56 protein-coding genes (1 of these 56 cut by a window edge) are annotated in these 56509 nt (G+C 66.7%); 37 read left to right on the top strand and 19 right to left on the bottom strand.

The genetic code is table 11. The features are described 5' to 3' along the window. Window positions 1-90: 90 nt before the first annotated feature. Window positions 91-1188, bottom strand: coding sequence for an MBL fold metallo-hydrolase (locus tag K9B35_RS10040; protein WP_224921685.1), 1098 nt, complete (start codon window positions 1186-1188; stop codon window positions 91-93). Between the two features lie 81 nt (window positions 1189-1269). Beyond that, a complete protein-coding gene (locus tag K9B35_RS10035) occupies window positions 1270-1926 on the bottom strand; it encodes a DUF1013 domain-containing protein (RefSeq protein ID WP_224921684.1) in 657 nt (218 codons plus the stop codon). A 193-nt stretch (window positions 1927-2119) separates the two neighbouring features. Between K9B35_RS10035 and K9B35_RS10030 the strand changes: the two genes are divergently transcribed. The 14 genes from K9B35_RS10030 (at window position 2120) to K9B35_RS09965 (ending at window position 21091) form a co-directional block, all read left to right on the top strand. Continuing rightward, window positions 2120-2401, top strand: coding sequence for a hypothetical protein (locus tag K9B35_RS10030; RefSeq protein ID WP_224921683.1), 282 nt, complete (start codon window positions 2120-2122; stop codon window positions 2399-2401). Window positions 2402-2453: 52 nt separating this feature from the next. Beyond that, a complete protein-coding gene (locus tag K9B35_RS10025) occupies window positions 2454-2621 on the top strand; it encodes a hypothetical protein (protein WP_224921682.1) in 168 nt (55 codons plus the stop codon). Between the two features lie 76 nt (window positions 2622-2697). Then, window positions 2698-3522 carry a phytanoyl-CoA dioxygenase family protein gene (locus K9B35_RS10020; protein WP_224921681.1) on the top strand — a complete coding sequence of 275 codons (825 nt, stop codon included), beginning with the start codon at window positions 2698-2700 and terminating at the stop codon, window positions 3520-3522. Between the two features lie 9 nt (window positions 3523-3531). Next, complete coding sequence (locus K9B35_RS10015; RefSeq protein WP_224921680.1) at window positions 3532-4428, top strand: LysR family transcriptional regulator; 897 nt, start codon at window positions 3532-3534, stop codon at window positions 4426-4428. Between the two features lie 149 nt (window positions 4429-4577). Next, complete coding sequence (locus tag K9B35_RS10010) at window positions 4578-5795, top strand: FAD-dependent oxidoreductase (RefSeq protein WP_224921679.1); 1218 nt, start codon at window positions 4578-4580, stop codon at window positions 5793-5795. A 53-nt stretch (window positions 5796-5848) separates the two neighbouring features. Continuing rightward, a complete protein-coding gene (locus tag K9B35_RS10005; RefSeq protein ID WP_224921678.1) occupies window positions 5849-8905 on the top strand; it encodes a TonB-dependent receptor domain-containing protein in 3057 nt (1018 codons plus the stop codon). Beyond that, window positions 8905-10491 (top strand): N-acyl-D-amino-acid deacylase family protein, encoded by a 1587-nt coding sequence (locus K9B35_RS10000; protein WP_224921677.1) that lies wholly within the window; start codon window positions 8905-8907, stop codon window positions 10489-10491. The genes K9B35_RS10005 and K9B35_RS10000 overlap by 1 nt, the downstream gene beginning before the upstream one ends. Beyond that, entirely contained in the window at window positions 10488-11789 is a 1302-nt protein-coding gene (locus K9B35_RS09995; protein ID WP_224921676.1) for a dicarboxylate/amino acid:cation symporter, read from the top strand. Before K9B35_RS10000 ends, K9B35_RS09995 begins: the two co-directional genes overlap by 4 nt. A 190-nt stretch (window positions 11790-11979) precedes the next feature. Next, the gene (ggt, locus tag K9B35_RS09990; RefSeq protein WP_224921675.1) at window positions 11980-13698 is read left to right on the top strand and encodes a gamma-glutamyltransferase; all 1719 of its coding nucleotides are present in this window, start codon (window positions 11980-11982) and stop codon (window positions 13696-13698) included. Then, window positions 13695-15410: a gamma-glutamyltransferase family protein gene (locus K9B35_RS09985; RefSeq protein WP_224921674.1), complete on the top strand. Its 1716-nt coding sequence runs from the start codon at window positions 13695-13697 to the stop codon at window positions 15408-15410. The genes ggt and K9B35_RS09985 overlap by 4 nt, the downstream gene beginning before the upstream one ends. A gap of 1 nt (window position 15411) precedes the next feature. After that, window positions 15412-16260, top strand: a complete 849-nt coding sequence (locus K9B35_RS09980) for a dienelactone hydrolase family protein (RefSeq protein ID WP_224921673.1) — start codon at window positions 15412-15414, stop codon at window positions 16258-16260. 202 nt (window positions 16261-16462) lie between these two features. After that, window positions 16463-17959: an ATP-binding protein gene (locus tag K9B35_RS09975; protein ID WP_224921672.1), complete on the top strand. Its 1497-nt coding sequence runs from the start codon at window positions 16463-16465 to the stop codon at window positions 17957-17959. Between the two features lie 112 nt (window positions 17960-18071). Further along, a complete protein-coding gene (locus K9B35_RS09970; RefSeq protein ID WP_224921671.1) occupies window positions 18072-20054 on the top strand; it encodes a hypothetical protein in 1983 nt (660 codons plus the stop codon). Next, a complete protein-coding gene (locus tag K9B35_RS09965) occupies window positions 20054-21091 on the top strand; it encodes a hypothetical protein (protein WP_224921670.1) in 1038 nt (345 codons plus the stop codon). Before K9B35_RS09970 ends, K9B35_RS09965 begins: the two co-directional genes overlap by 1 nt. Before the next feature lie 3 nt (window positions 21092-21094). On the opposite strand, the gene K9B35_RS09960 is transcribed toward K9B35_RS09965, so the two are convergent. From K9B35_RS09960 to K9B35_RS09950, 3 genes are all read right to left on the bottom strand, one after another. Then, window positions 21095-21244 (bottom strand): hypothetical protein, encoded by a 150-nt coding sequence (locus K9B35_RS09960; protein ID WP_224921669.1) that lies wholly within the window; start codon window positions 21242-21244, stop codon window positions 21095-21097. Between the two features lie 190 nt (window positions 21245-21434). After that, window positions 21435-21800, bottom strand: a complete 366-nt coding sequence (locus K9B35_RS09955) for a hypothetical protein (RefSeq protein ID WP_224921668.1) — start codon at window positions 21798-21800, stop codon at window positions 21435-21437. Continuing rightward, a complete protein-coding gene (locus tag K9B35_RS09950) occupies window positions 21797-22552 on the bottom strand; it encodes a TlyA family RNA methyltransferase (RefSeq protein WP_224921667.1) in 756 nt (251 codons plus the stop codon). The genes K9B35_RS09955 and K9B35_RS09950 overlap by 4 nt, the downstream gene beginning before the upstream one ends. A gap of 198 nt (window positions 22553-22750) precedes the next feature. Here K9B35_RS09950 and K9B35_RS09945 point away from each other — a divergent pair, with 198 nt between their 5' ends. From K9B35_RS09945 to K9B35_RS09920, 6 genes are all read left to right on the top strand, one after another. Continuing rightward, window positions 22751-23293, top strand: a complete 543-nt coding sequence (locus tag K9B35_RS09945) for a glycoside hydrolase family 108 protein (RefSeq protein ID WP_224921666.1) — start codon at window positions 22751-22753, stop codon at window positions 23291-23293. A gap of 29 nt (window positions 23294-23322) precedes the next feature. Further along, a complete protein-coding gene (locus K9B35_RS09940) occupies window positions 23323-23736 on the top strand; it encodes a holin family protein (RefSeq protein WP_224921665.1) in 414 nt (137 codons plus the stop codon). 105 nt (window positions 23737-23841) lie between these two features. Next, window positions 23842-24393 carry an ATP-dependent protease subunit HslV gene (gene hslV / locus K9B35_RS09935; protein ID WP_224921664.1) on the top strand — a complete coding sequence of 184 codons (552 nt, stop codon included), beginning with the start codon at window positions 23842-23844 and terminating at the stop codon, window positions 24391-24393. Continuing rightward, complete coding sequence (locus tag K9B35_RS09930; protein ID WP_224921663.1) at window positions 24390-24797, top strand: hypothetical protein; 408 nt, start codon at window positions 24390-24392, stop codon at window positions 24795-24797. Before hslV ends, K9B35_RS09930 begins: the two co-directional genes overlap by 4 nt. An 8-nt stretch (window positions 24798-24805) precedes the next feature. After that, the gene (gene hslU, locus K9B35_RS09925) at window positions 24806-26098 is read left to right on the top strand and encodes an ATP-dependent protease ATPase subunit HslU (protein ID WP_224921662.1); all 1293 of its coding nucleotides are present in this window, start codon (window positions 24806-24808) and stop codon (window positions 26096-26098) included. Between the two features lie 116 nt (window positions 26099-26214). Further along, a complete protein-coding gene (locus K9B35_RS09920; RefSeq protein WP_224921661.1) occupies window positions 26215-27243 on the top strand; it encodes a hypothetical protein in 1029 nt (342 codons plus the stop codon). Here K9B35_RS09920 and K9B35_RS09915 read toward each other — a convergent pair. Both K9B35_RS09915 and K9B35_RS09910 read right to left on the bottom strand, forming a co-directional pair. Beyond that, window positions 27240-29300, bottom strand: coding sequence for a TonB-dependent receptor family protein (locus K9B35_RS09915; RefSeq protein ID WP_224921660.1), 2061 nt, complete (start codon window positions 29298-29300; stop codon window positions 27240-27242). The two genes, K9B35_RS09920 and K9B35_RS09915, sit on opposite strands and share 4 nt — an antisense overlap. A 71-nt stretch (window positions 29301-29371) precedes the next feature. Next, window positions 29372-29764 carry a hypothetical protein gene (locus K9B35_RS09910; protein ID WP_224921659.1) on the bottom strand — a complete coding sequence of 131 codons (393 nt, stop codon included), beginning with the start codon at window positions 29762-29764 and terminating at the stop codon, window positions 29372-29374. A 74-nt stretch (window positions 29765-29838) separates the two neighbouring features. On the opposite strand from K9B35_RS09910, the gene K9B35_RS09905 reads away from it, so the two are divergent. The 5 genes from K9B35_RS09905 (at window position 29839) to K9B35_RS09885 (ending at window position 33874) form a co-directional block, all read left to right on the top strand. Further along, window positions 29839-31353 (top strand): fumarate hydratase, encoded by a 1515-nt coding sequence (locus tag K9B35_RS09905; protein ID WP_224921658.1) that lies wholly within the window; start codon window positions 29839-29841, stop codon window positions 31351-31353. Window positions 31354-31526: 173 nt separating this feature from the next. Then, complete coding sequence (locus K9B35_RS09900; RefSeq protein ID WP_224921657.1) at window positions 31527-31820, top strand: GIY-YIG nuclease family protein; 294 nt, start codon at window positions 31527-31529, stop codon at window positions 31818-31820. A gap of 133 nt (window positions 31821-31953) precedes the next feature. After that, window positions 31954-32874 (top strand): DMT family transporter, encoded by a 921-nt coding sequence (locus K9B35_RS09895; protein WP_224921656.1) that lies wholly within the window; start codon window positions 31954-31956, stop codon window positions 32872-32874. A gap of 95 nt (window positions 32875-32969) precedes the next feature. Further along, window positions 32970-33362, top strand: a complete 393-nt coding sequence (locus tag K9B35_RS09890) for a hypothetical protein (RefSeq protein ID WP_224921655.1) — start codon at window positions 32970-32972, stop codon at window positions 33360-33362. Between the two features lie 8 nt (window positions 33363-33370). After that, window positions 33371-33874 carry a hypothetical protein gene (locus K9B35_RS09885; protein WP_224921654.1) on the top strand — a complete coding sequence of 168 codons (504 nt, stop codon included), beginning with the start codon at window positions 33371-33373 and terminating at the stop codon, window positions 33872-33874. Here the strand turns inward: K9B35_RS09885 and purT are convergent. The 6 genes from purT to K9B35_RS09855 form a co-directional block, all read right to left on the bottom strand. Beyond that, entirely contained in the window at window positions 33871-35037 is a 1167-nt protein-coding gene (purT, locus tag K9B35_RS09880; protein WP_224921653.1) for a formate-dependent phosphoribosylglycinamide formyltransferase, read from the bottom strand. The genes K9B35_RS09885 and purT overlap by 4 nt on opposite strands. A 254-nt stretch (window positions 35038-35291) precedes the next feature. Beyond that, window positions 35292-36053 (bottom strand): hypothetical protein, encoded by a 762-nt coding sequence (locus tag K9B35_RS09875; protein ID WP_224921652.1) that lies wholly within the window; start codon window positions 36051-36053, stop codon window positions 35292-35294. A gap of 79 nt (window positions 36054-36132) precedes the next feature. Next, on the bottom strand, window positions 36133-37029 hold the full coding sequence (locus K9B35_RS09870) for a hypothetical protein (RefSeq protein WP_224921651.1): 897 nt from the start codon (window positions 37027-37029) through the stop codon (window positions 36133-36135). Then, on the bottom strand, window positions 37029-37625 hold the full coding sequence (locus tag K9B35_RS09865) for a hypothetical protein (protein ID WP_224921650.1): 597 nt from the start codon (window positions 37623-37625) through the stop codon (window positions 37029-37031). Before K9B35_RS09865 ends, K9B35_RS09870 begins: the two co-directional genes overlap by 1 nt. 31 nt (window positions 37626-37656) lie before the next feature. Then, a complete protein-coding gene (locus K9B35_RS09860) occupies window positions 37657-38127 on the bottom strand; it encodes a GNAT family N-acetyltransferase (protein WP_224921649.1) in 471 nt (156 codons plus the stop codon). Between the two features lie 36 nt (window positions 38128-38163). Next, window positions 38164-38469 carry a DUF1778 domain-containing protein gene (locus K9B35_RS09855; RefSeq protein WP_224921648.1) on the bottom strand — a complete coding sequence of 102 codons (306 nt, stop codon included), beginning with the start codon at window positions 38467-38469 and terminating at the stop codon, window positions 38164-38166. A 407-nt stretch (window positions 38470-38876) separates the two neighbouring features. Between K9B35_RS09855 and acnA the strand changes: the two genes are divergently transcribed. Genes acnA through K9B35_RS09840 form a run of 3 tightly spaced genes read left to right on the top strand, consistent with a single transcriptional unit; the run spans window position 38877 to window position 42270 of the window. Then, window positions 38877-41549: an aconitate hydratase AcnA gene (acnA, locus tag K9B35_RS09850; RefSeq protein ID WP_224921647.1), complete on the top strand. Its 2673-nt coding sequence runs from the start codon at window positions 38877-38879 to the stop codon at window positions 41547-41549. A gap of 5 nt (window positions 41550-41554) precedes the next feature. Next, window positions 41555-41914, top strand: a complete 360-nt coding sequence (locus K9B35_RS09845) for a hypothetical protein (protein ID WP_224921646.1) — start codon at window positions 41555-41557, stop codon at window positions 41912-41914. Next, on the top strand, window positions 41911-42270 hold the full coding sequence (locus tag K9B35_RS09840; protein WP_224921645.1) for a hypothetical protein: 360 nt from the start codon (window positions 41911-41913) through the stop codon (window positions 42268-42270). Before K9B35_RS09845 ends, K9B35_RS09840 begins: the two co-directional genes overlap by 4 nt. A 6-nt stretch (window positions 42271-42276) precedes the next feature. On the opposite strand, the gene K9B35_RS09835 is transcribed toward K9B35_RS09840, so the two are convergent. Both K9B35_RS09835 and K9B35_RS09830 read right to left on the bottom strand, forming a co-directional pair. Then, window positions 42277-43209 carry a right-handed parallel beta-helix repeat-containing protein gene (locus tag K9B35_RS09835; protein ID WP_224921644.1) on the bottom strand — a complete coding sequence of 311 codons (933 nt, stop codon included), beginning with the start codon at window positions 43207-43209 and terminating at the stop codon, window positions 42277-42279. A gap of 84 nt (window positions 43210-43293) precedes the next feature. Continuing rightward, complete coding sequence (locus tag K9B35_RS09830) at window positions 43294-43845, bottom strand: type 1 glutamine amidotransferase domain-containing protein (protein ID WP_224921643.1); 552 nt, start codon at window positions 43843-43845, stop codon at window positions 43294-43296. Between the two features lie 102 nt (window positions 43846-43947). Here K9B35_RS09830 and K9B35_RS09825 point away from each other — a divergent pair, with 102 nt between their 5' ends. From K9B35_RS09825 to K9B35_RS09800, 6 genes are all read left to right on the top strand, one after another. Beyond that, the gene (locus K9B35_RS09825; protein WP_224921709.1) at window positions 43948-44955 is read left to right on the top strand and encodes a DNA topoisomerase IB; all 1008 of its coding nucleotides are present in this window, start codon (window positions 43948-43950) and stop codon (window positions 44953-44955) included. Window positions 44956-44972: 17 nt separating this feature from the next. Then, a complete protein-coding gene (locus K9B35_RS09820) occupies window positions 44973-46166 on the top strand; it encodes a mechanosensitive ion channel family protein (protein ID WP_224921642.1) in 1194 nt (397 codons plus the stop codon). A 157-nt stretch (window positions 46167-46323) separates the two neighbouring features. Then, window positions 46324-46797 carry a MaoC family dehydratase gene (locus tag K9B35_RS09815; RefSeq protein WP_224921641.1) on the top strand — a complete coding sequence of 158 codons (474 nt, stop codon included), beginning with the start codon at window positions 46324-46326 and terminating at the stop codon, window positions 46795-46797. 26 nt (window positions 46798-46823) lie between these two features. Continuing rightward, window positions 46824-47999, top strand: a complete 1176-nt coding sequence (locus K9B35_RS09810; protein WP_224921640.1) for an acetyl-CoA C-acyltransferase — start codon at window positions 46824-46826, stop codon at window positions 47997-47999. 126 nt (window positions 48000-48125) lie between these two features. Next, window positions 48126-48725 (top strand): hypothetical protein, encoded by a 600-nt coding sequence (locus K9B35_RS09805; RefSeq protein ID WP_224921639.1) that lies wholly within the window; start codon window positions 48126-48128, stop codon window positions 48723-48725. A 42-nt stretch (window positions 48726-48767) separates the two neighbouring features. Next, entirely contained in the window at window positions 48768-49142 is a 375-nt protein-coding gene (locus tag K9B35_RS09800; protein ID WP_224921638.1) for a YkvA family protein, read from the top strand. 153 nt (window positions 49143-49295) lie between these two features. Here K9B35_RS09800 and K9B35_RS09795 read toward each other — a convergent pair whose 3' ends face one another. Continuing rightward, window positions 49296-50525: a polyhydroxyalkanoate depolymerase gene (locus K9B35_RS09795; RefSeq protein WP_224921637.1), complete on the bottom strand. Its 1230-nt coding sequence runs from the start codon at window positions 50523-50525 to the stop codon at window positions 49296-49298. A gap of 148 nt (window positions 50526-50673) precedes the next feature. Between K9B35_RS09795 and K9B35_RS09790 the strand changes: the two genes are divergently transcribed. Next, window positions 50674-52470 carry an ABC transporter transmembrane domain-containing protein gene (locus K9B35_RS09790; protein WP_224921636.1) on the top strand — a complete coding sequence of 599 codons (1797 nt, stop codon included), beginning with the start codon at window positions 50674-50676 and terminating at the stop codon, window positions 52468-52470. 8 nt (window positions 52471-52478) lie between these two features. After that, window positions 52479-54176 (top strand): carbamoyltransferase, encoded by a 1698-nt coding sequence (locus tag K9B35_RS09785; RefSeq protein WP_224921635.1) that lies wholly within the window; start codon window positions 52479-52481, stop codon window positions 54174-54176. On the opposite strand, the gene K9B35_RS09780 is transcribed toward K9B35_RS09785, so the two are convergent. After that, a complete protein-coding gene (locus K9B35_RS09780) occupies window positions 54173-54472 on the bottom strand; it encodes a hypothetical protein (RefSeq protein ID WP_224921634.1) in 300 nt (99 codons plus the stop codon). The genes K9B35_RS09785 and K9B35_RS09780 overlap by 4 nt on opposite strands. A gap of 109 nt (window positions 54473-54581) precedes the next feature. Between K9B35_RS09780 and K9B35_RS09775 the strand changes: the two genes are divergently transcribed. Further along, the gene (locus tag K9B35_RS09775; protein ID WP_224921633.1) at window positions 54582-55751 is read left to right on the top strand and encodes a saccharopine dehydrogenase family protein; all 1170 of its coding nucleotides are present in this window, start codon (window positions 54582-54584) and stop codon (window positions 55749-55751) included. Here K9B35_RS09775 and K9B35_RS09770 read toward each other — a convergent pair. After that, a complete protein-coding gene (locus tag K9B35_RS09770) occupies window positions 55748-56062 on the bottom strand; it encodes a hypothetical protein (RefSeq protein ID WP_224921632.1) in 315 nt (104 codons plus the stop codon). The genes K9B35_RS09775 and K9B35_RS09770 overlap by 4 nt on opposite strands. 128 nt (window positions 56063-56190) lie before the next feature. After that, window positions 56191-56509, bottom strand: partial view of a ribonuclease R gene (gene rnr, locus K9B35_RS09765; RefSeq protein WP_224921631.1) — the 3' end only. The gene runs 1928 nt beyond the window's last position; the window shows 319 of its 2247 coding nt (coding positions 1929-2247); its start codon lies beyond the right edge, outside the window — the gene reads right to left on this strand; it ends in the stop codon at window positions 56191-56193.

Here is a 56509-nt window from a genome sequence, read left to right as displayed (position 1 = left end):
CCCGCTCCCCCACCCGGCCACCCAACGACAGTGTATTATATGGGTGGCCGGGTGGGGGAGCGGGCCGGTGCCGCTTCGGCGCAGCCGAACCTAAACGGACGCGCGATACCACCAGACGCCGTCGCGCACCTCACGCACCGCCCGCCCCTCAACCTCCAGCCGGCGCAGATGCGCCAGCGTCTCTCCGGTGGCGAGCCCCAGCATGTCGCCGGTAATCGTCCGCCGGAACATCCGCCCGAAACAATCGACCGCGCGGCGCGGCTCGACCAGATGTTCGGCAAGGATATCCAGCCGCAGGCGATGCTCGTCGCGCAACGCCGCCAGCCGCACGTGCAGCCCGGTGAACGGCGCGCCATGCGCCGGCAGCACCAGCAGGTCGCCGGGCAGTTCCAGCAACTTGTCGATCGACGCCAGCCACTCGCCCAGCGGATCGGCGTCCGGCTCGCTCACTCCCAGCGACACGTTGGAGCTGATCCGCGGCAGCACCTGATCCCCCGCGATCAGCACGCCGTCGCGCGCATTCCACAGGCACGCATGTTCCGGGCAATGCCCCGACCCGACTACCACCCGCCAGGTTGCATCGCCGATCGCGATGTCCTCGCCATCGATGATCCGGCGATAGCCCAGCGGCATCGGCGCGACCATGCGGCGAAACTGGCCAAAGCCCTTGGCGCTCGCCGCCGCCACCTGCTCGTCATCCCATCCCGCCGCGCGCCAGAAGGCGATCTGCTCGTCCGGCACCGCGTCGCGCACATCGGCGGTCAGCAACCGCCCCATCAGCCACTCGCCCCGCGTCATCCAGATGCGCGCATCGAACTTGCGCCCCAGCCATCCGGCAAGGCCGATATGGTCGGGATGGAAATGGGTGCAGATCACCCGCCCCGGTCGCCGCATCGCCAGCGGCTGCGCCTCGAACAGCGCGCGCCAGGCATCGACCGACGGCTCGACGTTTAGCCCGGTGTCGACGATCGTCGTCGCATCGCCATCGGCGACCAGCCAGCAATTGATATGGTCGAGCGGCCCCGCCATCGGGATGCGCACCCAATGCACGCCGGGCGCGACCGCAATCGCCTCCCCCACCGTCGGCGTGCGCTCGCCCAGTGGATAGTTCAGCCCGCGATGGCTGGTCGCGACGAAGCTCTCGTCCTGGGTCAGCGAGATGTCGGGCGAATGGGCAAGCTCAGCCATACCCGAAACATTGACGGCGCGGGACCCGCTTGTCGAGTCCGCGCGCCGTCACGATACCGTAAAAACGAAAAAGGAGCCGGATCAGCTCTTGAACAGCGTATCCCGGTCATATTCGACGCCCGGGGTCGTGTCCCGCGACGCTGCGTCACGCTCGGCGCGCAGCTGTTCGAGCAGCGCCTCACGATCGCCCTCCAGCCGCGTGTCGACCGGCGCCTCGATGCCCGCTGCCTTTGCCGCCTTGGCCACTGCCGAATCCAGCTCGCGCTGGCTGGTCAGGCCCAGCGTCACCGGATCCTTGGGCACGATGTTGCCGATGTTCCAGTGCGAACGGTCGCGGATCGCCGCGATCGTCGTGCGGGTGGTGCCGATCAGCTTGCCGATCGCGCCGTCGGTGATCTCGGGATGGTTGCGGATGATCCACGCAATGCCGTCGGGCTTGTCCGCGCGCTTCGACACCGGCGTGTAGCGCGGCCCCTTGGTGCGGCGGATCTGCTCGGGGCCCTTGCTCATCTTGAGGCGATAATCGGGGTCGCTCTGACCCTTCTCGATTTCCTCGAGCGTCAGGTCATGCGCGCGAACCGGATCGCGACCGGTCAGCTTGGTCGTGGCGGTGTCGTCCGCAATCGCCTGCACCTCCAGGATGTGCAGCCCACAAAAGTCGGCGATCTGCTCGAAGCTGAGCGCGGTGTTGTCGACCAGCCAGGAAGCGGTCGCATGCGGCATGAGCGGCTGAGCCACGTCAAAGTCTCCAGAAACAATAAGGGCCGCCCTCCACGGGCGGCCGACTACGGGTCTGATTTACGCGCAAGGGGCGGCGGAGGCAAGCATTTTGGCCCTCATTTCGCCACCGATTGCCCTGCCCCGAAACGGAACCTAGACACGCTTCGGACGTCCTGCCCCGGACGACCCGAAGTTTCAGAGAGGAATATCCATGAAAAAGGCCCTTCTTCCGCTCGCCGCGTTCGCCGCACTCGGCCTGTCCGCATGCAGCGACAAGGCGCAGAATGAAACCGCCGAAGCCGCCGAGGCGATCGGTGCCGACGCCAATGCGACGATGAGCGAAGCCGCCGATGACGTCGAGGCCGCAACCGATGGCGCGCTCAGCACCGCCGAAAACGCCGCCGACCGCGCCGGTGCCGCAATCGGCGCGGGTGCAGACCGCGTCGGCAACGCCGCAGACGCCGCCGAAGACGAACTCGACAAGAACAACTAAGGCCGAGCCGGGGCCGTCGCTGTGACGGCCCCGCGCATTTCCGGGGGGAACCATGCGCGCCATCATCCTGCTGCCACTTGCCCTGCTCGCCGCGTGCAACCGCACCGACGACACCACGGGCGTCTCGCCGGACGAGGCGGCGCAGCTCAACGCCGCCGCCGAGATGCTTGACGCGAACGCCACCGAACCCGACGCGCAACCGGCCGATCCGGCACGCTGACCCGTACCGTCACGGGGTTGACGCAACCCCGCTCCAGTGAAAGCCTCGCACGCACAACGCGTACGCGGAGGCTTCCATGGATCATGTCGCCCAGTATCACGAGCACGGCTATGCCATTGTTCGCGGCGTCTTTTCACCCGATGAAATCGCCCGGATCGGCGGGGCGGTCGATGCCGTCCATGCCGAGGGCATCGCCCATGGCCGCAGCTTCCGGCACGGCAATCTGTTCTACAACGTCCGCCCGGCCGACGACGGCACGCCGCTCGTACCGATGGTGCAATGGCCGTCCTACCACAGCGCGGTGCTCAACGCCGTCCGCCTCGATCCGCGCTGGGTCGACCTGCTGTCCCCGCTGATCGGCGGCGACCTCAAGCAGATCATCAACCAGCTTCACTGGAAGGCGCCGGGGTCGAAGGGCGACTTCGCCTGGCACCAGGATTCGCGCTTCCGCAAACCCGACGACGCCTATCGCAACCTCGGCAGTTCCTACATCCAGACCGGCCTCGCGATCGACCCGCACACGCGGGCCAGCGGAGCGATGCGGATGATCCCCAACAGCCACCGCGCCGGCCCGCTCGCGCTCGACACCTCGACCGAAGTGCTGGGGAACGAGATGAGCGACGACGCCCTGCTCGCCGCCGGGATCGACCCCGCCGCCGTCATCGATCTCGAAATGGAGCCCGGCGATATCGCGATGTGGAGCCCCTATCTGGTCCACGGATCGGGTCGCAACACCGCCGATCACCAGCGCCGCCTCTACATCAACGGCTATGTCAGCGCGGCCGATTGCGACCGCGGCGAATGGGCCTTCCGCGACGGCCAGCCCGTCCCGCTCGGCCCGGAGCCGGTGCTGGTCCATTACGAGGCGCTGCACGAAAACCCCGAACCCCATTATGTCTGAACCGGCCTGATGCGCCTGCGCCAGCTCGAAATCGTCCACGCCGTCTATCAGCACGGCTCGATCAGCGCGGCGGCGCGCGCGCTCGGCGTCTCGCAACCCTCGGTGTCCAAGACGCTGCACCATGCCGAGGACAATCTCGGCTTTCGCCTGTTCCAGCTGTCGCGCGGCCGCCTGATCCCGACCGATGAGGCGCATGCGCTGATGCGCGAGGCGGGCGACCTGTTCGACCGGCTCGGCACGCTTCAGCTCACCGCGCGCAACCTGTCGCATTCGGGCGGCGGGCATATCCGGCTCGGCATCGTCCCCAGCCTCGCGCTCGACATGGTGCCTCAGGCGATGGCGCTGTTCCGCCGCGACTGGCCGCGCGTGACGTTCGAGGTGCATACCCACCACCATGACGACCTGCTGCGTTCGTTGATCGAACGCGAACTCGACCTCGCTATCGCCTACACCCCGCCCCCGCATCCCCGGCTGGCGCGCGAGGCGATGGCAGAGGGTGAACTCGTGGTGCAGTACCCCGAGGGCATGTTCCCCGATCCCGGCGAGCGCTTCCCGCTCGAACAGCTCGCCGACCGCGACGTCATCGGCGTCGCCGCCGCCGGGCCGATCGGCGCAGTGCTGACCGAAGCCGCCCGCGCACGCGGCATCGCCTTTCGCGAAACCGTATCGGTGCAGACCTTCTTCATCGCCGCCCGCCTCGCCCAGCTTGAGCGCGGCGTGACCGTGATCGACGAATTCACCGCCCGCGCCTGGCGCGCGCCCGGCTTCACCTGGCTGCCGACCAACCCGCCGCTGCGCTTCACCATCTCCTGGGTCACGCTCGAGGAGCGCCAGCCCTCGCGCGCCGCCCACGCCTTCCTGCGCACCTTCCAGCAAGTGCTTGAGGAAAACCGCGCCAAGCCATAACCAAAGTCTATACCTTAAGCAGCGAATGCGCGCTTTTCGTCTGCGGCGTGAACTTTAATGTCGCATTCGGGAGCACGATTGGAATGTCCATCCAATCGCGATGCAGGGGGAAGACGCATTCTGATCGACCGGAACCCGGAGCTGGCGGCATGACCGTCCCGCGCGAAGTGATCGTGCTGGGTGCGGGCGTGGTCGGCATGGCGACGGCGCTGACGCTGACCGAGCGCGGCCACCGCGTCACCGTGATCGATTCCGCCAAGGGCCCGGGCCTCGGCACGTCCTTCGCCAATGGCGCGCAGCTCAGCTATGGCTACACAGACGCGCTCGCCAGCCCCTCGACGCTGGCGCAGATCCCACGCGTGCTGCTCGGCCTCGATCGCGCGCTGCGCTTCCATGTGCGGCTCGACCCCGACTTCATCGCCTGGGCGTTCGCCTTTCTCCGCAACGGCACTGCCGCGCGCTTCCGCGACAACACCGTCGCGGGCCTCGACCTCGCCGCCCGTTCGCGCGCCGCGCTCGCCGGCCTTGCCGCACGCCACGCGCTCGATTTCGGGCATGGCGCACCCGGCAAGATCCACCTCTACCGCAGCGCCGCCTCGTTCGCCGCAGCGCAGGAGATGGCCGCACTCAAGGCCGCGCATGGCGTCAGCCAGTCGATCCTCGACCCCGACGGCGCGGTCGCCGCCGAACCGATGCTCGCCCCGATCCGCGAGTCGATCGTCGGCGCGCTGCACACCCGTGACGAGGAGGTCGGCGACCCCCACCGCTTCTGCGTCAGCGCGCACGATGCGCTGCTGCGCGCGGGTGGCAGCTCGATGATGGGCACCGGCATCGACCGCATCCTGTCCAACGGCTCCGGCCCCGCGCTCGTCACCAGCGACGGCACGCGCGTCGGGGCCGACCGGATCATCCTCGCCGCCGGCACCGGCTCGACCCGCCTCGCCCACCAGCTCGGCGTGCGCCTGCCGATTCAGCCGATGAAGGGCTATTCGATCACCCTGCCGCCCGGCGCCGCCGCGCCCAGCGCCAGCATCACGGATGTCTCCAACCGCGTCGTGTTCGCGCGCATCGGCAACCGTATGCGAATCGCGGGCCTCGCCGAGCTGGGCAAGCGCGACACCCGCGTCGAACCGGCACGCCTGCGTGTGCTGGTCGACAGTGCGCGCGCGGCGTTGCCTCAGGCTGCCGATTATGACCAAATAGAGTCGAGCTGGGCCGGCCTGCGACCGATGACCCCGAACTCGCTGCCGATCACCCGGACCATCGCGCCGGGCGTGATCGCGGCGACCGGGCATGGCGCATTGGGCTGGACCTACGCCGCCGGCAGCGCAGAACGCGTCGCGGAGATCATCGAAGAGAGGGGCTGAAGGCGCACCAGACGCCAAGGCAGATAATAACTGGGAACAGGGAAGAAACGACCATGAAGACCAAGATCCGGATCGCAGGGCTGTTGGGCAGCATCTCGCTCCTCGCCACCGCCACCGCAGCAATCGCCCAGGATGCACCCCAGACCGCCGCCGATGTTCAGGACGATACGACCGAGGAAGTCGTCGTCATCGGCTCGCAGATCAAGGGCGCGGACGTAGCCGGCGCGCTGCCCGTCACCGTGCTGAACGAAGATGACATCGCCGCCGCCGCCGCCACCAGCGGTGACGATCTGTTCCGCTCGATCCCCCAGGCCGGCGACGTCGCCTTCAACGAAAGCCGCGACGCAGGCGGCATCAACGACGCGCGCGGCGACACCGCCTCGATCAACCTGCGCGCACTCGGCACCGGCAACACGCTGGTCCTGCTCAACGGCCGCCGCATGGTCCTCCACCCCGGCACCCAGAGCGAGAACCTCGTTCCGGTGCAGAGCGTCAACACCAACACGATTCCCGTGATGGGCGTGCGCCGGGTCGAGGTGCTGCTCGACGGCGCTGCGGCGATCTATGGCTCGGACGCGGTCGCGGGCGTGATCAACACCGTGCTCAAGGACAATTTCCGCGGCCTGCGCACCACCGCCGAAATCGGCTTCACCGAGGATTCGGGGCAGATCGAGGCCGAGTTCGCGTTCGAGGCGGGGCATCGCTTCAACGGCGGCAAGTCGAACATCTCGGTATTCGGCTCCTACAACCACCGCGACCCGCTCTACGCCCGCGACCGCCGCAACTCGCGCTCGGCCGACCTGCGCCCGCTGGTTGCCGGAACGCCGTTCGCCAACGATACCGATTTCGACAACACCTCGGTCGACAGCATCTGGGGTGAGTTCCAGCGGCTGACCAACTCGTTCGTCGCATCGACCACCACCGCGACGGTCAACGGCACCTCGCTGACCAGCAGCGGCATCTTCCACATTCAGCCGAACACGAACGAAGGTTGCATCGTCGCCAGCGGCTATGCCGGGACCTGCTTCGACAACAGCTCGCTGTCGACCGCCTCGACCGACAACAACCTGAAATACGACATCAACGATGTCCGTACGATCATGGGCCGCAACGACCGCATCAACCTGTTCGGCTTCTTCAACCATGAATTCGACAGCGGCATCGAATTCTTCGCCGAAGCCGGCTGGTATCGCGCTGATTTCCAGTCGCAACGCGAGCAGGATACCGCACTCGCCAGCCAGCGGCTGATCATCCCCGCCAACGGCTATTACAACCCGTTCGGCCCGACCGGCAGCGCGTTCCGCATCCCCGGCCTCTCCGGCGTCGCCACCACTGGCGTGCCGATCGAACTGATCGACTATCGCCCGGTCGATGCCGGCCCGCTGGTCGTCAATGTCCGCAACGACACCACCCGGTTCCTCGCCGGGTTCCGGGGTGAAGTGCTCGGCTTCGATTTCGACAGCGCCGCGCTCTATTCGCGCGCCCGCACTGCCGACAGCATGCGCACGGTCAGCCTGACCAAGTTTCAGGAGGCACTCAGCCGCACTGACGCCAGCGCCTACAACCCGTTCAACGGCGGCGATCCGCTGAACCCCGGTCGCTACGACAGCTCCCCCAACTCACAGGCGATCATCGACAGCTTCGTGGTCGATATCGGCCGCGTCAGCACGACCGAGCTGGCGATGGGCGATTTCAAGATCAGCAAGAACGACCTGTTCACCCTGCCGGGTGGCCGCGTCGGCATGGCGGCGGGCGTCGAGTTCCGGCACGAAACCTTTGCCGACGACCGCGACGACCGTCTGGATGGCACGATCCGCTTCGTCGCGCTCGACGGCAGCTCGAACGGCAGCGACACGATGGGCGCCAGCCCGACGCCGGACAGCGGCGGTTCGCGCGACACCATCTCGGGCTTCCTCGAATTCGCGGTGCCACTGGTCGCGCCCGACATGAACGTGCCGCTGATCCGCTCGCTCGATCTCCAGCTCGCCGGGCGCGTCGAATCCTATCAGGGGTTCAATACCGTCGCGAAGCCCAAGGTCGCTGCATCCTGGTACCCCTTCGCCAACTTCCAGCTGCGCGGCAGCTGGTCGCAGGGCTTCCGTGCACCGAACCTGCCCCAGCTGTTCGAAAACGGCATTCAGCGGTCGAACACGCGCACCGACTGGGTGAAGTGCGAAGCTGATTTCCGTGCCGGTCGCATCGCCAACTTCGATGCCTGCACGCGCAGCCAGGGCGTCGTCAGCAACCGCTCGGGCAGCCAGGATCTGACCCCCGAGGAATCGGACAGCCTGTCGCTGGGCGGCACCTACCAGCTCAACATGGGCAAGGCGGGTCGCCTGACCTTCACCGCCGATTATTGGGAAATCCGCCAGAAGAGCGTGATCGGCCTGTTCGGTGATGGCAATGCGCTGATCCTCGACTATCTGCTGCGTCTGCAGGGTTCGTCCAACCCCAATGTTCAGCGCGCCGCCCCGACGCCGCAGGAAATTCTCGACTTCACCGGCTCCGGCATCGCTCCGGTCGGTCGCGTGATCCAGGTCATCGACAACTACACCAACCTCTCGCCACGCGCGGTGCGGGGCTATGACCTTGGGGTCTATTATCAGGTCAAGGACACCGGCATCGGCGACTTCAGCGTCCGCGTGAACGCCGCCCGTCTGCTCGAATTCTATCAGGTGCCGGGGCCTGCGGCACAGGCGCTGGTCGATGCGCAGGCAGCAGGAAACATTGATCCCTCGATCATCATCGCCGGCGCGCAGGATCTGGTCGAACAGAATGGCCGTCCGAAATGGCGTGCGTCGGCCAGCGTCACCTGGCGCTATGACGGCTTCGGCATCGGCTATTATGGCGGCTATGTCGGCGAAGTCACCGACACCTCGGCCTCGCTGGCGGACGGCACCCGCTTCCGCGTCGACGACTACATGACCCACAGCCTCTATGCGCAATATGAGGTCGATGGCGGGCCAATGGACAGTCTGCGTCTGCGCGTCGGTGCACGCAATCTGTTCAACACGCTCGCTCCGATCGCCGATAACAGCAACGGCTATATCGGCGATCTCTACAGCAACCGCGGCCGCCAGATCTATTTCTCGGTCAGCAAGCGCTTCTGATGCGTCGCGCCGTCCGCGTTCTCGCGGCCCCGCTCCTGCTCCTGCCCATCGGGGCGGGGCAGGACCGGGTTCCCGCACCCCGCACGATCGACCTGGTCATCACCAACGGCCAGGTCATCGACGGCACCGGCACCCCGGCGCGGGTGGCGGAGATCGGCGTGGACGGCGACCGCATCCTCTATATCGGCCAGCGTCCGCGCGGGATCACCGCGCGGCGCACCCTCGACGCCGCGGGCCTCACCGTCACCCCCGGCTTCATCGACCCGCACACGCATAGCGGCCCCGACGCCCGCTCCCCCGATGCGGCGCGGCGCCAGCTTGCCAACCATCTGCTGCAAGGCGTCACCAGCATCGCCATCGGCAATGACGGCGGCGGCGACAGCGACATCGCGGCCCTTTTCGCGCGCCTCACCGCCAATCCCACCGGGCCCAATGTCGCCAGCTTCACCGGCTTCGGCGAAATCCGGCTCAAGGTCGTCGGGAACCGTGACCGTGCCCCCACCCCCGCCGAGCTCGACACGATGAAGGGGCACGTCGCCCGCGCGATGTGCGACGGCGCGCTCGGCCTGTCCGCCGGCCTCTATTACGCCCCGCAAAGCTTCGCCAAAACGCCCGAAGTCACCGCGCTCGCCGCAGTCGCGGGTCGCCATAACGGTATCTACGAAACCCATCTCCGCGACGAGGGCAGCGCCAGTATCGGCCTGATCCCCGCGATCGACGAAGCCATCGCCATTGCCCGCGAAGCCAAGCTCCCGCTGCACATCGCCCATATCAAGGCGCTCGGCGCCGACGTCCAGGGCATGGCCCCCAAGGTCATCGCCCATATCCAGACGGCGCAGAAATCCGGCGTCACCATCACCGCCGACCAATATCCGTGGGAAGCCTCCAGCACCTCGCTCGCCGCCGCACTCGTCCCGCGCCGCGCGCAGGATGGCGGCGCGCCCGCGATGGTCGCCAACCTCAAAACGCTCGAACCGCAACTCCGCAAGGACATGGCCGAACAACTCCGCATCCGCGGCGGCGCGCACGCCATCCTGCTGGTCAGCGGTCCCCACAAGGGCCAACGCCTCGACGCCCTCGCCGCGCAATGGCAGCTCGACCCGCTCGACGCAGCCGCACGCATCCTGATCGCCGATCCCGGCACCAGCATCGCCAGCTTCAACATGACCCAGCGCGACATCGACGCCTTCGCCCGCCAGAGCTGGGTCGTCACGTCCTCCGACGCCACCAACGGCCACCCGCGCCGCATGGGCAGCTTCGCACGCGGCTGGCGCATGTTCGCCCGCGAGGCAAAGCTGATGTCGCCCGAACGCTTTGTCCAGCGCTCGTCGGCCCAGACCGCGCAGATCCTCGGCCTGCCCGATCGCGGCATCCTTGCGCCGGGCAAGTTCGCCGACATCACGATCGTCGATTCTGCCAACTACGCCGAACGCGCCACCTATGACCGGCCCGACGAACCCAGCACCGGCGTACGCTACGTGCTGGTCAATGGCCGGTTCGCGGTGGACAAGGGCCAGCTCACCGGCACCCTCGCCGGTCGCCCCTTACCCAAACCGCGCCAACCCGAATGGACCTGCCCCGCATGACCGACATCACCATGCCCGAACCCGCCGAACGCCGCGGCCCGATCAAGCGCGCCTTCGCCTGGTGGTTCGGCGTCGCATTGTGGAAGCGCATCCTCGCCGCGCTCGTCCTCGGCGCGGCAGTCGGCATCGCCTGGGGTGAGGGCGCGACCGCGATCGGCTGGATCGGCACCGCCTTCGTCCGCCTGATCCGCATGCTGGTCGTGCCGCTCGTGTTCCTGACGATCGCCTCGGGCGTCGCCGCACTCGCCGACCCGAAGCGGCTCGGCAGTATCGGCGTCAAGACGCTGGCGATGTACGTCTTCACCACCGCACTCGCCGTCACCACCGGCCTGATCGTCGCCACCCTCATCGCCCCGGGTCTCGGCGCAAGTTTCGCCGGCGCGATCCCCAAGGCGATGGGCACCCCGCCCGACACCGCGCAGATGTTCATGGAGATCATCCCGGACAATCCGATCGGCGCGATGGCACAGGGCAAGACGCTGGCGGTGATCTTCTTCGCGATCCTCGTCGGCGCGGGCGTGATCGCGGCGGGCAAGGGCGGCGAACCGGTGCGCCAGCTGCTCAATGCCGGCTCCGAAGTGATGCTCAAGATCGTCGGCTTCGTGATGGAAACCGCCCCATTCGGCGTGTTCGCGCTCATTGCAGTCGTGATGGGCACCACCGGCCCGTCCAGCTTCATCGCGGTGCTCAAACTCGGCCTGTGCGTCGTGGTCGGCTCGGCGATCGTCACCCTGCTGATCCACGGTGTCATCGTCGTGCGGCTGATGGCGTGGCTCCCGCCGCTCCCCTTCTTCCGCGGCATCGCCGACGCGATCATGGTCGGCTTCTCGACCTCGTCGAGCAGCGCCACCCTCCCGGTCGCAATCCGCGTCGCCGAGCGCAACCTCGGCGTCTCGCCTCCCGTGGCTTCGACCGTGCTCCCGCTTGGCGCAACGATCGGCATGGACGGCGCGGCGATGTATGTCGCGATGCTCACGCTGTTTTCGGCGCAGGCATTCGGCGTCGACCTCAGCATGGCCGATTATCTGGTGATCGCCGCCACCACCACCATCGTCGCGATGGGCGTCGCGCCGGTCCCATCGGGCTCGCTGTTCGTCCTCGCCGCCGTGCTCCACGCGATCGGCATCACGCCCGAACAGACCGCGATCGTCGTCGGCTTCATCCTGCCGTTCGACCGCATCCTCGACATGATCCGCACCATCCCCAACGTCACCTCCGACCTCTCGATCGCCACCGCCGTCGCCCGCTGGGAGGGCGAGATGGACGTCGCGGTCTACAAGGCGAGCGAGAATGATTGAGCTATCCCTCATTCCTCCTCCAGCTCGCTGGGGGAGGTGGCATCGCGCAGCGATGACGGAGGGGCCGCCCCGCAGAGGGCGGAATGTTGCCGAGCTGCCCACGGCTGTCTGCGCAGCCGTCCCTCCACCACCCGCTGCGCGAGCGGTCCCCCTCCCCTGCTATGCAGGGGAGGAATTGAGAGAGAGACCCATGTTCCTGCGTAAACTCACCCTCGCCCTCGCCGCCTTCGCGCTCACGCTGCCCGCGCCAACGCTGGCGCAAAGCCGCCACCTGCTCGAATACCCCTCGATCCACTCCCCAGTGGTCGGCACGCGCGGGATGGTGGTCAGCCAGAACGAGATGGCCAGCAGCGTCGGCGCGCAGATCCTGCGCGACGGCGGCAATGCGGTGGACGCAGCGGTCGCCGTCGCCTTCGCGCTCGCCGTCACCCTGCCCCGCGCAGGCAATGTCGGCGGCGACGGCTTCATCACCGTCTATGATGCCAAGTCGAAACAGGTCCGCGTGATCGACTTCCGCGGTATCGCCCCGCGCGCCGCCACTGCGGCGATGTTCGTCGACAACAAAGGCGAAGAGCGCGGCATCGCCTCCTATGGCTATCTCGCCCCCTCGGTCCCCGGCAGCGTCGCCGGCCTCGAACACGCCCACAAGAAATGGGGCAAGCTCCCCTGGGCCAAGGTCGTCGAACCCGCGCTCCGCCTCGCCCGCGATGGCGTCAAGCTGACCGCCGATGAAGCCTTCGTCTTCGGCTGGGGCCGTGAGCGGCTGTCGAACAGCGTGTCGGGCAAGGCGACCTTCTACAAGCCCGATGGCAGCCTCTATGCCAAGGACGATGTACTGAAACAGCCCGACCTCGCCTGGACGCTGGGCGAGATCCAGAAGGGCGGCGCCAAGGCCTTCTACACCGGCGAAATCGCCCGCCGCATCGTCGCGGACATGAAGGCGAATGGCGGCCTCCTCACCATGGCCGACCTCGCCGCTTACAAGCCGGTCGAGCGCGACCCGCTGGTCGGAACCTATCGCGGCCACACCGTCTACACCCCGCCGCCTGCCAGCGCGGGCGGCGCGACCCTGCTCAACATGCTCAACATCCTCGAGCAATTCGACATGAAGGCGGCGGGACAAGGCAGCGCCGCCTCGCTCCACCTCCTCGCCGAGACGATGAAGCTCGCTTATGCCGACCGCTACCGCGTGCTCGGCGACCCGGCCTTCGTCACCGCCCCGGTCAAGGGCTTCGTGTCCAAGGGCTATGCCGCCGAACGCGCCAAGCTGATCTCGACCGACAAGGTGATCCGCGGCCCCGACGCCCCGCATGGCGACCCGCTAAAGTATGAAAGCCCTTCGACCACGCATCTCTCGGTCGCGGACGCAGACGGCAACGCCGTCTCGCTCACCACCACGCTCGGCTCGGACTTCGGATCGGGCGTGATGATCGCGCGCACCGGCATCCTGCTCAACAACCAGATGAACAATTTCAGCCATGAACAGGCATGGGAGGCACAGCGCACCGGCACCCCGCCCCCGCTCAATGCGATGGCACCGGGCAAGCGCATGCTCTCCACGATGATGCCGACAATCGTGTTCAAGGGCGACAAGCCCTGGCTCGTCACCGGCACGCCGGGCGGCAGCACGATCCCGACAACGATGGTCCAGGTCATCGTCAACGCGATCGACTATGGCCTCAACGTCGATGAGGCGACCCACCGCCCGCGCATCTATCAGGGAACCACCGCGTCGCTGCGCGTTGAACCCGGGTTCAACCCCGATACGGTTGCGGCGCTCAAGGCAAAGGGGCATCGCATCACCTCGGACGAAACCATGGGAAGCGCGCACTCGATCATGATCACCGACAATCTCTTCCTCGGCGCCGCCGACCCCCGCCGTCCCGGCGCGAAAGCCATCGAACCATGAAGCTGACTCGCTCGCATTTCCTGCTCGCGCTCGCCGCGACGGGCATTTCCGCCTGCGCCCCGCGCGGCGCGGTCGAGACCGCCGCCCCGGCCCCAGTCACTGCTCCGGAGCGTCAGGCCTTCGTCGCCGCCGCGCATCCGCTCGCGGTCGAGGCGGGCCTCAACGTCCTGCGCAAGGGCGGCAGCGCGGTCGACGCCGCCGTCGCGGTGCAGGCGATGCTCAGCCTCGTCGAGCCGCAGAGCAGCGGCCTTGGCGGCGGCGCGTTCATGGTCCGCTACGACGCCAAGACCAAAGCCGTCACCGTCTATGACGGTCGCGAAACCGCCCCCGCCGGTGCCACCCCCGACATGCTGATGGGCCCGGACGGCAAGCCGCTCGGCTTCCGCACCGCCGTCCTCTCGGGCCGCGCCACTGGCGTCCCCGGCGTTGTCCGCATGATGGCGCTGGCGCAGGGCAAGCACGGCAAGCTCGCCTGGCGCGACCTGTTCGCCGATGCGCAGCAGACCGCCGCCAACGGCTTCACCGTCACCGCCCGGCTCGGCCGCTTCGTCAACTCCAGCGGCCCACAGGCGAATACCCCGGACTCGCTCGCCTATTTCCGCAACGCCGATGGCAGCAAGATCCAGACCGGCGACACGCTCCGCAACCCGGCCTACGCAGCCTTCCTCCGCCGCCTCGCCGCGCAAGGCCCGGACGCGATGTACCGGGGCGAAACCGCCCGCCGCATCGTCGCCCGCGTCCGCGAAGGCGATCTCGCCAGCAGCATGACCGAAGCGGATCTCGCCGCCTACAAGCCGGTGGTGCGCGAAGGCCTCTGCAACCCATACCGCACCTACATCCTCTGCGCCCCGCCCCCGCCCTCCTCGGGCGTCGGCCTGCTGCAGCTGATGGCGATGATCGAGCGCACCGACATCGGCGCGCGCGGCCCCAATGACCCGGTCGCCTGGGTCAAGTACGCCGAGGCCAGCCGCCTGATGTACGCCGACCGCGACGCCTATGTCGGCGATGTCGCGACGGTTCCGGTCAAGGGCATGCTCGACCCCGGCTATGTCGCCAGCCGCGCCGCGCTGATCGGCGACCGCGCCGGTCCCGCGCCCAGCGCCGGCACGCCCCCCGGCGCCATCGCCGCGCGCATCGACGCCACCAATGAAGTCGCCGGAACCTCGCACTTCATCGTCATCGACGGCGACGGCAACGCGGTGTCGATGACCACCACGGTCGAGAGCTTCTTCGGCACCGGCCGCATGGTCGACGGCTTCTTCCTCAACAACCAGATGACTGACTTTTCCTTCGTGCCGACCGGCCCGAACGTGATTCAACCCGGCAAGCGCCCGCGCTCCTCGATGGTGCCGACCGTGATCCTGAACCCCGACCGCAGCCTCGCGGGCGCGATCGGCTCTCCCGGCGGCAACGCGATCCTCGGCTATGTCTCCAAGGCCTTGGTCGGCATGATCGACTGGAAACTCCCCGTCGCCGACGCCATCGCGCTCCCCAACCTCGTCGCACGCGGCGGCAGCTTCAACGGCGAAGCCGACAAGTTCGCCCCCGCGCTCCATGCAGGAATGGCCGAACGCGGCGTCACCGTGCGCGGCGGCACAGGCGAGGATTCGGGCCTCCACGGCGTCATGATCCGCGACGGCAAGTTCGACGGCGGTGCCGACCCCCGCCGCGACGGCGTCGCGAAAACCATCACTTTGCCAGCGAGGAAATAGGATGCGCCACGTCATCGCCCCCATCGCCCTGATCATCGCCGCCCCCGCCGCCGCCCAGCAGGTGCAGGTCGAGGAAGTCCAGTTCCTCAGCCGCGACGGCAAGACGCAGGTAAAGGGCTATCTGTTCAAGCCCGCCAACGCCCCCGCCAAGGCACCCGCAGTGGTGATGATGCACGGTCGCGGCGGCGCTTACTCATCGCTCGCCAAGGGCCGCTACGACGCCACCACCCTCGCCTCACGGCACAAGGCATGGGGCAAATTGCTCGCCGAAAACGGCTATGTCGCTCTGATGGTCGATGATTTCGGCGCGGTCGGCCACCCGACCGGCTTTGCCGCCGGCACCTATGCCGATCGCCCGCCCGAAGTGGATGAGGTCGAGTATCGCCCGCTCCACGCCTATGGCGCGCTCCGCTACCTCCAGTCGCGCCCCGACGTGACGCCCAACCGCATCGCCCTGCTCGGCTGGTCGAACGGCGCCAGCGCCACGCTCGCCGCGATGGCCGACGACAAGCCCGGCGACATGCGCAAGATCGGCTTCGCCGCCGGCATCGCGCTCTACCCCGGCTGCGGCCTCAAAAAGCGCTACGACAAGGCTGGCTACAAACCCTACCACCCCGTCCGCGTGTTCATGGGCACGGCGGACGAAGAGGTGTCGCCCAAGCTCTGCGAAACCTTCGTCACGCGCAGCAAGGGCAATGGCCACGACATTGCCCTGCGCATGTTCGAAGGCGCCACACACAGCTACGACACCCCGACGAAATCGCGCCAGTCAGTCGAAGCCAACGCCACGGCGAAAGCCGCAACGGAGGCGGACATCCTCGCGTTTCTGGCGGAAAAGCTGAAGAAGTAAAAATCCTCCCCCGCGAGGGGGAGGTGGCGCCGAAGGCGACGGAGGGGGAGGACGGCTGCGTCCTCACCGCTCCAGCGATGACCCATCCTCCCCCTCCGTCAGGCTGCGCCTGCCACCTCCCCCTGGCGGGGGAGGATTCATTGCCCGCTTCCACCGCAACCCCCTTGCCCCCACCCCCCGCGATACGCCAAAGCCCCCAGCGATGACCGCCCGTATCGACATGGGACTCGACAGCGGCGGCAACCCGGTTGCCGTCGATCTGGAGGAGTTGCTCGCCACCCGTCTGCTCGTTCAGGGCAATTCGGGCTCGGGCAAGTCGCACCTTTTGCGCCGCCTGCTTGAGGGCAGCGCCGCTTACGTCCAGCAGGTCGTGGTCGACCCGGAGGGCGATTTCGTCAGCCTCTCCGAAGCCTTCGGCCATATCGCGGTCGATGCCGCCGAATACAGCCTCACCGAACTCGCGCGCCTCGCGCTCCGCGTCCGCGAACACCGCGCGTCGGTCGTCCTCAACCTTGAGGGGTTGGAGATCGACGGCCAGATGCGCGCCGCCGCCGCGTTCCTCTCCGCGCTGTTCGATGCGCCGCGCGAGCATTGGTACCCCGTCCTCACCGTGGTCGACGAAGCCCAGCTCTTCGCCCCCGCCGCCGCTGGCGAAGTGACCGAGGAAGCGCGCCGCACCTCGCTCGCCGCAATGACCAACCTCATGTGCCGCGGCCGCAAGCGTGGCCTCGCCGGCGTCATCGCCACGCAGCGCCTGGCCAAGCTCGCCAAGAACGTCGCCGCCGAAGCATCCAACTTCCTGATGGGCCGCACCTTTCTCGACATCGACATGGCCCGCGCCGCCGACCTGCTCGGCATGGACCGGCGTCAGGCCGATACGATCCGCGACCTCGCGCGCGGCGAGTTTCTCGCGCTCGGCCCGGCGATCACCCGCCGCCCGATCAGCATCCGCATCGGCGCAGTCCAGACCGGCTCCAAGGCCGTGAGCCCCAAGCTCACCCCGCTCCCGACTGCACCGACCGAAGACATGCGCGACATGCTCTTCGCTCCGCCAACCGAGGACGAGGCACCGCCCCCGCCGCCGCCCGCCCCGGTGCCGATGGCCGACCTCATGCGCGCCGTCGCCACCCCCGCGCCCGCCCCGGTCCCCGACATGCCGGTGCTGGAGGAAGGCGAACAGGAAGAGATCCGCCGCGCGATCCTCGCCGAGATCGGCGCCGAAGACAGCCGCGCGCCGCTGGCAACGATCTTCCAGGACTATGGCGTGCGCTGCCGCATGCGCGGCGTCGAGCCCGGCATCGACCTGCCCGATTTCCGCTCGGCGCTCGCGCTCGCCCGCGTCGGCATCACCGACCGCACCGGCTGGGACGACGCCCTCACCCTCGCGGCATCCTTGCCCGAGGAAATGCTCACCCCCTTCCTCGGCATCGCCAAGGCCGCGCGCACCGGCGAGCCGTGCCCGTCCGACGCTCGCATTGCCGCGCTCTACGGCACCAGCTCGCTCGGCCGCGCCAAGCGGATGATGATGCATATCGAGGAAAAGGGCCTGATCGTCGCGCGCACCGACCTGTCGGGCAAGCGCAGCGTCAGCCTCCCCCATCTCGGCTGGACCACCGCCCCGTCATGGCCCGACCCCGCCAAGCCCCCGCCAGTCGGCCGCACCGCAGTACGCGCGGCGGAACGGGCGAAGCTGCTGTAAAAAATCCCGCAACGGCGCAGCATCACTTCTCGACATCCAAAATGTCAGAATTGAAGATATTTACTTTAGATTGCTCATCCCAATAAGCACTGTCCCAAATACGGGGGACAAGATGGATTCGGGCAGCTTCAAACGACTTGGCGCGTTGCTGTGCCTGTCGCTCCTCATCATACCCGCGACTTTCCACGCCTTCGACGCCGACGCCCAGAGCCGCAAGAAAAAATCCCGCAGCGCCCCGCGCAAGGCTGCAGCTCCCGTTTTCACCGAAGCGGTCCCGCCCGCAGTTACCGGCCCCTCCAGCGCCTCGGTCTTCGCGCCACAAAACGACCCCAAGGCGCGGATGATCGCCCAGCCCTATGGCAAGTCCAACAGCTTCGAAATCAAGCTCGCCGCCGGTGAGGATGTCGAGGTCGAGATCGCCTCACCCGAAGGGTCGGTCCAGACATCGGTCTGCTACTCCCCCGACAATTTCATCGCCGGCTTCTGGGGCAGCAGCGAAGCGGTGTGCGTCGGCCCGACCCAGATCGACCGCAGCGCCGGGCGCTACCGCTTCACCGCACGCGGCAAGGCCGAGGTGCGGGTCAAGGTCAACCGGACCCAGGGCGACGCTGCCAAAACCTACACGATCCGCACCCGCAGCACCGTGAAGGGTCGCGGGACCGACATGATCGCGATGTTCGAACGCATGGCCGACCGCAGCTATATCCGCGCCGGCGAAGCAGACGGCCTGCCGGTCAAGGCGATCATCGACTATCGCATCGAGACGCGCGGCGTATCCGGCGTCATGCGCTACCGCGACGAGGCCGGCGTCACCGCTGAAACCCGGCTCCAGCTCACCGATGGCGGCGACCTTGCCTGGACGATCGGCGACAAGACCGGCCTGGTCCAGCCCGACAATAACGGCGCGCTCAACATCTATTCCAGCGGCGGCGGCTCGATCGCCTACGCCTTTTCGGTGGGTGGGCTGATCACCCGCTCGACCTACCCCCGCCTCGTGCGGCTGCACGAAAAGGCGGCGGAGGATACCGGTGGATTTGGCACCGGCGAGAGCCAGCCGCTCGGCCCGATCAGCGCCGCGCGCGCCGCCGCGCTGCTCCGTGCCGGCCCCCAGACGCTCGCCGCCGCACGCGCCGAACGCCTCGCCCAATGGGGCCTGCTCGCCAGAATGGCGGGCCGCAGCTTCGGCTTCCCCGCCCCCAATGGCACCGAGCGGGTCAGCCAGTGGAAGTGGACCGAGACCGGCAAAACCATGTCCGCGGTCTTCTGGGACGGCAACCGCTTCGAAACCAACGCGCGCACCACGCTCGAACTGCGCCACGACGCGACCACCGGCGCGATCGTCGGCACCTATCGCCAGCCGGACGGAACGGCCACCAACACCCGCTTCGTCCGCCGCCCCGATGGCGGCATCGAGGAAAGCTGGAACGGCGGCAGCGGCACGATGACCGCCACCCCTACCGGCGTCGCCTATCTCGACAAGGGCGCCGCCCAGCCGCGCCCCTATCGCCTGCTCGCCGAACCCGATCTCGCCGCCTTTCGCGACCGGACCCGGCGCTATCAGGAACAACTCGCGGCACAGGCAGCGGCACAGAAGGAATCCGGCGGCGGCGGTGGGCTGCTCAAGGGCCTGATCGGCGCGGCCGTCGGCGGCTATGCCGCCTCGGTCAGCGGCGCCGACGCCAGCCAGACCGTCGGGCTCATGATGAAGGGCGCTGCGGCAACCACCGGGGACAGCGCACTCAACGCCGCCGCCGACGGCTTTCTCGGATCGTCCGGCGGCACGAGCGGGGTTCCCGGCGTCCCCGGTGCAGCAGGGGCACCCGGAGGCGCCCGCGCCAGCTACCCAACCCAGCCCAATCTCGCGACCGGCACCTGCGCCGGGTTTACCGAAGGCAATTACCGCCAGCGCGCGCTGCGCGGCGGCAAGGATACGCAGCTCGACACGATGTGCGGCCAGGCGTTCGAATATTATGTCGCCTACAAGCGAGCGATCGCGCAGGGTGCCGCCCAGGCCGATGCCGAACGCACCTATGGCGCACACCGCGTCGCGGCGGACAACGCCGCAAACTTCCTCAAGAACTGGGCCGCAGACTGATGCGGCGCGTCGCCGCCGCGCTCGCCGCCTGTGCGGTGACATCGCTGCCGCTCGCACTCGGACCGGTCGCACCCGCTGCGCGCGCGCAAAGCGAGCCCAAGGTCTTCTACTGCTACGCCCCCGATCCCAAATCAGGCGCGGTCTATATCTCGCAGACCATCCCGGTCGGCCCGGTGGCGGAACGCGCCCGCTACGGCGCCGAATTCACCGCCTTCCTCGTACGCACCGGTCGCATCGCCGCCACCGTCCAATCCTATTGCACCATGACCTGGTCACAGGCGGAGGCAGACAAGGGCCAGCGCGCGGCCCAGACCGGCTATTGCCCGGAATGCGCGGGGATCGACACCTTCGTCCCCGTCCACTGGAACCGCCCCGGCGCGCCGCCGCCCGGACGAGCGCCGGTGATCGTCGCCAAGGCCCAGCCACCCGCCGCGCCGCCGCCTGAGCCCGCCGCCACGCCGTTCGACTCGGTCGAACCCTTTGTCGTGGTGCTCGGCAACAGTGAGACCGGCGAAGTGCTCGTCCGCCGCAACCTCGACAATCTCGTCGAAGCCACGATGATCGAGGCGCAGTCGATCCGCGCGACCGGCTGGCGCGAATTGCTCGCCACGCGGGACAAGGGCTGGGGCGCCGTCGTCTGCATCAAGCGCGACGGCGCGACCGAATTCTTCGTGTCGCATCCGCACCCGACCTCGCGCGCCGCCGCCCTCGCCGCGCGTGCCGCGGCCCAGCCGCGCGCGACACAACTCAGGATCGCCGCCAGCGTCTGCGCCCCGACATGGGAGGCAAAGCCGGGCGTCGAAGCGCTTCCGACCCTCGACGACAGCTGGATCGCGACGCTCAGGCGCGCGGTCTATATGTGGATCGTCTGCGACCCGTCACAGCCGCAAGTCTCCTCCGACGCGATCCGCGCCGAGGAAGGCAAGCCAGCGGCAGAGCAGACCGAACGCGCCAAGCTCGCGGCGCCCGGCGCCGACGGCCGTCGCCGCTGTCTCGACAAGGATTACGAGCACACCGCGTTCGGCGTGCGCGGCTAACGGTCAAGCGGCCAGCGCCAGTCCCGCCAGCACCAGCAACCCGCACGCCCCGATCGCCTCGACATAGGCGCACCAGCGGATCGCCGGCTCAGGCGGCAACGCCTCCGCTGGCGCCTCACGGAACAGTTCGGTGGCAGTATGGATCAACGACATCCGCATAGCATCCTCCCCCAAGGATGAAGCATGCTGCGCCCGTCCGCGCTCCATGTCGAGTCACAGAATCGTCATAGGCCCGGCGGCATACCCGAAACGGGATTCTACAAATTGCCCCCTCTAACGTCTGCCCGGGCTTGACCCGGGCCAGGGCTTTTCTTCGCCCGGAGCGAAGGCCGCACTCGCTTGGCTAGGGAACGTGAACAGAGCGCACCGCTACCCGTAACGGATCCAGTCGAACGTCAGCATGGAGTGTGAGATCGCTCACCTGCTGATGCTGCGTGGTCAGATCGACAAGCATTTCCCAGTGATCGCCCGACCAAGCATAGCAGGACCGCTCCCAAACTGCGGGATCGAGCGGGGCCAGCGAGTCTCCATAGGCCGCAATGCACCGCTCAATATACTCGGCCGTGTCCGCATCGATCAGGTCGACACCAGCGATACCGGCGGCGCGTAGCGAATAGTCGCCCGCAACAAAGGCATCGGCGATCCGAACGAAAATGCGCCGAAGTTCCTCGGGGATGGGATGCTCCTGCTCGTCCCGCGCCAGCCTCACCCCACCATCTCCCCCGCCGCCCCAGCCCTTGCCGCGACCAGAAACTCGACATTTCCCTCCGGCCCGGTGATCGGGCTGGTCGTCACCCCCGCGACGCTCCAGCCCAGCCCTTCCAGCCAGCCGACGACCTCGGCGCACACCCGGTCATGCACTGCGGCATCGCGCACCACGCCGCCCTTGCCGACCTCACCGCGGCCCGCCTCGAACTGGGGCTTGATCAGCGCGACGACCCACGCCCCTTCGCGCACGAACGCGAACGGCCGCTCGAGCACCTTGGCCAGCGAGATGAAGCTCGCATCGCATACCACAATATCGATCGGCTCGGGGATATGCGCCGCCGTCAGCACCCGCGCGCTGGTCTGCTCATGCACCACCACCCGCTCATCCTGCCGCAACTTCCACGCGAGCTGATTGGTCCCGCTGTCCACCGCATAGATGCGCACCGCCCCCCGGCTCAGCAGCACATCGGTAAAGCCCCCGGTCGATGACCCGACGTCGATCGCAACCATCCCCGCCGGGTCGATGCCGAAATGATCCAGCCCATGCGCCAGCTTGACCCCGCCGCGCGACACCCACGGATGATCCCGCCCCTTGAGAGTCAGCGGCGCATCGGGCGCGATCGCCTGCCCCGGCTTGTCCACGCGCTTGTCGCCGCTGAACACCAGCCCCGCCAGAATCAACGCCTGCGCCCGCGTCCGGCTCTCCGCGAGTCCGCGTTCGACGAGCAGCTGATCGGGTCGTGTCTTGGCCATGGCCCGCCCTAACGCCTCCCGCCGCCCCCGTCACGCCTCGCAAACCCCTCCTTAGTCGCCCCGGGCTTGACCCGGGGCAGGGCTGCTCTCCTCGCATCACGAAGGACCGCGGCGCCCGGTCAAGCCCGGAACAACAAACACCCCCTTTCCTACAGCGAACCATATAGGTTATCGCGAGTCGGTGAGGAGGAACAAACCATGACCATCGACCAGCTCATCGACGACGTGATCGCCCGCGAGGGCGGCTATAGCGACCACCCTGCCGATCGCGGCGGCCCAACCCGCTGGGGCGTCACGCAGCGCGTCGCCCGCGCGCATGGCTATGCCGGCGATATGCGCGTCTTCCCGCGCAGCGAAGCCGCCGCCATCTACCGCCGCCTCTACTGGCTCCGCCCGCGCTTCGACCAGATCGCCGAACGCGCGCCAGCCCTCGCGGCAGAGCTGTTCGACACCGGCGTCAATATGGGCCCCGCGGTCGCCGCACGCTTCCTGCAACGGTCGCTCAACGGCCTGAACCGCAACGGGCAAGACTATCCAGACATGGGCGTCGACGGCCAGATCGGCCCCATCACCCTCGCCGCGCTCGCCGCCTTTCTCGACACGCGCGGCCCGCCCGGCGAGCGCGTGCTGCTCAAGGCGGTCGAGGCGCTTCAGGGCGAACGCTACATCGCGCTCGCCGAAGGCCGCCCCGCCAACGAAGCCTTTCTCTACGGCTGGCTCGCGAACCGCATCGGTTCGTAACCGCCGAGCCCTCTTTCAGGAGACCAATCATGAGTATCATCGAAAGCCTGATCGGCCCGATCGCCGGTCTGATCGACAAGATCATCCCCGACCCCAAGGCGCGCGACGCCGCCAAGCTCGAGCTGCTCAAGCTCGAGGGCACACAGGAAATGGAGGCGGTCCGCACCCAGCTCTCGGCCATCGTCGCCGAAGCGCAATCCCCCGACCCGTGGACCAGCCGCGCCCGCCCCAGCTTCCTCTATGTCATGTATGCGCTGCTGCTCTGGGCGATCCCGATGGGCCTGATCGGCGCGGTCCAGCCCGATATGGCGCGGGGCATCGCCGCCGCCATGAACGCCTATCTGAACGGCATCCCGGAATCGCTCTACGCGCTCTTCGGCACCGGCTATCTCGGCTACACCGCCGCGCGCCAATGGGGGAAGATCAAAGGCGTTGAGAAGTAAGGGGGAGAAGCGGAAGCTGACAGAATGAAGCGCGTTCCGCGTAACTTCGTCAGTTTGCGCCGGGGGTCTTGGCAAGTCCAAGACCCCCTCCCCATATCCCGGCCCATGAGCGACAAGATACAATGGCACGGCACGACCATCCTCTCCGTGCGCAAGGGCGGCCGCGTGGTCATCGCCGGCGACGGCCAGGTCTCGCAGGGTTCGACCGTGATGAAACCCAATGCGCGCAAAGTCCGCCCGCTGGGTGACGGCAGCGTCATCGCCGGGTTCGCCGGCGCCACCGCCGACGCCTTCACGTTGTTCGAGCGGCTGGAAAGCAAGCTCGAGCGCCATCAGGGCCAGCTGCTCCGCGCCGCGGTCGAGCTGGCGAAGGACTGGCGCACCGACAAATATCTCCGCAATTTGGAAGCGATGCTGATCGTCGCGGACAAATCGACGACGCTGATCGTCACCGGCAACGGCGACGTGCTGGAGCCGGAGGGCGGGATCGCCGCGATCGGATCGGGCGGCAATTTTGCCCTCGCCGCCGCGCGTGCGCTGACCGATTACGAGCCCGACGCCGAAGTCATTTGCCGCAAGGCGATGGGCATCGCGGGCGAACTGTGCGTCTACACCAACGACCGCCTGACCATCGAAGCACTCGACGCCGCAGCATGAAATTCCAGATCGACTACGACCCCCGCCGCAACCGCCTCAACGTCGAAATCCGCGACTTCTGGACGGTCGAAACGGTGCGCGATTTCGCCGCCGCCTCGGGTGCGAAGGCTCAGCAAGCCCGCGCGATCCGCGACGATTACGACGTGCTGATCGACTCGCGCGACTTCCCGGTTCAGGCCAATGAGGTCGCCGACCTCTTGCCCCAGATCGCCGAAGGCGGGCTCGCGCTCACCACCGGCCGCGCTGCCTCGGTGGTCGGCAGCCGCCTCAACAAGATGCAGGCCGAGCGCACCCAGAGCCATCCACGCCTGCGCATCTTCATGACCATGGCCGAGGCCGAAGCATGGCTCGCCACAGCGCCCGACGCCGAACTTGAACCGACCGCATCGAACCAGAGAATTTGACCCCCGCCATGAACAACAGCCTCACCCCCAAAGCCATCGTTGCCGCGCTCGATGCGCACATCATCGGCCAGCGCGACGCCAAGCGCGCGGTCGCCGTCGCGCTGCGCAACCGCTGGCGCCGCCAGCAGCTGCGCGCCGATCTGCGCGATGAGGTCACGCCCAAGAACATCCTGATGATCGGCCCGACCGGCTGCGGCAAGACCGAGATCAGCCGCCGTCTGGCGAAGCTCGCCGACGCCCCGTTCGTGAAGGTCGAGGCGACCAAGTTCACCGAAGTTGGCTATGTCGGCCGCGACGTCGAACAGATCGCCCGCGATCTGGTCGAAGAGGCAATCCGCCTCGAACGCGAACGGCGCCGCAGCGCGGTCAAGGACAAGGCCGAGGCCGCGGCCATGACCCGCCTGCTCGACGCGCTGACCGGCAAGGACAGTTCGCAAGCGACCCGCGAAGCCTTCCGCGAGCGCCTCAACTCCGGCCATCTCGACAACACCGAAATCGAGATCGAGGTCGAAGCCACCGGCGGCATGCCCTTCGACATCCCCGGCGCCGGGCCGCAGATGATCAATATCGGCGAAATGATGAAGGGCCTTGGCGGCCCCCAGCTCAAGCGCCGCAAGATGAATGTCCACGCCGCCTGGGCCAAATTGGTCGAGGAAGAAGCCGACAAGCGCCTCGACCAGGACGACGTCGCCCGAGTCGCGCTCGCCGATGCCGAAGCCAACGGCATCGTCTTCCTCGACGAAATCGACAAGATCGCGGTCAGCGACGTGCGCGGCGGCAGCGTCAGCCGCGAAGGCGTCCAGCGCGACCTGCTGCCGCTGATCGAGGGGACCACGGTCGCCACCAAGTACGGCCCGATGAAGACCGACCACATCCTGTTCATCGCCAGCGGCGCATTCCACGTCGCCAAGCCCAGCGACCTGCTCCCCGAGCTTCAGGGCCGCCTGCCGATCCGCGTCGAACTCAAGGGCCTGACCGAGGATGATTTCGTCGCAATCCTCTCCGACACCACGGCATCACTGCCCGAACAGTACCGCGCTCTGATCGGCACCGAGGGCGTGGATGTGAGCTTCACCGAAGACGGCATCCGCGCCGTCGCCCGCATCGCGGCGGAAGTGAATGGTGAGATCGAAAATATCGGCGCCCGCCGCCTCGAGACGGTGATGGAAAAGCTGCTCGAGGAAATCAGCTTCAACGCCGAGGATCGCTCAGGCACCGCCCTCGTCGTGGACGCCGCCTATGTCGACAGCCAGCTCGCCAGCATCGCGCGCAACACCGACCTCAGCCGCTACGTGCTGTAGCGCTCACCTAATCGTCTGCCCGGGCTTGACCCGGGCCAGGGCTTCTTCTGAACTCGCGCGAGGCAAATAAGCCCAGCCCCGGCTCAAGGCCGGGGCGACGAGAAGGAAAGCGAACCGTGAAACTCTGGGCCATCCTAGCCGCGCTGCTCGCAACCCTCCCCGCCGCAGCCCAAAACCGCCCCCCCTGCCGCGAAGTCGCCGACACCCCCCACATCACCATCGCCCCCGACGCAGCGACCCAACTCGCCCAAATCGGCCTCGACCGCACCGCGATCTTCGCCCGGATGCGCGAAACATCGATCCCCGAAACCATGGGCTGCTGGGCGATGCCGGTCGGCAATTTCGATTCGATGCTGGTCTCGGTCGGCATGTCGCAATGGAATTACGGCACCGGCAGTCTGCAACCCGTCCTCACCGCCTGGCGCGACAGCTTCAACAGCCGCCGCCGGTTCAAGCGCACGTTGCACGACCTCGCCCCAACCTACGGCAAGCTCCTCTTCTCCAAGGACTGCCTCAAAACGCCCGTCCGCCAGAAATGCCGCGACGGCATCCTCGCCGCACATGGCGAGGACGGAAAACTCAACCCGACCGCCATCGCCGAACTCACCGCCATCTTCGACCATGACGCGATGCTTCAGGTCCAGACCGACACCTATGTCGCCCTGCTCCTCGAAGTCCGCGCCGAACTCTATCGCCTCTGGCCGACCGGCCCGATCACCGCGCGAAAGGTCAAATGGGCGATCGACACCCGCGTCCAGCAAAAGACCCTGCCCGGCGACGAAGACGCCGCCCGCCTCCGCCGCAAGCTCGCCAATGTGCCGAGCGGCGAACGCGCCGCCAAACTCAAGGCCATGCTCGCCTGGTATCAGGGGCTCAGCGAAGCAGTCGACCAGGACGGCGTCAGCCGCGACTATGCGTGGAACGTGGCGCAATGGACCTGTCTGATCGACGCCGGCCAGATCGACGACGAACAGTTCGAACTGCTCCATTTGACCTATCTGCGCAGCCGCACCGCCACCGGCAATGCGGGCCGCTGGCAAGCCCTCACCTTCTCCCGCCGCGCCAAGATCATCCTCGGCACCGGCAGCGTGAGTGGGGTCCGGGACGGCGGTTGCCCCGCCGCCCCGTCGCCCGCCGCAGGTTAGAACCGCGTCCGCAGCCCGAACATCACCGTCCGCCCCTCACCGGGATGGAAGATCGCGCTGGCGGGCTTCGCCGGGTCCGGCGGCGTGGTCCCACGATAAGCCTGAATCGCCGCCGACTGATCCGACACATAATGTTTGTCGGTCAGGTTGCGGGCATCGGCGAACAACGTCACCCCACCCAACTCGAACCCGGCGCCGATGCCCAGCAACGCATAGCCCGGCACCTTCAGCGTGTTGCGATAATCCGCCCAGGTCGATTGCGGCCGCCAGTCGAGATTCGGCTCGACGAACACCCCGCTCCCGCCCTCGTACCGCAGCGACGCGCGATAGCTGTGCACCGGTGCGATCGGCAGCCGGTTGTCGCCATACACCGCATCCCCATCGAACCGGAAGTCCGACAACGCATAGGTCTGGCGCAGCCGCAGCTTGCCCTCCGACCCGTCGAGGATCCACCAGTCCAGGCTCGCCTCGATCCCCTGATGCACCGTCTTGTCGGCATTGAAGATGGTCGAGGGAATCGTCGGCGACGTCAGGAAGCTCAGCAACTCCCCCTTCACCCACGCGCGATAGGCGGTGACATCCCACGCCACCGCGCCGCTACGCCCGCGCGTCCCGATCTCCGCGGTCCACGCCCGCTGCGGGTCGAGCGGCACGAACACCGATCCCAGCAGGTTCGTCTGCGCGAGCGCCCCGAAATGCGGCGGCTCCACCGACCGCGTGACATTGGCATAAACCTGCGCGTCCCCGGTTTCGTAGAGCAGCCCCACACGCGGCGCGAGCCACTCAAAGTCCTGCTCCGCAGTGCGCCCATTCAACCGGTTCAGATAATCGCGCCCGGCATGGCCCCAGCTCGCCCCGCCGACCAGCGCCAGGCCCTCGGTCACGAACAGCCGGCCCTCGGCAAACAGGTCGAGTGCATTGGCCATCTGCCGCGCATCGCCGATCCGCGGCCCCTGATTGCTCGCGGCATTGACGAACAGATCCTGCTCGCCCCCGCCCTCGCGATAGAATGCGCCGAAGAACAGGTCGGCCTTCATGCCGCCCAGCTCACCCTTCCAGTCGAACCGCCCGAACGCGCCCTGCGTATCGGTGTCCTGGATGATGAAGATGCCGACCGGATGGTACAGGTCGGTCTGCGTCGCATAGACCCCGCCCTCGAACGTCAGCGCATCGGTCAGCCGCAGCCGCGTCTGCAGCGTGCCGCGAAATGTCCCCAGATTGCGCCGCTGGTTCTGCGACACCGCCGTCGTCCCCGCCGCACGCGGATTGGTCAGCGCCTGATCCAGCGTCACCGTCCCCGGCACGCCCTGATAGACATCGGCGGCATAGAGGATCGCGCGCACCTCATTCCCGTCACCAAAGCTGTAGCCAAGGTTGAGCGTGCCCCGGATCTGGTCCTGATAGCCCTGCACGCGATAGCCATCGGTGTGGAACGCGTTGACCCCGGCATAGAAATCGAACGCGCCCGACTTGCCCGCAACCTGCGCGACGCCGCGCACCGTGTCGTCGGTCCCGGCCTCGACGCGGATCAGCACCGGCGACTGCGCGGTCTTGCCGTTGGGCGTCACGAAGTTGATCGCCCCGCCCAGCTGCGCCCCACCAAAGCGCAGCGCATTGCCGCCCTTATAGACTTCGACAAAGCGCGCCCCCAGCGGGTCGATCTTCTGAAAGTCCGAAAAGCCGTCGGCATCGGCGAACGGCACGCCGTCCTGCGCGAGCAGCACGCCGCGCTGGTGGAAGCTCTGGTCCAGCCCCGATCCACGGATCGACAGCCGCCCTTCCTCGCCATAGCGCTTCTGCGCCAGCACGCCCGGCACGTCGCGCAAAATGTCCGGCGTCCCGACCGCAAAGCGATCCTCATAGGCTTCGGCGGCTACCACCGACACCGACCCCGGCGTCCGCGCCAGCCGCTCGCGCGCCTCGGCAACGACGGGCGGGTCTTCGGGATTGGCCTTGGCGGTGACGATAATCACCGGCACCTGATCGCTGTCATTGGCGAACGCCGGCGTCGCAAGGCAAGTGGCCGCAAGCAGCGCGGCCGCAAATTCAGTCTTCATGATATGGGTATTCCTGATCGGCGCGCAGGATCGTCGTCCCGCACGCTGGTTCGTGTAAGGTTACGAAAAGATCAGTAAATCAGCGGCGGCCCGCGCATCGGCGGCCACAACTGCCGCGCCCGATCGACGCGCACCACCGCAACGCCGACAAACCCCAGCGCCAGGATAAACGCCAGCGCCCCGGCCAGCAGCACCGGGTCCACGCCCGGCATCATATCCAGCCCCAGCCCGGCAAAGGCGCACGGCTGCCCCGCCGCCCGCGTCGCGCCATCTTGCTTGGCCGGCATCCCCGGCACGTCGATCTCGACTTGCTGCTGGCCCATGCCGGTACAGACCATCACGACGATCTTGCCCGCCTGTTCGACCGGCATGAACCCCGCCGGCACGGCGAGCTTCATCGCCAGCGCCAGCACGATCAGCGCGGCGGCACACCAACGATGCGAAAGGATCAGCCCCCGGAACACGAGGGCGCGGTTAGCGACTGGAAACCCGCCTGTCATCCGCTAAAGGAACCGACAAAAGTAGACAGGGACAGGCAATGGCTACGATCAAGACCGACGACCTCATCGACAGCGTCGCCGACGCGCTTCAGTTCATCAGCTACTACCACCCGATGGACTATATCCGCGCGCTGGGCGTCGCCTATGAGGCCGAACAGTCCCCCGCCGCCAAGGACGCGATCGCCCAGATCCTGACCAACAGCCGCATGTGCGCAGAGGGGCATCGCCCGATCTGTCAGGACACCGGCATCGTCAACGTCTTCGTCAAATGGGGCATGGACTGCCAACTCGACGAGCGCCACCGCAGCCTTCAGGACGTGGTCGATGAAGGCGTCCGCCGCGCCTATCTCCACCCCGAAAACAAGCTGCGCGCCTCGGTCCTCGCCGACCCCGCCTTCACCCGCCGCAACACCCGCGACAACACCCCCTGCGTGCTGCACGTCGAGATGGTCGCCGGCGACAAGATCCATATCGACGTCGCGGCCAAGGGCGGCGGGAGTGAGAACAAGTCCAAGTTCAAGATGATGAACCCCAGCGACTCGATCGTCGACTGGGTACTCGAAATGCTCCCCCAGATGGGTGCCGGCTGGTGCCCGCCCGGCATGCTCGGCATCGGCATCGGCGGCACGGCGGAGCATTGCGTCCTGCTAGCCAAAAAGGCGCTTATGGAACAGATCGACATGGCCAGCCTCAAGCAGCGCGGCCCGCAGAATGACCTAGAAGCGCTGCGCATCGAGATTTTCGACAAGGTCAACGCACTCGGCATCGGCGCACAGGGCCTTGGCGGCCTTGCCACCATCCTCGACGTCAAGATCATGGACGCCCCCTGCCACGCCGCGGGCAAGCCGGTCGCGATGATCCCCAACTGCGCCGCCACCCGCCACGCGCACTTCACCCTCGACGGCAGCGGTCCCGCCTATCTCGAAGCGCCCAAGCTGGAGGAATGGCCGAACGTCAACTGGACCCCCGACAAGGCCGCGATCCGCGTCGACCTCGACGCGCTCACGCCCGAAGTCGTCCAGAGCTGGAAGCAAGGCGACCGCCTCCTCCTCAACGGCAAGATGCTCACCGGCCGCGACGCCGCGCACAAGCGCATCGCCGACATGCTCGCGGCGGGCGAACCCCTGCCGGTCGAGTTCAAGGGCCGCGTCATCTATTATGTCGGCCCGGTCGATCCGGTCGGTGAAGAGGTCGTCGGCCCCGCCGGCCCCACCACCGCGACCCGCATGGACAAATTCACCCGCATGATGCTCGACCAGGGCCTGCTCGCGATGGTCGGCAAGGCCGAACGCGGCCCCGCCGCCACCGACGCGATCCGCGAGGCCAAGAGCGCCTATCTGATGGCCGTCGGCGGCGCCGCCTACCTCGTCGCCCGCGCGATCAAGGGCTCCAAGGTCGTCGGCTTCGAAGACCTAGGCATGGAAGCGATCTACGAATTCGAGGTGCAGGACTTCCCGGTGACGGTCGCGGTGGATGCGGAAGGCAACAACGTCCACCAACTCGCGCCGCTGGTATGGCGCGACAAGATCGCGAAGGAAAAGCTGCTAGCCTGACCCGTCGCCCCGGCGCAGGCCGGGGCCGCCAGAGGCAAGAGCAACCCCCTCGACAAACCTTCCCGCCAAACTACCGTCGCCCCGGCGAAGGCCGGGGCCGCCACGTTGGACAGGTCACCGCCAAGCCACATAGCGGCCCCGGCCTGCGCCGGGGCGACGCGGGGGACCAGGCGATGGAAAAGGGCGGCTACACCTACATCGTCACCGACCGCCCCTTCGGAGTCCTCTACACCGGCGTGACGTCAGACCTCGCCGCCCGCGCAACCGCCCACCGCGACGGCAAAGGCTCCAAATTCGCCAGGACATGGGACTACACCCGCCTCGTCCTGATCGAACATCACGATCGCATCGAAGACGCCATCGCCCGCGAAAAAGCCCTCAAGAACTGGAAACGCGCGTGGAAACTGCGCCTGATTTCCGAGCATAACCCGAGCTGGGACGATCTGTGGCACACGCTGAATTGCTAGGCATTCCCGACCAACATGGCGGCCCCGGCCTTCGCCGGGGCGACGAATCCCCCCGTCGCCCCTCACCCGTCGCCCCGGCGAATGCCGGGGCCGCCACGTTGAACGCGACTCCCCCTCCCCACATGACCAGCCCATGATCACCTCCCCCATCTGGCTCGCCGCCACCCTCTTCGCAGCGATCTTCCAACCCTGGCGCACCGCCATCCAACGGCGCGTCAGCCGTGACCTGTCGATCAACGCGGCAGGACTGGTCCGCTACCTCTACGGCCTCCCCTTCGCGCTCGCGATGATGGCGGCCTATCAGTTCGCCCTGTTCCCCGCCGCGTTCCCCACGCTCGGCCCGTGGTTTCTCGCCTATTGCATCAGCGGCGGCCTCGCCCAGATCGTCGCCACCAATCTGCTGCTGATGGCGTTCGACCAGCGCAATTTCGTGGTCGGCACCGCCTATTCAAAGACCGAAGCGGTGCAGGGTGCGCTGCTGTCGATCGTCCTGCTCGGCGAGCATCTCGCGCCGCTCAGCTGGCTCGGCATCGCGCTGGGCGTCGTCGGCGTGATGATCCTCTCAGCAGGCGGCAAGCGGATGTCGCCCGGCGAACTGCTTCGCGCGCTCGGCCAGCCCGGTGCGCGCTTCGGCATCGCCTCGGGCTTCTTCTTCGCGCTCACCGCCATCGCGATCCGCAGCGCGACGGTTCAGGTCGCGACCAGCGATCCGATCCGCGCCGCACTGATCGTCCTCGCCGTCACCGTCGCGCTCCAGACCGTCATGCAGGGCGCGTTCCTCGTCTGGCGCGAGCGCGATCAGGTCGGCCCGGTGCTGCGCAGCTGGCGCGTGTCCGGCCAGGTCGGGCTGCTCTCCGCGCTCGGCTCGGCTTGCTGGTTCACCGGCTTCGCCACAGCCCCGGTCGCCCTGGTCCGCGTCGTCGGCCAGATCGAGGTCGCCTTCACCATCGCCTTCGGCCATTTCTACCTCGGCGAGCGCGTATCGCGCAGCGAAGTCACGGGACTGGTGCTCGTCACCGCCGGGGTCGTCGCGGCGTTAGCGGGAACACTCTAGCCGCGTACGGGCACCCGCCCGACCATCGCCTCACCCGCGGGTTGAGATCGCGCCGTCACGCGATACACTCGCCCCGAACCACACCGGGGGATCGGATGAAGCTCACCACCATCGCGCTGGCCGCCACCGCACTCGCCCTGACCGGCGCCCAGCCGGCGGTGGCGCAATATTTCGACGGCCTCAAGGGCAAGAAGCTCCGCACCGCGATCACGACCGCGCAGGCGTACCCCTTGGGCAGCGAGAAAAACCCGGTCCGCGCCAAGGGGCCGGAGGGCGAGCGCGCCTATCTCGCCCGCCTGCGCTGCGCCGATGGTAACGCCCCCGCGTTCGAACGGCTCGGCAGCACCGGCATCGGCCCCTATCGCAATATCCTCGACCTCTACACCGTCCAATGCGCCGGCGCCGCGCCACTGTCGGTCTATATCGACATGTACCACAAGCATGCGGAGCCTGCCCCGGTCCCCGGCTTCACCATCGTCGCGCCCTGAGGATCGGCATGGAGCGGATCGACCTCATCTGCCCCCACGCCCCGGTCAACGCCGCCACCCGGCTCAAGGCGGCGATGGAGGGGGTGACACCCGACTCCCCGCAATGCGTGCTCGGCAGCGGGACCGAGCATGACATGACCCTGTGGGTCCACCGCCCCAATTTCCGCAACGACATGAAGACCCGCCTGGTCGCGACGATGCAGCCGCACGCCGGCGGCACCCGCATTCGCGGGCGACTGGGCGGGCCGCGCAGCGTGTTCGTGTTCTTCGGCTGCTGGTTCGGCTTCGTGTCGCTGTTCCTGGTGATCGGCCTCACCATGCTCGCCGCCTCGTTCGCCGAGGGGGTCGGACTTCACGCGCTGATGTTCGTCGTCGTGCCCGTCTTCATGCTGGCAGTCGGCGGCTTCATCCTGTGGGTCGGCAACAGCCACGCGCGCAGCGACCGCGCCGCGATCCTCGCCTTCCTCCACCAAACGCTCGCCACCCGCCCGTTCAGCAGCCGCGACCTCTAGCGATAGACGATCCGCACCTTCCCCGCCGCCTCAACCGCCACCCGCCGCGCGCTATCCACGTCCCCCGCCAGCGCCAGCGCGACCCCCATCCGGCGATAAGGCCGCGTCGTCGGCTTCCCAAAGATCCGCACGTCCACCTCCCCGCCCTCGACCGCCAGCGCCTCGGCCAGCCCGTCATAGCCCGGCCCTTCACTGTCCCGATCAGCCAGGATCACCGCCGAAGCCGCCGCCCCGCGCAGCACCACCTCTGGCACCGGCAGCCCCAGCACCGCGCGCGCATGCAGGTCGAACTCGGTCAAATTTTGCGAGATCAGCGTCACCATCCCCGTGTCATGCGGACGCGGCGACAGCTCGCTGAAGATCACCTCCTCGCCCTTCACAAAGAACTCGACCCCGAACAGCCCGTACCCGCCCAGATCGTCGACCACCGCCCGCGCCATCTCCTGCGCCGCCGCGATCGCCGCCGGGGTCATCGCCGCCGGCTGCCAGCTTTCCTGATAGTCGCCCCGCTCCTGCCGATGCCCGATCGGCGGACAGAACACGACGCCCGCGCGCGTCCGCACAGTCAGCAACGTGATCTCATAATCGAAGTCGACAAACTCCTCGACGATCACCCGCCGCCGGTCGCCGCGCATATTCGCCACCGCATAGTCCCACGCCGCCTCGAGGCTCCCCGCGTCGCGCACCGTCGTCTGCCCCTTGCCCGAAGAGGACATGACCGGCTTGATCACGCACGGCAGGCCGGTGTGCTCGGCCCCCGCCAGCACCTCCTCCAGGCTCTCGGCATAGCGGTAGCGCGACGTGCGCAGCCCCAGCTCCACCGCCGCCACTTCGCGGATCGCATCGCGGTTCATCGTCATCATCGTCGCGCGGGCGGAAGGTACCACCGTCACCCCCGCCGCCTCGACCTCAGCCAGCACTTCGGTCCGGATCGCCTCGATCTCCGGCACCACCAAATCGGGCGCGTGCCGATCGATTGCCGCGCGCAGCGCATCGCCGTCGAGCATCGAAAACACCTCGCACCCGTCCGCCACCTGCATCGCCGGCGCGCCCGCATAACTGTCGCACGCAATCACCTGCGCCCCCAGCCGTTTGGCCGAGATCACAAACTCACGCCCCAGTTCCCCGGAGCCCAGCAACAGGATTTTCGCGGTAAAGGTCATGGCATCCACTCATCGGCAAGGGTGTCCCCGCCGCCTCGCACATCCCCCAAGCAGCCGCAAACGGCAATCGAGCGACAACGGAACAGGCCCATCAATCCTCCCCCGCCAGGGGGAGGTGGCACGCGCAGCGTGACGGAGGGGGAGGAAGCACACGGCAAGAGGCTCAAGCTCACAGCCGTCCTCCCCCTCCGTCGCCTACGGCGCCACCTCCCCCTTGCGGGGGAGGATTTAAAGACGTCGCCCCAGCAGCCCCCTCACGGCACCAGCCCCTCACGCTCCCCCGCCAGCACCGCGCGCTCAAACTCCTGCCACGCGTCGGCCCGCACGATCGCCTCACGCCGCCGCCCCTGCGCGATCCGGTCCAGCGCCTTCAGCAACGCCGTGTCGGTCTCGTCGCGCGTCGCAAACTCCGGCACCGTCCGCGCCTTCGCCGCCACCACCCGCTCCGCCTGCCGCGCCGCCTGTTCGCGGACCAGCAACGTGCGCAGCAGCGTCTCCGAATAGCGCCGCCGCGTCCCCGTCACCTTGCCGCCCTGCACGATCTCCTCGTCCCAGCCCTCGACCGCGCGCTCCCACGCCACCTGCTCGAGGCACGGCAGCGACCGCGCCAGCGCCGCCGCGCACGCCGCCGCAAAGTCGGGAGACTTCATCTTCAGCCGCGTCACCGCGCTACGCGATATCCCCACCCGCTGCGCCGCTTCCGTAATCGCGCCCGTCTCGCTCAGCGCACGCAAGAACGCCCGCTTCCGCACCGCCGACCACCCGTCCCAGCGTTCGCGCGGCCCGGTCTCCTCAGGTGGCGCGCCGCGCCGCGCAATCCACTCCGCCTGCCACTCGGCGACCATCGCGTCCCAGCGCGCCTTGAAGTCCACCCGCCGCTGCCGCCGTTTATAGGCCGACCCGACACACCGCCCGACAGCATCCGCCGCCGCCCGCGCCGTCCCGGTCTGCCGCAGCGCCAGCAAAAACGCCGTCTCGGTATCCTGCGTCCACCGCATATAAGGTCGCTTGATCATCCCCCACCCCGTCCGTCACGTTGAGGGGAAACCAGTTATACGCGACGGGGCTTGTAGGAAAGAACATTTTGGGAACAGATTAATCGATCCGATCGATTGCCACTTTACCGGTTTTCACATCGATCACTCTGCCACCGTCATATCCAAGGACACCTGGAACAGGTACTAGACGGTTGATAAGCCCCGCACCGGGGTGGAAGAACTTCCCAACGGCGTGATAATCTGCGGGGACAATTTTCCTCCCGCTTAGTCCAGCGGGAACGCTGTCGCCGGTCCGCACTGGACGCACAGTGCCAGCCGCGAGATACAAAAAGCCATCACTGCTCGGCCCGAATCCGGTTTCACTCGCCAATTCAGGAATGACCGACTTGGTCTTGGCCTGATCGAAGAGCAGAAAGCCCAGATCGACAATCTCGCCTGCCTTTGCTTCAAACCCCACCGTTCCCAGACAGAAGCAAACATGCAGACCGGATTCGAAACCAGCGCCCAACGTCACACCGTACAACACGTACTGGGCGGCCGGAACCTCGACCAGATATGTCCGATCAACCCCATCCTGCGCGATCAAGTTTTTGTGCGGAATATGCTCCACATTCGAACCGTCGAGCCAATACAGAAATAGATTCTCGATCGTCGGCTTAGCCCAGACCCCGGAAAAGCTCGATTCCCGATCTTTCTCGCCCTTCAATTTGGCTTTGTTGTAATTCTCGACCCACTTCGGCTTCCAATCCTGAAAAGTCTTTTCCTTGACTGCGAGATACGCGCTCACCTCTGCATCCGTAGGAACTCGCAAGAAGATGGGTTCGTGACTATGCACGCCTTTCGGACGATGCGTCCGAAACAGGATGTACGCCTTGTCGCTGCTGACGCTGGACAGGGTCTCAGGTGTGACCGGCCGCATATGAACCGAACGATCTTTTGCCGCTGCAACAGGCGCGACCAGAAATGCTGCAAAGAGCAACGTGAGAAACCGCATCACTTGGACTCCGGAAGGGGCTCTGCATCTGGTGCGCCCATCGCAGCGATCTTCGCTTGGATCGCGATCGACTTCAGCGAGTATCCGTCAATGATCTTCTCCCATGTCGCCTCCGCAACTGGATATCGCTTATATCCGCGTGGCTCCATGCATCGGCGCATCCGCGATAACCGCGCGCGCCGATCAAGCGACTTTGATACAAGGCCGCCAATTAAACTGTCGCTTCCAGCAAAAGCCGACTGCCCGCGATCCACTCCCTGCCTGCCGTTCCAGTGAACAAAGAGCGGAAGCATATTTCCGTATCCATAGGCCGGTAGAAATTTGTAACATTCGAATAGATCGAGATACGCTTCTTTATAAATCACACCCGGCTTGTAGAAATAAAAGTTCTTCCATCCGGATTGAACAACCTTGGGATCACGTCCCCCTACCAAAATGGGGACTTCTACTGTCTCCGGATCTGGAATAGCGACGTCTTGCTGGGCAATCGCCGGATCAATCAGAAAAATCGATCCGCTGAATAAAACACACAGACAAGATAATCTAACGCCCATCGACCACCCCCTCGTTTCATCTAGCGCGAGCTCGACAGGCAAGGCAACCCGCCCATCCCGGCAAGTGCCCACCTCACCCAAACGCCCCCACCACAGTCTCAATCGGCAGAAACAACGTCCGACTCTCCTCCGGAAACTCCAGAAACTCCGCGCAGCGCAGGTAAAACCCCCGCGCCGCCTCACTCTTCGCCTGCACCATCACCGCCCCGATCCCGATGCTCTGCGACGCCACCGCGATCCGGCGCAGAGCGTCGGCCAGCATGTCCGCCCCGATCCCGCGCCCGGCATAGTCGCGATCGACCGCCAGCCGCCCAATCACCGACACCGGCACGAAATTGGGCGCATTGCGCCGCAGCTTGCCCGGCACCGCCGCCCGCGCCACCGACCCCGCCGAAATACAGAAATAGGCGACCACCCGATCGCCGTCGCAAACGACATAGCTGCGCGAAAACCGGCTCTCATTGTCCAGCGCGCGGTGCTGCAGCCAGTCGTTCAGTGCGGGTTCGCCGCAATCGAACCGGCTCAGATCATGGCCCGCATTCAATGGAACCGGAGCTGCCAACGCCATCGCGAGGACCGCTCAGCCTTCCCATGCCGGCTTGCGCCGCAACAGCGCGCGCAGCTTCGGCCCCGGCGCAGGCGGATTGTCGAGCGCATCGACAAACGCATCATAGCGCGCCGCATCCAGCGCAAACAGCCGCTGGTCCAGCAGCACGTCGATCGCCTGCGCCCGCGCGCTGTCCACCATGAACTCGGTCCGCGTCTTCCCCAGCACCGCCGCCGCCTCGTCGATCAACGCGCGCGTCTGCGCCTCGATGCGCAGGTTGATGCTGCCCTTGGCCTCGGCAGAGCGGCCCGGCGGGTCGATGGGGGCGTGCTTCGTCATGCAAGAAAGCTAGTAAAGTGTATATACAATGTCAATACGGCACCCAATTCCTCCCCTGCGCAGCAGGGGAGGGGGACCATGCGAAGCATGGTGGAGGGGCCGCCGCGAAGACGGCGGAATTTTGCCGAGCTGCTCACGGCCGTCTACGCGGCCGCCCCTCCACCACGCCCTTCGGGCGCGGTCCCCCTCCCCTGAGCAAGCTCAGGGGAGGAATGCCAAACCTCAGCTCCCCTTATACCCCCCAACAAATTCCCCACCCCTCCCCACACCCCCTCCCCTTCCCCCCACGCCCCCTCCCTGCTATCGGCCACGCGAATCTTCGCATTCGCACACCGGCGCGCTCGTGCGGCATTTTGCCGCCTCCCCGTGACGCCCGGCGTCAACAGAACAGGGAAAGGGACCCGCACATGACAGCCATCGGCCAGGACAGCCTCGGGACGCGCGACACGCTCACCGTCGGCGGCAAGAGCTATTCCTATTACAGCTTTGCCAAGGCGGCCGAGAAGCTCGGCGACGTCAGCCGCCTGCCCTTCAGCATGAAGGTGCTGCTGGAGAATATGCTCCGCTTCGAAGACGGCGTGACCGTCAGCACCGACGACGCTCAGGCGATCGTCGACTGGCAGAACAACCCGCGCGCACCCGAGCGCGAGATCCAGTATCGCCCCGCGCGCGTGCTGATGCAGGATTTCACCGGCGTCCCCTGCGTGGTCGATCTGGCCGCGATGCGCGACGCGATGAACGCGCTCGGCGCGGATGCGTCGAAGATCAATCCTCAGGTGCCCGTCCACCTCGTCATCGACCACTCGGTCATGGTCGACGAATTCGGCACGCCGCAGGCGTTCGAAGAGAATGTCGAGCTGGAATATCAGCGCAACATGGAGCGCTACGACTTCCTGAAGTGGGGCAGCAAGTCGCTCGACAATTTCAAGGTCGTCCCTCCCGGCACCGGCATCTGCCATCAGGTGAACCTTGAGAATATCGCGCAGGCGGTGTGGTCCTCGACCGACGCCAATGGCGATCTGGTCGCTTATCCGGACACCTGCGTCGGCACCGACAGCCACACCACGATGATCAACGGCCTGGGCGTGCTCGGCTGGGGCGTCGGCGGGATCGAGGCGGAGGCCGCGATGCTCGGTCAGCCGGTGTCGATGCTGATCCCCGAAGTCGTCGGCTTCAAATTCACCGGCAAGCTGCGCGAAGGCATCACCGCGACCGATCTGGTGCTGACCTGCACCCAGATGCTGCGCGCCAAGGGCGTGGTCGGCCGCTTCGTCGAATATTTCGGCCCGGGCCTCGGCTCGCTCAGCCTCGCCGACCGCGCGACGCTCGCCAACATGGCGCCCGAATATGGCGCGACCTGCGGCTTCTTCGGCATCGACGACAAGACGCTCGACTACATGCGCCTCACCGGCCGCAGCGACGAGAATGTCGCGCTGGTCGAAGCCTATGCCAAGGCACAGGGCTTCTGGATCGACCCTGATCTTGAGCCGGTGTTCACCGACGTGCTCGAACTCGACCTCGACACCGTCCAGCCCTCGCTCGCCGGCCCCAAGCGCCCGCAGGACAAGGTGCTGCTCGGCTCGGTCGACGACGTGTTCAACGCCGACCTCGTTTCGGTGTACAAGAAGGATGAGCCGGTCCGCGTGCCGGTCGAGGGCCGCGATCACGATATCGGCGACGGCGACGTCGTCATCGCCGCGATCACCAGCTGCACCAACACCTCGAACCCCGACGTCCTCGTCGCCGCCGGCCTCGTCGCCAAGAAGGCGGTCGAAAAGGGCCTGAAGCCCAAGCCGTGGGTCAAGACCTCGCTCGCGCCCGGGTCACAGGTCGTGACCGACTATCTGGAGAAGGCCGGGCTTCAGACCTATCTCAACCAGGTCGGCTTCAACCTCGTCGGCTATGGCTGCACCACCTGCATCGGCAATTCCGGTCCCTTGGCCGAGCCGATCAGCAAGGCGATCAACGCCAACGACATCGTCGCCGCGTCGGTCCTGTCGGGCAACCGCAACTTCGAAGGCCGCGTGTCGGCCGATGTCCGCGCCAACTTCCTCGCCTCGCCGCCGCTGGTCGTCGCCTATGCGCTCAAGGGCACCGTGGTTCAGGATTTCATCACCACCCCGATCGGAACGGGCTCGGACGGCGCGCCCGTGTATTTGAAGGACATCTGGCCTTCGAATGACGAAATCCGCTCGGTCATCGACGGCGCGATCAGCCGCGACATGTTCGTTTCAAGATATTCGACCGTCTTTACCGGCGACGCCCGCTGGCAGGCGATCGACGTCACCGGCACCGCCACCTACAGCTGGCGCGCCGGCTCGACCTACGTCGCAAATCCCCCGTATTTTGAGGGACTTACGATGACCCCGGCGCCGGTGATGGACATCATCGAGGCCAAGCCGCTGGCGATCTTCGGCGATTCGATCACCACCGACCACATCTCCCCCGCCGGCTCGATCAAGGCCGACAGCCCTGCCGGTAAGTGGTTGATGGAACACCAGGTTTCCCGCGCAGACTTCAACAGCTACGGCGCCCGCCGCGGCCACCACGAAGTCATGATGCGCGGCACCTTCGCCAATATCCGCATTAAAAATCAGATGCTTGACGGCGTCGAAGGCGGCATGACCAGCTATCACGGCGAAATCATGCCGATCTACGACGCAGCGATGCGCCATAAGGCCGACGGCACCCCGCTGGTCGTCATCGGCGGCAAGGAATATGGCACCGGATCGTCGCGCGACTGGGCGGCAAAGGGCACGAATCTCCTTGGAGTCCGGGCGGTTATCGTCGAAAGCTTCGAGCGCATCCACCGTTCGAACCTGGTCGGCATGGGCGTCCTCCCGCTCCAGTTCGCTGAGGGCGTGACCCGCGAAACGCTCGGCCTCAAGGGCGACGAGACCTTCACCATCACCGGCGTGTCGGCCCTCCGCCCGCGTCAGGAGGTCGAGGTCAAGCTCACCCGCGCCGACGGCAGCACCGAGACGTTCCTGACCCGCTGCCGCATCGATACCGTCAACGAGCTGGAATATTTCCTCAACGGCGGCATCCTCCAGTACGTGCTGCGCAAGCTCGCGGCATGATCTGCATGGCGCTCCCGTTGTTCGCGGCCGGGCTTTGCCTCGACCGCGATCCGGGAGCGCCATGGATCAAATTCGAGACCAAGGGGCAGGCGCCGGTCTTCGTCGATCCGACCAGCGTGAGGGATGAGGGCGGAGAGAAGGTGATCCGCCTGCTCGACACCGCCGAAACCCCGGCGACCAGCGACGTTTACATCGACCTGTCGGTCTCGTGCACGACGCGTCACGCAATGATGATCCGCCTGACCGAGGCAAAATCGGGCAAGGCGACAGACATAGCGCCGGAAAACCGCGAACCAGTCGATCCCGATGACGCGTTCATGCGTAAACTGATCGACTTCGTATGTGACGGAAAGCCACTTAAATGATTCGCGCTGCCATGGCCCTTGGCGTCATCGCCTTCGCCCTGCCCGCCGACGCGCAGACGTGGAAGCCGGTCCCCGGCGCCGCCAATGCCTCGCTGTCGATCGATACCGCGGGGATCAAGCGTGAGGGGAAATGGCGCGTCTTCCGGACCCGCACCACTGCGCTCGGCATGGAAGGGACGATCATCGGCACCGTCGCCATGGACTGCGCCGCTGGGGTCACCGAACTGCGCGGCCAGCGCCTGCTCGCGCGCGGCAAGCTCGTGCGTGAACGCGTCTTCCCGGTCGCGAAACGCCCGCGTCAGAAAATCCCGAACCCCGCAAAGGACCCCGCGTTCCGGATGGTCTGCGGCCGCTAAACTGACCTAACGTCGCGCCATCACCGCAATCCGATCCGCCAGATCATTGTTGCGCACCGTCACGGCATCCCGCGACCAGTTCCCCACGAACGTCGTCGATTCCTTGAACCCGGGCGACAGCCACGCCTTGTTGCCCTCGATCACCAGCCCGGCGGAACTGTGCTTTACGCCCTCGGGCGCAACCGCGATCATGGTGCCGTAGTTGTCCTTCGCCGGCCCCTGCTCGAACGCATTGCCTGCGATGCGGCCCGATGCGCCGTTCGACAGGTCGATCGCGTAATTGGTGTTGCGGCCAAGGCTGTCGTCGAAGCTGGAGTTGAGGATTTCGACCCTTGGCGCCCGCACCTTCACATAATGCCCGCCAGTGCCGCGCTCGAACCGCGATTCAACGACCTTCAGGCTCCCATAATTGCCGACATAGATCGCATGCGCGCCATTGCCGGTCGGATCCTTGCCCAGACCCGCGAAGGTCGAACGCTCGACAACGATGCTCCCGCGCGGATCGCTGGCGGTCAGGATGCCGCACTGGCCGTCAATAAACATCGCGTTGGTGACGTGGAGGTTGCCCGTCTCCAGCCGAATGCCGGCGCCATTCCCATCCTCGACCAGCGTGCGCATGAACACGATGCCGTCCACCTTCGCGCCGCGCCCGCGCAAGACGAGCGTCGCCTTGCCCTCACAGATTGCCCGGTCGAACACCGATTTGCCGGGCACCTGTGCGACATAGGTGATGTCGCCCGCCTCCTGCACCGCGCACTCGCCATAGCGGCCCGGCGCGATACGGATGGTGCCGCGGCGTTCGCCGATCGCCGTCACCGCTTCCTGCAGGCTCGAGAAGGACTGGCCGGTCTCTTCGATCTTAAATGGCGCATCTTGCCCCTGCGGCAGCGCCGGGGCGGTGGTGGAGAGCAAGGCAGCGGCGAGGGCGAAAAGGCGCATGGGAAGGACTCCGGCGATGTGCCGGAAGATATGCGCGTCGAACGTTAAAAAGCCCCTCCCATGCTCGGGAGGGGCTTGATCGGTTCAGGCGTCCGCAGTCTCTTTGGTCAACGCCGCCTTGATCGCATTGATGAACGCCGGGATGTCGTCGGGATTGCGGCTGGTGATCAGATTGCCGTCCACGACGACCTCTTCATCCACCACCGTCGCACCGGCATTTTCCAGATCAGTGCGCAGGCTCGGCCAGCTCGTCGCGCGCTTGCCGTCCACGATATCGGCTTCGATCAGCAGCCATGGGGCGTGGCAGATCGCGGCGACGGTCTTCCCATCATCGAAGAACTCCTGGATCAGGCCGATGGTGGTGTCGTCCATTCGCAGCGTGTCGGGATTGTGGACGCCGCCCGGCAGCACCAGCGCGTCGAAATCCTCGCTATCCACGTCGGTGACCAGCGTGTCGGGCGTGATGCTCTCGCCCTTCTCTCCACCACTCTCGCCCGTGATCGGGTCCATCTTCAGCGACGCCAGCGTCACCTGAACGCCCGCGTCGAGCAGTGCCTGGCGCGGCTTCATCAGTTCGGAATCCTCGAACCCGTCGGTTGCGATCATCAGCACGCGTGCCTGGGAAAGCTCGGTCATCATTCTATCTCCTCATGGGGTTGCCCCCTCAACAGGTCAGGTGCGACGCGGTTCCGGAACGATGCGGCGGGATGCGCATTGATCCGCCATGACGAGGGCGAAATGAGCGGCAAATTGCGATATTGCGACGATGGAACACCCGGCATCACCCGACGGGCGGTGCGCGGGGGATGGGGCTATTGGGATGCGGACGGCAAGCGCATCACCAATCGCGACGAGATCGACCGGCTGAACGCCATCGCCCTGCCCCCGGCCTATATCGACGCATGGTATTGCCCGCACGCTGACGGCCATTTGCAGGCGACCGGGATCGATGCCCGCGGCCGCAAGCAATATCGCTACCACCCCGATTTCCGCGCCGCGCAGGAGGCGGCGAAGTACGACCGCTGCGCCAGCTTCGGCCAACGCCTTTCCCGCCTGCGCGCCAAGATCGAGGTGGATCTGCGCAAGCGCGCCCTGACCCGTGACCGCGCGGTCGCCGCCGTCGTCCGCCTGCTCGACCTTGGCCATGTCCGCGTCGGGAATGAGGGCTATGCCAAGGCGAACAAGAGCTTCGGCGCGACGACACTGCGCCGCCGCCACGCCAAACTGGAGGGGCGCAGCCTCAAGCTGCAATATCGCGCCAAATCCGGCCGGACCCGCGTGCTGCGGATTACCGACGGCAGCCTGATCGGCTTCGTCAAAAAGTGCCAGGACCTGCCCGGTCAGCATCTGTTCGGCTGGCTCGACGATGCCGGTGTGGCGCATCCCGTCACGTCCAGCGACGTCAACGCCTATATCCGCGACGCGATGGGGGACGATTTCACCGCCAAGCATTTCCGCACCTGGGGCGCGAGCGTGATCGCGTTCGACACGCTCGCTACTGCTGATACCCATGTCGGGCTGAAGACATTGCTGGAGCCGGTGACCGCAGCGCTGGGCAATACCCCGGCGATCGCGCGCAAATCCTATGTCCACCCCGATCTGATCGAACTCGCCCGCGACCGCGACGCTCAGGTCGCATTCCGCGACGCCCTCGCGCTCCCGCGCACCACGCGCTACCTGTCCCGCGCCGAGCGGGGGCTGATCGCCTTTCTCGAGACTGGCGGGATTACCGCCAAAGCCGCCTGAAGGACAAGACTCCACACATGACCGTTGCCAACACGACTGCCGCTGCGCAGGACGCCGCCTCCAACACCAGCGATGCGCTGGAGGCACAGACCCGCGCCTTCTTTACCGACGCCATATGGTGGTTCCAGACCCACTGGCTCCAGATCCTGATCGCCGCGGCCATCGCCGCAGGCATCTTCTTCGCGCTGCACGGATTGCGGCGCTGGGGGATGAAGCTGTGCGATCGTTCAGTCGGCCCGGCCGGCTGGGGCACGATCATCGGCCGCGCGGTGTCGCGGACCGGCAACTTCTTCATCATCATGACCTCGGCCAAGCTGGTGTCCGGCTATGCCATGCCTCCGGAGATGCTCGCCAAGACGATCGACTTCCTGTTCACCCTTGCCGCGGTGTTCCAGGCGGCGATCTGGGCGCGCGAGGTCATTCTCGGCGCGATCGAGCGCAAGACGGCGGCCGAGAACTACCATGGTGAGGCGCTGCTCTCCGCGCTCGGCCTGATCCGCCTGCTGGTCACCGTCGCGCTGTTCGCGATCGCCCTGGTGGTGGTGCTCGACAATCTCGGCGTCAATGTCACCGGCCTGGTCGCAGGTCTTGGCGTCGGCGGCATCGCCATCGGTCTTGCGGCGCAGGGCATCTTCGCCGACCTGTTTGCCGCGCTTGCGATCATCTTCGACAAGCCATTCCGCCGGGGCGACAAGGTAACCTACGACCAGACCGTCGGCGTGGTCGAAGAGATCGGCCTTAAATCGACCCGCGTGCGCTCGTTCGACGGCGAAGTGCGGATCATCGCCAACAAGCAGCTGCTCGACAAGGAGATCCAGAACATCTCCAACCGCGAGCATGTCCGCGTCAAGCTGCCGATCGGCGTTGCCTATGAAACCCCGCCCGAACAGCTCGAGGCGCTTCCGGCCATGCTCACCGGCATCGTTGAAGAGGCAGGCGGCACGATCGCGCGTGCCAGCTTCGAGGGTCTGGGCGCCAGCTCGGTCGACTTCTTCCTGTGGTTCGACATTCCCGGCGACGACTGGCCGACCGCACACAAGGTGCGAGACAAGGTCATCATCGGCATCCTGCGTCGCTTCGCCGCAGAAGGCATCTCGATCCCCTACCCCACCCAGACCGCCTACACCGCGGACCCCAGCGGCAAGCTGATCATGCCCTATCCCGACGTGCAGCCGGTGCGACGCGTGGACAAGGAGGACGGCGAACGCTGATTCGCCGCGCTTAATGTCGTTTTAGAAGATCGGGTTTGGCGCGACCTCCCCGGCTTCCCTTACGGAAGTCGGGGATTTCGCATTTCCAGTAGGCCCCACTTGCCCCGCGCCGCGCTTGCCCCTAGATGCGGCTAAGGGCTTGCCGCAGGGATTTGTCATGGCCGATACCGACACGCAGGACAGCGTCACCATCCAGCAGCTTGCAGCGCTGGCAGGCGAGGAGCGCGTGTCCGATTGGGTCACCGTATCGCAGGAGATGATCGACAAGTTCGCCGACGCGACCGGCGATCACCAGTTCATCCATGTCGATCCGGCCAAGGCCGCAATGACCCCGTTCGGCGGCACCATCGCACACGGCTTCCTCACCCTCTCGCTGATGCCACTGCTCAGCCAGAAGACGCCCCAGCCCCGGATCGACGGGCTGAAAATGGGCGTCAACTATGGCGGCAACAAAGTGCGTTTCCTCACCCCGGTACGCTCTGGCAGCCGGGTACGCGGCCGCTTCAAGACGCTCGAACTGATCGAGAAGCGTGCCGGCCAGTGGCAGCAGACCGTCGAATTCACCATCGAGATCGAGGGGCAGGACAAGCCCGCCCTCATCGCCGAATGGATCAGCCAGCTTTTTGTATAGACAATAAAACCGAAGGGACCGTCCGCATGCGTTCTGCCGTCATCGTTTCCACTGCCCGCACTCCGATCGGCCGCGCCTATCGCGGCGCGTTCAACGCGCTTCCGTCCCAGACGCTGGCCGCCCGTTCGATCGAGGCCGCAGTCGCCCGCGCCGGGATCGACGGCGCCGAAGTGCAGGACGTCGTCCTCGGCGCGGCGCTCCAGCAGGGGCATCAGGCCGGCAATATCGCGCGTCAGGCGCTGCTGCGCGCCGGCCTGCCGACCAGCGTGTCGGGCATGTCGGTCGACCGCCAGTGCGCCAGCGGCCTGATGGCGATCGCCACCGCCGCCAAGCAGATCATCGTCGATAACATGGACATCACGATCGGCGGCGGCGTCGAAAGCATCAGCCTCGTTCAGACCCCGCAGATGCGCGTCGCGATGGACCCGGAACTGCTGGCGATGCACAAGGATGTGTACATGCCGATGCTGCAGACCGCTGAAGTGGTCGCCGCGCGCTATGGCATCAGCCGCGACGTGCAGGACGCGTACGGCTTCCAGTCGCAGCAGCGCACCGCCGCCGCCCAGGCCGCGGGCAAGTTCGATGACGAGATCATCCCGGTCACCGCGACGATGAACATCGTCAACAAGGAGACCAAGGAAGTCACCCAGAAGGAAGTGACGCTGACCAAGGACGAGGGCAACCGCCCCGAGACCACGCTGGAGGGCCTGCAGTCGCTCCAGCCGGTCGTCCCGAACGGCACCGTCACCGCCGGCAACGCGTCGCAGCTGTCGGACGGGTCGTCGGCCAGCGTGCTGATGGAGGAAAAGCTCGCCGAGAAGCGCGGCCTGACCCCGCTCGGCCGTTATGTCGGCATGGCGGTCGCGGGTACCAAGCCCGACGAGATGGGCATCGGCCCGGTCTATGCGATCCCCGCTCTGCTCGACCGCTTCAACCTCAAGATGGACGATATCGGCCTGTGGGAGCTGAATGAGGCATTCGCGGTGCAGGTGCTGTACTGCCGCGACAAGCTCGGCATCCCGGACGAGTTGCTCAACGTCAATGGCGGCTCGATCTCGATCGGCCATCCCTATGGCATGACCGGCGCGCGCTGCACCGGCCACGCGCTGATCGAAGGCAAGCGTCGCGGGGCGAAGTACGTCGTCGTGACGATGTGCGTCGGCGGCGGCATGGGCGCGGCGGGGCTGTTCGAGGTTCTCTAACGCCCACCCCGACTGATATCGAAAAGCCGGCGGAGCAATCCGTCGGCTTTTTTGTGTGATAGTATCCTGCAGTTATCTCATGATACATTGCAACATGCCTGCGTATAGCCGCTGCTGGAGGAACTGATGGCAAAGGAAATCCCGTTCGCGATTGCCCTGTCCGCGATGGCATTGAGCACGCTTCCAGCGAAGGCTTGCGTCATTTGGACCGAGCCCCCGCTGCCCGGCGAGACCAACAGTGCTTACGAGATACGAGTAGAAGCGCTGCGGCGACGACAGGCTGCAGAGCGGCTGAAAGAACGTCAGGCGGACGCGCTCGAACAGGCCCAACTAATTTTCATCGCGCGCGACACCGTCTGGACACCAAGTTACCCGTCACCGCCCGCACACAAGGCCCGACCGGGGCGACCGCCGCCGTTTGTCCCCCCGCCGAGGCCGCCGGTGATCGAGTTTCCGGGCTCCTCGTACTACAAACCTATCGATTGGTTCCGGGGCGCGCGGTCGACACGGGTGTTTAGTGTGAAGGTTTCGGAGACCAGCTGCGGTCCAATGAGTATCGGCGACACGACCAATGGCACAGAGGGGGACCTCTACGTTTTCTTCGCCCGCAAGGGTCCGCTCTCAGAAAAGACTCTCATCGACGCCATCGCTCTCGACACTATCGACCATCCCGCGCTGAACGCCTTTGTGGCGAAGCATCGCAAGGCACCGCCTCTATCCCGCTAGCCGACGCTTGACGCCACGCAGCCGCTGCCACATCGCAACGACATGGCGAACCGACAGTCCTTCACGCATCGCATCCGGGTCGAAGCGCATGCCGTGTGGCTCGCCGTCCGCGATCCGCGCACACCGTTGTTCGCCAAGCTGGTCGGGCTGCTGGTCGCCGCCTACGCGCTCTCCCCCATCGACCTCATCCCCGACTTCATCCCGGTGCTGGGGCTGGTCGATGACGCCTTGCTGATCCCCGCGGGCGTGTGGCTGTTCGAGAAGCTGGTTCCCGCCGGACTGATGGCGGAACACCGCGCAACTGCCGAAGCCGCATCGCAGCGCCCGGTCAGCAAATGGGGCATCGCCATCGTGATCGCGCTATGGGCGCTGATCGCGTTCGTGGTCTACGAGTTCCTGATGCTGGGGTATGACTGAGCGTTGCGGACGCAAAAGCCGGACTTCCCGACGCAGCTCCCCGCACCCCGCTTGTGCTGAGCTTGTCGAAGCACCGCTCCCGCACTCATAACCGGCGGGACTGACCCTTCGACAGGCTCAGGGCAAACGGAGAGATGGAGACGCCCCGCCCGCTCAGCTGTGCGTCGCGATCCACTCTTCCAGCACCGGCGCGATGCGGTTGCGCCATTTGCTGCCGTTGAAGATGCCGTAATGGCCGACATCCTCGGCCATGTGATACTTCTTCATCTTCGCGGGCAGCTTGGTCGCGATGGTCAGCGCCGCCTTGGTCTGGCCGAGCCCTGAGATATCGTCCTTCTCACCCTCAATCGCGAGGATCGCGGTGTCGGTGATCGCGGCGGGATCGACCCGGCGACCACGGTGCATCATCTCGCCCTTGGGCAGCGCGTGCGACTGGAACACCACGTCGATCGTCTGCAGATAGAATTCCGACGTCATGTCGCAGACCGAGCGATATTCGTCATAGAAGCGCATCGTCGAATCCGCGCTCTCGCCGTCGCCTTTCACCAGATGCTTGAACATCTCCCAGTGCGAATTCATGTGATTGCCCAGGTTCATCGTCATGAACCCGGCGAGCTGGAGGAAGCCCGGATAGACGGTCCGCCCGGCGCCCGGATAGGTGCCGGGGACGGTCGCGATCACATTCTGCTTGAACCAGCTGTGCGGCCGCTCGGTCGCGAGCGTGTTGACCGCCGTCGGCGCCTCACGCGTGTCGATCGGCCCGCCCATCATCGTCAGCGTGCGCGGCGTGTTGGGGTGCTTGTCGGCGTTCATCAGCGCCACAGCGGCATAGACCGGCACCGACGGCTGGCACACCGCGAGGACATGCGGGCGCGCGTCGCCCTCCGCGCCGATCGTGGCGAGGAATTCGATGATGTAATCGACGTAATCGTCCAAGTCGAAGCGCCCGTCGCTGAGCGGCACCTGCCGTGCATCGCGCCAGTCGGTGATATAGACGTCAGCGGCCGGCAGCATCCGCTGCACCGTACCGCGCAGCAGCGTGGCGAAATGCCCGCTCATCGGCGCGACGATCAACAGCTTGGGACCGCCCTCCACGCCTTCGCGCACGAAGCGCTTGAGCTGGCCGAACGGTTTGCGCAGCACGATCTCTTCGTGCACCGCGACCTGCTTGCCGTCGATCTCAGTGAAATCCAGCCCGAATTCGGGCTTGCCGCGCGGTGCCGACGCATGGGCGAACACCTCGAGCGCAGAGGCGAGGATCGGGCCGCCGCCGAAATATGCAAAGGGATTGGCGGGGTTGTTGAGCAGGCCCGCGCTGAAATTCGCCAGCGCGCTCGCGCCGGCCAGCATCGAGCGCTGAAGTTCATAGGCATTGTACAACATCGGCAATCAACATCCCCGCCCCGGCGGGGCAATGACAACGGTCTCACACACTTTATAGCGGGCTCATGCTGCAGTGCAAACGCGGCGTACCGGATTTTCGATCCGCGAAGCCTGTTCCCTTGCACACGGCTTCGGGCTAGGCGGCTGCATGGCCGAGCCCGCACCGTCCCCCGCCCCCGCCCCGACCGCGCAGCCGCAGCGCAAGCTGTCGAGCCTGACGATCGTCTGGGGCTATACCAGCCGCTATCCGCTGCAACTGACGCTGGCGATTGTCGCGCTGCTGCTCGCCGCAGGCGCGACCCTATGGATTCCGCGCACCTTCAAGGAAGTGGTGGACAACGGCTTCGGTCCCGACTCCGACCCCAGCCAGATCGGTGGCTATTTCCAGGGGCTGCTGCTCGTCGTCGTCGTCCTCGCGTTCGCGACCGCGATGCGCTTCTACTTCGTCTCCTGGCTCGGCGAGCGCACGGTGGCCGACATGCGCGCCGCGGTGCACCGCAATTTGCTGCGCCTGCCCCCGCGCTGGTTCGAGGAGAACCGCCCGTCAGAGATTGCCAGCCGCCTCACCGCCGACACAGCGGTGGTCGAACAGATCGTCGGCACCACCGTCTCGGTCGCCCTGCGCAACCTGCTGATCGCGATCGGCGGCACGCTGTACCTGTTCGTGCTCGCGCCCAAGATCGCCGCCTATCTGCTGGTCGGCATCCCGGTGATCGTGCTGCCGATCATGTGGCTGGGCGGGCGCGTGCGCCGCTTTTCGCGTACCAGCCAGGATCGCGTCGCCGACATCGGATCGATCGCCTCGGAAACGCTTGGCGCGATGCGCATCGTGCAGGCGTTCGGGCAGGAGGACCGCGAGAGCGCACGCTTCCAGGACGCGGTCGATCGCGGCTTTTCCACCGCGCGCAAGCGGTTCGCAACCCGCGCGCTGATGACCGCGCTGGTCATCTTCGCTTTGTTCACCGCGATCACGCTGATCATGTGGGACGCGGTCTATGGCGTTGCGCAAGGGCGCATCTCCGGCGGATCGATCACCGCCTTCGTCATCACCGCCGGCCTCGTCACCGGCGCGTTCGGCGCGCTGACCGAGGTATATGGCGACCTGCTCCGCGCATCGGGCGCGGCGGGACGCCTTGCCGAGTTGCTGTCAGAGGAGCCGGAGATTGCCGCCCCCGCCAACCCGGTGGCGTTGCCCGAGCCGGCGCGCGGCGCGATCGATTTCGACCACGTCACCTTCCGCTACCCCACCCGACCCGAAGTCTCGGCGTTGCAGGACTTCACGTTATCGGTCGCACCCGGTGAGACCGTCGCCGTGGTCGGCCCATCGGGCGCCGGCAAGTCGACCCTGTTCCAGCTCGTCCAGCGCTTCTACGACCCCGAAGCGGGCGAAGTGCGCGTCGATGGCGTCGCGCTGCCCAAGGCGGATCCGGGTGCCGTCCGTGCGCGCATGGCAATGGTGCCGCAGGAGACGGTGATCTTCGCCGCGTCGGCGCGCGACAACCTCCGCTACGGCCGCTGGGACGCGACCGAGGAGCAGATCTGGCAGGCCGCCGAAGCCGCCAATGCCGCCGAATTCCTGCGCGAGCTACCGCAAGGCCTCGACACTTTCCTCGGCGAGGATGGTGCGCGCCTGTCGGGTGGCCAGCGCCAGCGCCTCGCCATCGCCCGCGCGCTGCTGCGCGACGCACCGATCCTGTTGCTCGACGAAGCCACCAGCGCGCTGGATGCGGAGAGCGAGCGGCTGGTTCAGGATGCGCTGGACCATCTGATGCAGGGGCGTACGACCCTCGTCATCGCCCACCGCCTGGCCACCGTCCGCGCGGCGCAGCGCATCATCGTGATGGATGACGGGCGCATCGTCGAAACCGGCACCCATGGCGTGCTGGTGGCGAAGGGCGGGCTCTATGCGCGCCTCGCCAGCCTGCAGTTCAACGAGACGGTCTGACGACAGCGATGGCGCGCCCGGTCTATGTCCTCGGCACTGGCCTGTCGCACAATGGCTCGGCGGTGCTGCTGCGCGACGGGCGCGTTTGTGTCGGGATCGAAAAGGAACGCATCACTCGCCGCAAACATGACGGCGGCAATGACAGCGCCGCGATCGCCTATTGCCTGGAGGCGGAGGGGATCGGCCTCGACGACGTTGCTCTCGTCGTCCAATGCGCCAATTTCGAAGTGCCCGATCGCGACCGCTATCGCGGTCCGCGCCTGTTCGCCGGGCGCGCGCATCCGCCGATCGTCAGCATTTCCCACCATCTCGCCCATGCGTGGAGCGCGGCGGGAACCAGCCCGTTCGACGACTGCGCGATCCTGATCGTCGATGGCTGTGGCAGCCCGTTGTCGCAATGCACCGATCTCGACGGCGTCGCCCTGCCCCCAGATCTGGCGGGCCCGGATGCGGCGATGTGGTGCGAAAAGGACAGTTTCTACCATTTCGACGGGCGGCAGATGACCGTGCTGGAAAAGGATTTCAGCCCGCTCGCCACCGCCGATCCCCGCGACCGGATCCGGCTTGGCACCACCCGCCATTCGATCGGCGGCTTCTACGCCGCGGTCAGCAACTATGTGTTCGGCAATCTCGACGATGTCGGCAAGCTGATGGGACTGGCCCCCTATGGTCGGCCCGGCGCGCTCGACCAGCGCGCCTTTGACGTGCGCGACGGCCGCCTGTTCGTAACCGACGGGTGGCAGACAACGCTCGACCGCCCCGCCGCCGATTATGCCGCCTTCCGCGCCGATTTCGCTTATTATGCCGATGTCGCGCGCTGGGCACAGGGTGAGGTGGAACGGGCCGTCGCGGCGCTATTCCGCGCGCGGCTCGACCTTCATCCCGCCGACCGCGTCTGCTATGCCGGCGGGGTCGCGCTCAACGCCGTCGCCAATGCCCGGCTGCTCGACGACGAGGTCGTCCGCGATCTCTATATGGAACCTGCCGCAGGCGACAACGGCCTCGCGCTCGGCTGCGCCTATCATGGCTGGATCGCGGTACTCGGGCAGGACAAGGTGCCGCATGACGGCAGCACCTGTTTCGGCCGTCCCTATCGCGCCGATGAGGTCGCCGCCGCGCTCGCCGACGCGCCCGCCGACTGGACGATCGAGCGGCTCGACCAGCCAACGCTGATCGATCGCGCCGCCGCGCTGCTCGCGCAGGGCAAGACCCTTGCCTGGTTCCGCGACGGCAGCGAATTCGGTCCGCGCGCGCTCGGGCGGCGCAGCATCCTCGCCCATCCCGGCACGCCCGGCATCGGCGACCATATCAATGCCAACATCAAGTTCCGCGAAGATTTCCGTCCCTTCGCGCCCGCCGTGCTGCCCGAACACGCCGCAACCTGCTTCGCCACAGGACGCGACAGCCCGTACATGATCCTGATTGACCGCACCCGGTCCGAACATGCCGATGCCCTGGCAAACGTCACCCATGTCGACGGCACCGCGCGGGTCCAGACCGTGGATCGGCGCTGGAACCCCGCCTTCGCTGCACTCCTCGAGGCGTTCCACGCCGCAACCGGTGTCCCGGTTCTGCTCAACACCAGCCTCAACCGCCGCGGCCAGCCGATGGTCGAACGCCCGGAAGAAGCCGTCGCCCTGTTCGCCGAAACTGCGCTCGACGCGCTGGTGCTTCAGGACGTGCTGGTGACGAAGCCTGCCGCCTAATAGCGCGAGAGATACCACGCAGCGAAGGCGAGCACAGCGCCCAGCGCGATCGCGACCTTGAGCTTGGGATTGCGCGTGGACTCGCGCTCGCGACCCATGCGGTCCAGGTCGAACCAGTAGTGCGCCGGATGTGCCTCACGGATCACGCCAGCGTCCCGCAACCGGTCGAATGCCTTGCGCTCGATCGGGCCGGTGGGTGCATATTCGATCGCACTGCCCGGCGACACCGCGCGATGATCGGCGAAGTGCCGCTGGACACGATATAGAATGAGGTTGCTGGGGTCTGCGCTGGCCATGTCGCCAGTGTCGGGCGTCGCGCACCCGGTTTCAAGCCATGCGATGCTTGTCGTCGTGTGCGGAACTGCCTATCCCTTTTGAAAACAGGGTATGGTTCAGGAGAGAATGATGGCGCGCGAGTTCGATCTGATCGTCTATGGCGCAACCGGCTTCACCGGCCGCCTTGTCGCGGAATATCTGGCGCAGCGCTACAATGATGGTTCGCTCAACTGGGCGATGGCCGGCCGATCGCTGACCAAGCTTCAGGCGGTGCGCGACGAGATCGGCGCCTCCGCCGACACGCCGCTGCTCACCGCCAATGCCGACGACCCCGCCGCGCTGCGCGCCCTCACCGCGCGCGCCACCGTCGTCCTCACCACCGTCGGCCCCTATCAGCTCTACGGCAACGACCTCGTCGCCGCCTGCGTCGAGACCGGCACCGGCTATGTCGATCTGTGCGGCGAGCCAAACTGGATGCACGATGTCATCGCCCGCCATCAGGATGCGGCAAAGGCGAGCGGCGCGCGGATCGTGCTGTCGTGCGGCTTCGATTCGATCCCCTTCGACCTGGGCGTGTGGACCGCCGAGCATGCCGCGATCGCCAAATGGGGCCGCCCCGCCCCGCGCGTGAAGGGCCGCGTGCGCAAGATGCAGGGCACCTTCTCCGGCGGCACCTTCGCCAGTGGCAAGGCGACCGCCGCTGCGGCGGCCAAGAACCCTTCGGTGTTCAAGGTGCTGCTCGACCCGTTCGCGCTGACCCCCGGCTTCACCGGCCCGGATCAGCCCAAGGGGATGATGCCCGAATATGACGAAGCGGTCGGCGGCTGGGTCGCACCGTTCGTGATGGCGGTGATCAACACCAAGAATGTCCACCGCACCAACTTCCTCGCCGGCCACCCGTATGGCACCGACTTCCGCTATGACGAGATGATGGTCGCACCCGGCCTTGGCGATATCGGCAAGGCGGCGGCCGAGGCGATCTCGAAAATGAACCCGATGAACGCCGACAAGGGGCCAGCCCCGGGCGAAGGACCTTCCAAGGAAGAGCGCGAGGCGGGCTTCTACGAAATCGACTTCATCGCCGAAATGCCGACGGGCGAGTCGCTGACCTGCACCGTCACCGGTGACCGCGACCCCGGCTATGGCTCAACGTCCAAGATGATCGCTGAGGCTGCAATCTGCCTCATCCGCGACGTAGCAGGCGAAGGCGGCGTGTGGACGGCGGGCGCGCTGATGGCCGAGCCGCTCAAGGCACGGCTGGAGGCGAATGCGGGGCTGAAATTCGTGGTGAAGCCTTAGCCGACGTAGAAGGTCACCATCACGGCCAGCGCCAGCGCGACCGCCACGGCGATCAGCACCGGCGCGCGTTTCCGGCGGTGATGGACGATCACAGCATCGAGCACGCGCAGGTCGAGCCAGTAATAGCTTTGCCCTTCGCGCCGGACCACGCGCTGCGCGATCAGCTTGTCGAACACCGGCTTTAGATCGGCTGGCGGCGTGTAGAGGATCGTGTTGAGTGGGGTGATCGCATGCTCGGCGCAGAAATGGTCGACGATCCGCCGCCGCGCCCGCGCGAACTTGGTGATCGGGACAGATTCAACGACCGCCATTCCCCACTCCATTCGTCACCCCGGCCTCGTGCCGGGGTCCACCGCGACACAGGCCCAGCCGCTAAGCTTGAAGCCCCGCGCTTGCCCCACAGGGGACCCCGGAACAAGTCCGGCGTAACAAAACGGGCTTAGCGCTTCTTCCCCTGATGCCGGATGTTCGCCGGACGCCCGCGCCGATGCAGCGGGCGCGGCGGGCCGCCCTTGCGACGGCGATCCTCGCCCGATCCGCTGCCCTTGCCATCGGGCAGCTCGAACCGCAGCGCGCCCGACACCGGATTCGCCTCGACCAGCTTTAACTCCAGCCGCTGACCCAGCGCGAACTCGACGCCGGTATCCTCACCCACCAGCCGCTGCCCGGCCTCGTCATAGCGGAAATACTCGCGCCCCAGGTCGCGCGCCGGGACCAGCCCGTCGCCCCCGACGCCATCCACCGTCGCGAAAAAGCCA

Origin of the sequence: Sphingomonas sp. R647 (assembly GCF_020177055.1) — a bacterium.
GTDB lineage: Bacteria > Pseudomonadota > Alphaproteobacteria > Sphingomonadales > Sphingomonadaceae > Sphingomonas.
The sequence above is the reverse complement of the archived record's forward strand: the minus strand, read 5'-3'. Positions and strand labels throughout refer to the sequence as shown.

Bases quoted from the DNA above. Each gene is read 5' to 3' on its own strand.
- K9B35_RS10040 (WP_224921685.1), bottom strand. From the start codon at position 1,188: ATGGCTGAGCTTGCCCATTCGCCCGACATCTCGCTGACCCAGGACGAG.
- K9B35_RS10030 (WP_224921683.1), top strand. From the start codon at position 2,120: ATGAAAAAGGCCCTTCTTCCGCTCGCCGCGTTCGCCGCACTCGGCCTG.
- K9B35_RS10025 (WP_224921682.1), top strand. From the start codon at position 2,454: ATGCGCGCCATCATCCTGCTGCCACTTGCCCTGCTCGCCGCGTGCAAC.
- K9B35_RS10020 (WP_224921681.1), top strand. From the start codon at position 2,698: ATGGATCATGTCGCCCAGTATCACGAGCACGGCTATGCCATTGTTCGC.
- K9B35_RS10015 (WP_224921680.1), top strand. From the start codon at position 3,532: ATGCGCCTGCGCCAGCTCGAAATCGTCCACGCCGTCTATCAGCACGGC.
- K9B35_RS10010 (WP_224921679.1), top strand. From the start codon at position 4,578: ATGACCGTCCCGCGCGAAGTGATCGTGCTGGGTGCGGGCGTGGTCGGC.
- K9B35_RS10005 (WP_224921678.1), top strand. From the start codon at position 5,849: ATGAAGACCAAGATCCGGATCGCAGGGCTGTTGGGCAGCATCTCGCTC.
- K9B35_RS10000 (WP_224921677.1), top strand. From the start codon at position 8,905: ATGCGTCGCGCCGTCCGCGTTCTCGCGGCCCCGCTCCTGCTCCTGCCC.
- K9B35_RS09995 (WP_224921676.1), top strand. From the start codon at position 10,488: ATGACCGACATCACCATGCCCGAACCCGCCGAACGCCGCGGCCCGATC.
- ggt (WP_224921675.1), top strand. From the start codon at position 11,980: ATGTTCCTGCGTAAACTCACCCTCGCCCTCGCCGCCTTCGCGCTCACG.
- K9B35_RS09985 (WP_224921674.1), top strand. From the start codon at position 13,695: ATGAAGCTGACTCGCTCGCATTTCCTGCTCGCGCTCGCCGCGACGGGC.
- K9B35_RS09980 (WP_224921673.1), top strand. From the start codon at position 15,412: ATGCGCCACGTCATCGCCCCCATCGCCCTGATCATCGCCGCCCCCGCC.
- K9B35_RS09975 (WP_224921672.1), top strand. From the start codon at position 16,463: ATGACCGCCCGTATCGACATGGGACTCGACAGCGGCGGCAACCCGGTT.
- K9B35_RS09970 (WP_224921671.1), top strand. From the start codon at position 18,072: ATGGATTCGGGCAGCTTCAAACGACTTGGCGCGTTGCTGTGCCTGTCG.
- K9B35_RS09965 (WP_224921670.1), top strand. From the start codon at position 20,054: ATGCGGCGCGTCGCCGCCGCGCTCGCCGCCTGTGCGGTGACATCGCTG.
- K9B35_RS09960 (WP_224921669.1), bottom strand. From the start codon at position 21,244: ATGTCGTTGATCCATACTGCCACCGAACTGTTCCGTGAGGCGCCAGCG.
- K9B35_RS09950 (WP_224921667.1), bottom strand. From the start codon at position 22,552: ATGGCCAAGACACGACCCGATCAGCTGCTCGTCGAACGCGGACTCGCG.
- K9B35_RS09945 (WP_224921666.1), top strand. From the start codon at position 22,751: ATGACCATCGACCAGCTCATCGACGACGTGATCGCCCGCGAGGGCGGC.
- K9B35_RS09940 (WP_224921665.1), top strand. From the start codon at position 23,323: ATGAGTATCATCGAAAGCCTGATCGGCCCGATCGCCGGTCTGATCGAC.
- hslV (WP_224921664.1), top strand. From the start codon at position 23,842: ATGAGCGACAAGATACAATGGCACGGCACGACCATCCTCTCCGTGCGC.
- K9B35_RS09930 (WP_224921663.1), top strand. From the start codon at position 24,390: ATGAAATTCCAGATCGACTACGACCCCCGCCGCAACCGCCTCAACGTC.
- hslU (WP_224921662.1), top strand. From the start codon at position 24,806: ATGAACAACAGCCTCACCCCCAAAGCCATCGTTGCCGCGCTCGATGCG.
- K9B35_RS09915 (WP_224921660.1), bottom strand. From the start codon at position 29,300: ATGAAGACTGAATTTGCGGCCGCGCTGCTTGCGGCCACTTGCCTTGCG.
- K9B35_RS09905 (WP_224921658.1), top strand. From the start codon at position 29,839: ATGGCTACGATCAAGACCGACGACCTCATCGACAGCGTCGCCGACGCG.
- K9B35_RS09900 (WP_224921657.1), top strand. From the start codon at position 31,527: ATGGAAAAGGGCGGCTACACCTACATCGTCACCGACCGCCCCTTCGGA.
- K9B35_RS09895 (WP_224921656.1), top strand. From the start codon at position 31,954: ATGATCACCTCCCCCATCTGGCTCGCCGCCACCCTCTTCGCAGCGATC.
- K9B35_RS09890 (WP_224921655.1), top strand. From the start codon at position 32,970: ATGAAGCTCACCACCATCGCGCTGGCCGCCACCGCACTCGCCCTGACC.
- K9B35_RS09885 (WP_224921654.1), top strand. From the start codon at position 33,371: ATGGAGCGGATCGACCTCATCTGCCCCCACGCCCCGGTCAACGCCGCC.
- purT (WP_224921653.1), bottom strand. From the start codon at position 35,037: ATGACCTTTACCGCGAAAATCCTGTTGCTGGGCTCCGGGGAACTGGGG.
- K9B35_RS09875 (WP_224921652.1), bottom strand. From the start codon at position 36,053: ATGATCAAGCGACCTTATATGCGGTGGACGCAGGATACCGAGACGGCG.
- K9B35_RS09870 (WP_224921651.1), bottom strand. From the start codon at position 37,029: ATGCGGTTTCTCACGTTGCTCTTTGCAGCATTTCTGGTCGCGCCTGTT.
- K9B35_RS09855 (WP_224921648.1), bottom strand. From the start codon at position 38,469: ATGACGAAGCACGCCCCCATCGACCCGCCGGGCCGCTCTGCCGAGGCC.
- acnA (WP_224921647.1), top strand. From the start codon at position 38,877: ATGACAGCCATCGGCCAGGACAGCCTCGGGACGCGCGACACGCTCACC.
- K9B35_RS09845 (WP_224921646.1), top strand. From the start codon at position 41,555: ATGGCGCTCCCGTTGTTCGCGGCCGGGCTTTGCCTCGACCGCGATCCG.
- K9B35_RS09840 (WP_224921645.1), top strand. From the start codon at position 41,911: ATGATTCGCGCTGCCATGGCCCTTGGCGTCATCGCCTTCGCCCTGCCC.
- K9B35_RS09835 (WP_224921644.1), bottom strand. From the start codon at position 43,209: ATGCGCCTTTTCGCCCTCGCCGCTGCCTTGCTCTCCACCACCGCCCCG.
- K9B35_RS09830 (WP_224921643.1), bottom strand. From the start codon at position 43,845: ATGACCGAGCTTTCCCAGGCACGCGTGCTGATGATCGCAACCGACGGG.
- K9B35_RS09825 (WP_224921709.1), top strand. From the start codon at position 43,948: ATGAGCGGCAAATTGCGATATTGCGACGATGGAACACCCGGCATCACC.
- K9B35_RS09820 (WP_224921642.1), top strand. From the start codon at position 44,973: ATGACCGTTGCCAACACGACTGCCGCTGCGCAGGACGCCGCCTCCAAC.
- K9B35_RS09815 (WP_224921641.1), top strand. From the start codon at position 46,324: ATGGCCGATACCGACACGCAGGACAGCGTCACCATCCAGCAGCTTGCA.
- K9B35_RS09810 (WP_224921640.1), top strand. From the start codon at position 46,824: ATGCGTTCTGCCGTCATCGTTTCCACTGCCCGCACTCCGATCGGCCGC.
- K9B35_RS09805 (WP_224921639.1), top strand. From the start codon at position 48,126: ATGGCAAAGGAAATCCCGTTCGCGATTGCCCTGTCCGCGATGGCATTG.
- K9B35_RS09800 (WP_224921638.1), top strand. From the start codon at position 48,768: ATGGCGAACCGACAGTCCTTCACGCATCGCATCCGGGTCGAAGCGCAT.
- K9B35_RS09795 (WP_224921637.1), bottom strand. From the start codon at position 50,525: ATGTTGTACAATGCCTATGAACTTCAGCGCTCGATGCTGGCCGGCGCG.
- K9B35_RS09790 (WP_224921636.1), top strand. From the start codon at position 50,674: ATGGCCGAGCCCGCACCGTCCCCCGCCCCCGCCCCGACCGCGCAGCCG.
- K9B35_RS09785 (WP_224921635.1), top strand. From the start codon at position 52,479: ATGGCGCGCCCGGTCTATGTCCTCGGCACTGGCCTGTCGCACAATGGC.
- K9B35_RS09780 (WP_224921634.1), bottom strand. From the start codon at position 54,472: ATGGCCAGCGCAGACCCCAGCAACCTCATTCTATATCGTGTCCAGCGG.
- K9B35_RS09775 (WP_224921633.1), top strand. From the start codon at position 54,582: ATGGCGCGCGAGTTCGATCTGATCGTCTATGGCGCAACCGGCTTCACC.
- K9B35_RS09770 (WP_224921632.1), bottom strand. From the start codon at position 56,062: ATGGCGGTCGTTGAATCTGTCCCGATCACCAAGTTCGCGCGGGCGCGG.